Source organism: Ruegeria sp. CDSC021 (genome assembly GCF_059610845.1).
Genome location: NZ_JBXWOK010000016.1, coordinates 1 through 55,285, shown reverse-complemented (window position 1 = coordinate 55,285; position 55,285 = coordinate 1). Strand labels below are relative to the sequence as shown.

Genomic DNA, 55,285 nt, shown 5'->3' with positions numbered 1-55,285 from the left:
TGATGGCCTTTTCCGTTGCCGCATCAACCCCGGCAAAAGGTTCGTCCAGCAAATACAGATCGGCGGCCTGCGCCAAGGCGCGCGCCAGAAAGACCCTCTGCTGCTGGCCGCCTGATAACTGGCCGATCTGCCGGTCGGCAAAGTCACGCATCCCTACACGGTGCAGACAATCCATCGCCCGCGCCTTATGCCGGGCGCGCACCCGTCCCAACAGCCCCAGCTCGCGCGACAAGCCCATCAGAACCACGTCAATCACGCGCGTCGGGAAGTCCCAGTCCACGCTGGCCCGTTGCGGTACATATGCAATCCGGGACCGCTGCCGGTCCAGCCGATCACCATACACTGTCACCTGCCCGGACAGGGGTGACACAATCCCCAACGCAGCCTTCAACAGGGTCGATTTACCAGCACCGTTTGGCCCGATGATCGCTGTCATGGCACCCGGTTGCACGGTCATATCAACCGAGAAAACTGCCGGCTTCTGCCCGTACGAGACGGTCAGGCCACGAATGGCCAGCGGGCTTTTTCCAATGTCGTTTTCCGGAAGGGGGATGCCCTGATGTGCCGCCAGTTCCAGCATCTCTTAAAACCCCGCCGACAGATTGCCGCTCATGCCAGTTTTGGGAATATCAGCCCCCAGAGCGCCTGCGATTACTGTGATATTGTGATCCAGCATCCCGATGTAGGTACCCTCATAGGTGCCGGGCTCGCCCATCGCGTCCGAATAAAGCTGTCCACCGACTTCGACCTGATGTCCCCTGGCCGCTGCACCCTCGATCAGCGCACGCATCGACCGATCCGAGACCGAGCTTTCCACGAAAACTGCCGTCAGTTGCCGGTCAACCAGCGTATCGACCAATTCGCTAATCCGGTTCAGTCCCGCCTCGGATTGGGTTGAAATACCCTGAATTCCAAGCACATCGTACCCGTATTCAGCACCGAAATACCCAAAGGCATCATGTGCCGTCACCAGAACACGGTTGTTTTCCGGGACCGCTGCAAGCACTTGCTTGCCATAAGTCTCCAGTTCCGCGATCTGCGCAAGAAAGGCCTCTGCGTTTGCCGCAAAGGTGTCCGCGGCCTCGGGGCGCGCTTGTGTCAGGGCTTTTTGCACCTCGACCACGACATCGCGCCACAGGGCCGGGCTCATCCAAAGATGGGGATCGTATTTGTCAGCATAATTGTCATGCGCGTGCAGCTTTGACTTATCAACGCCTTCGGCTACCGCAACAACCATGCGTTTACGCCCTAGGTCATGGAAGAACTCTTCCATCTGCGCCTCAAGATACAGACCATGCCACAGGATCAGATCGGACCTGGTCATAGCGACGATATCACTGCGGGTCTGACGATAGGCATGCGGGTCGACGCCGGGGCCCATAAGGCCCTTCACCTCGACCTGATCACCTCCGACCTGACGGGCGGCATCGGCAATCATACCGGTCGTGGCCACCACTTTCAGCGGCGCATCGGCCCAGGCCGAGAATGGGAATACAGCGGCGAATGCCAGCGCTGCAAGGAAACTACGACGAATCATGTCAGACCCCGGAATTGGTATCTTGCTAAGATGAATATGAGAACCGCTCGCAACTAAGTCAATGCTATTGAGAATTATTCGCAAGAAAACGCCTATTTTGTCCATTTGGTCAAAAAATTTACCCTTCCAATGCCGGATGGCCTTCCATTTGCATCTTACCCGTGCGAATTTGATACAAACCTCCCAAAGGATGTGAAAATGGAAACGCAGAGCTCAGAAAGCCCCGTGCGCACCGCGCATCTGCCGCAAGTGACCGAGCCCCGGAACCCTGGAATGGAGCTTGATCTGGATTGGGTGCGGGCCGTACAGGTCAACACCTCGGCCGTTGAGCGCCGCGCAGCCACCCTGCCGGGTCGGCGCTCGGTGAAAAAGGACTACCAGGCGGCGTGGCTGCTCAAGGCGATCACCCTGATCGACCTGACCACCCTATCGGGAGACGATACCGTCGGCCGTGTCCGGCGCCTGTGCGCCAAAGCGCGGCAACCCGTGGCTTCTGCAACACTTCAGACGTTGGACATGCCACCGATCACCACCGGCGCGGTCTGTGTCTATCACGACATGATCGAAACCGCTGTGGATGCGCTGAAGGGCACCGGGATTCCGGTGGCCGCCGTATCGACCGGATTCCCTGCAGGCTTGTCCCCGTTCCACCTGCGCGTGGCCGAGATCGAAGAAAGCGTCAAAGCCGGAGCCGAGGAAATCGACATCGTAATCTCTCGGCGTCATGTGCTGTCGGGCGACTGGCAGGCCTTGTATGACGAGATGAAAGCGTTCCGCGTGGCTTGTGGCGACGCGCATGTCAAAGCCATCCTTGCAACCGGCGAACTGGGCAGCCTACGCAACGTGGCGCGCGCCTCGCTGGTCTGCATGATGGCGGGGGCGGATTTCATCAAGACTTCGACCGGTAAGGAAAGCGTCAACGCCACGCTGCCCGTGTCGCTGGTGATGATCCGGGCGATCCGCGATTACTATGACCGCACCGGGTATCGTGTCGGATATAAACCCGCAGGCGGGATTTCCAAAGCCAAGGACGCACTAGTTTACCTGTCGCTGATCAAGGATGAGCTGGGCGACCGTTGGCTGGAGCCGGACCTGTTTCGCTTTGGCGCGTCGTCGCTTTTGGGCGATATCGAACGGCAGCTAGAACATTTCGTAACGGGTGCTTATTCCGCCGGTTACAGGCACTCGATGGGCTGAGGACGAAAACAATGACAGTCAAAGAGATTTTCGAGACCATGGATTACGGCCCTGCCCCCGAAAGCTCAGCCGAAGCGCTGGCCTGGCTGGTCGATCAGGGTGACAAATTTGGTCACTATATCGACGGGACCTTCACCAAACCGGGCAAGGGGTTCGACAGCCGCAACCCGGCGACCGGAGAGGTTTTGGCCAAGCTGACCCAGGCCAAGCAAGCCGATGTCGACGCCGCCGTATCCGCCGCCCGCAAGGCGCAGCCAAAATGGGAGAAGATGGGCGGTGCGGGTCGTGCGCGCTACCTCTATGCCATCGCGCGCCTGCTGCAAAAGCACTCGCGCCTGTTTGCAGTGCTGGAAAGCTTGGATAACGGCAAGCCGATCCGTGAATCGCGCGACATCGACATCCCTCTGGTACAGCGTCACTTTTACTACCACGCCGGCATGGCGCAGTTGATGGAAAGCGAACTACCCAACGCCGAAGCGCTGGGAGTGTGTGGACAAATCGTTCCTTGGAACTTCCCGCTGCTGATGCTGGCTTGGAAGATTGCTCCGGCGCTGGCCATGGGTAACACGGTCGTTCTGAAACCTGCCGAATATACCTCTCTGACCGCGCTGCTGTTTGCCGATATCTGCTCACAGGCCGGGCTGCCCAAGGGTGTGGTCAACATCGTCACGGGCGATGGCGCGGTAGGTGAGATGATCGTGGCCTCGGACGTGGACAAGATCGCCTTTACCGGCTCAACCGCAGTGGGGCGGCGCATCCGTGAGGCGACCGCCGGTTCGGGTAAGGCGCTGACTTTGGAGCTGGGTGGCAAGTCCGCCTATATCGTCTTTGACGACGCCGATATCGATTCCGCCATCGAAGGGCTGGTCGACGCGATCTGGTTCAATCAGGGTCAGGTCTGTTGCGCGGGTTCGCGTCTGTTGGTTCAGGAAGGCATCGCCGATCGGTTCCACGAGAAACTGCGCGCCCGAATGGACACTCTGCGCATCGGTGATCCATTGGACAAATGCATCGACGTGGGTGCTGTGGTCGACCCGGTCCAGTTGCAGACCATCAAGAGCATGGTCGACAGCAACACCGCGGGTCACGTTTATCAGGCGGCCGGCGCGCTGCCCGAAAATGGCTGTTTCTTCCCGCCAACGCTGATCTCGGGCCTCGAAACCTCCGATCAACTGATGCAGGAGGAAATTTTCGGTCCGGTGCTGGTGTCCTCGACCTTCCGTACTCCGGAAGAGGCGGTTGAGCTGGCCAACAACACCCGTTACGGGCTGGCGGCGACGGTATGGACCGAGAACGTGAACCTTGCACTGGATATCGCACCGAAGCTGGTCGCGGGCGTTGTCTGGGTGAATGCCACCAATCTGTTCGATGCCGCAGCCGGGTTCGGCGGTGTGCGCGAAAGCGGCTTTGGCCGCGAAGGTGGCTGGGAAGGTCTGACCGCCTACACCAAGCCCAAAGGCAAAGGCAAACCATTGGCCAAGGCCGAGGCCGCGATGGGCGAAGGTGCCCCGGTCGATCCGATTGACCGTACTGCCAAAATGTATGTCGGCGGCAAACAGGCCCGTCCTGACAGCGGATATTCGAAACCCGTCTGGGGCAAGCCTGGCCTGCTGGGCCATGTGGGTCTGGCCAACCGCAAAGACGTCCGCAACGCGGTCGAGGCCGCAGCGGGGGCCAAGGGTTGGTCAAAGACCACCGGCCATCTACGGGCACAGATCTTGTATTACATCGGCGAAAACCTCTCGGCCCGCGCGGGTGAATTCGCTGCGCGCCTTGATGCCATGACCGGCAGGAAAGACGGCGCGAAAGAGGTCGAAGCCTCGATCCAGCGCCTGTTCACCGCCGCTGCCTGGGCCGACAAGTATGACGGCCAGGTGCACGGCGTTCCGATCCGGGGCGTGGCCATTGCCATGAAAGAACCTGTCGGCGTGATCGGCGCGCTCTGTGCTGACGAGGCGCCGCTGCTGGGTCTGGTCTCGGCCATGGCGCCTGCGATTGCGATGGGCAACCGGGTGGTTCTTGCGGCAAGCGAGCCTTACCCGCTGGCGGCGACGGATTTCTACCAAATCCTCGAAACCTCGGACGTGCCCGCTGGCGTGGTCAACATCCTGACTGGCAGCCACACGGAACTGGCGAAGCCGCTGGCTTCGCATCTGAATGTGGATGCAGTTTGGTCATTCTCGTCTACCGATCTGTCGGCCGAGATCGAGCGGGCTTCGGCCGGGAACCTGAAACGGAGTTGGGTGAATAACGCCATGGCAACCGAATGGCACGAGGATCAGACTCGCCGTTTCTTGCAGGCTGCGACCGAGGTTAAAAACATCTGGGTGCCCTACGGTGAGTAGGGACCCAGCCCTGGAGAACCCAGGGGTGCAAACAGTTTGTTCGGGTACAGATGGCGCGCTGCTGCATAGAGTGATCATTGAATGAACATAACGATGATTAACATGTGACATTGTTCATATACAGCGCCGCCACTATCCCTCAGCTTGGACCCAGTCTTAACAAGGTTGGATCGGTCCATGCTGAGTTTTCCATACGAGTTTCCTGAACTGGTACAGGTCGCCACGATGATCGGCGTCTTTGGCGCGGGCCTCTACATCACCAGCTATTTTCTGCTACAGATGGGGATCATCCGGGGCAACGGCAGCCTCTACCCCCTGCTTGTGATCGCCGCAGCCGGATGTGTTCTGTTCAGCATGTCGGAAGAATTCAACCTCGCGGGCTCGATCATTCAGCTGGCCTATATCTCGATCTCGATCCTGGGCCTGCTGCGCGGGTTTCTGTCCCGGCATTTGCTTCGGTTTTCAGATGACGAACGTCAGTTCATCGCCCTGCACCTTGAATCGCTGAAACCCCACCAAGCCCGGAAACTGTTGAACACCGCCGCCGTCAAGACCTATGAAAACGGTGACATCCTGATCGAAGAAGGCAAGACAACCGACTTTTTGGGCTTTGTCTTAAAGGGGCGGACCACGATCCTGAAAAACGGCCGGGTCATCAACCAATGTGGAGAAGATGAGATTTTGGGAGAGCTGACCTTTGGCCTTGGGCTGCCTGCCACAGCCACGGTAATAGCCACCGAACCCACCAAATGCCTGGTTTTCGACAATATCAGCCTGATGCGCTTGCTGCGGCGGAGCCGCCATATCGACGATGCATTGAAAGCAGCGCATTTCCGACATACACGGCAAAAGCTGTTGAACAGCAACAGGCACACGCTGCAGGCCCAGAGAAGACCTGCAGCGGCCTAAGGGTCAGCCGTCCAGACCTTCGGGTTTGCCAACGATGGTAAAGTGCAAACCATCTGGATCCAGCAGTTCGGACGCCACCCGGTTCACATCCTCAAGCGTCACTGCATTTACCTTGTCATTGCGTGTGGCGATATAGTCGATAGGCAAATCCTCCATCTGCATACCCACCATGATCCCGGCGATCTGGCTGTTGCCATCAAAGCGCAGCGGATAGGCACCGGTCAGATAGGTCTTGGCGTCGTCCAACTCCTTCTGAGTGACCCCTTCGGATGCGGCGCGCGCCCATTCGTTGCGGATCACATCAACGGCTTCGGCAATACGGTCATTGGCAGAGGACACCGACCCAAGATACACAGAGGCCAGATCCTTTGGCACCAGATAGGTCGCCACACCATAGGTCAGACCGCGTTTTTCGCGCACTTCCTGCATCAGGCGGCTTTCGAAACCCCCGCCGCCAAGAATGTGGTTCAACAGATAGGCGGAAAAGAAATCCGGGTCGTCGCGGTCGATCCCGGCATGGCCGAACAGAGCCACCGATTGCGGCGTATCGAACTCGATCACGCTCACTCCGCCAGTGATTGTCACATCGGCCCGCTTAGGGATCGGTTTGCCGGTATCCGGCAGATCAAGCAAGAGCTCGTCCAGCACCGCGCCCAGTTCCTCTGGGGTGATATCGCCGACCGCGCCTACATACAGACGATCCTTGGTAAACACGTTCTCATATGCCGTGACCACATCATCGCGGGTCAAGGCGCTGACACTCTCGATCGTGCCCTTGCCTTCGGAACCGTAGGGGTGATCGCCATAGGCCATTTCCGCGAAGCTGCGCCCGGCAATGTCACTGGGGCTGGTCTGATCTGACCGCAGACCCGACAGAACCTGAGCGCGAACACGGTCTACAGCATCCTGATCGAAACGCGGTTCGTGAATCGTGGTCCGCAACAGGTCAATCACCTCATCCCTGTTTTCGGTCAGAAACTGTGCCGAGATCGACACTGAATCGTCTGAGGCGCTATACCCGAACGACGCGGCCAGAGATTCCAGCTCGCGCGCATAGGTGCGGGCATCCATTTCGCCAGCGCCTTCTTCTATCAGGCCGCTCATCAAATACACCGCGCCGCGCTTTGTCGGGTCGTCCAGCGACGTGCCACCGCGGAACCGCAGCTCCAGGGCGGTGAAGGGGATCGAGTGATCCTCGACCAGCCATGCGGTGATGCCACCCGGCGAGGTGACCTCTTCAATCTCGATCTCGGCCCATGCAGGAACTGCGATGACCAAAGCTATCAGAGTTACAAATATCCGCTTCATTGCGTTACCTCATCGTCTCGCATCAGCCAGCCCGTGACCGAGGTTTCAGGCTGCAGCACTTCGCGCGCGGCGGCGATGATCTGATCACCGGTCACCGCCTGCAGGACATCAGGCCAAGCCTGTACATCTTCGACCGTCAGCCCGCTGGCCAGGGCACGGCCATAGCGATTGCCGATCCCGTCCACATTGTCTCGCGCATAGGTCTGCGCGGCGCGCAGCTGCATCTTGATCCGATCCAGATCCTCTTCGTTCACACCTTCGGCGATGAAATCGGTCACGGCCTGATCCATCGCATCCTCGGCCTCTTGCAGCGACACGCCTTCGGCCGGAACAACCAGCAGATCAAATGTGGTATCGTCAAGCGACACGCCTCGGTAGAACGCACCGGTATAGACGACCTTTTGCTGCTCGAACTGCAGTTTTTCATTCAGGTACGACGTCGTGCTGCCCCCCAGTAATTCAGCCAGAAGGAACAGGGCGGCGGCTTTTTCCTGTGCACCTGCGTCCCGTTCGGGTGCTAGATAGCTGCGCTGAACATAGGGCTGCGATACGCGCGCATCCTTAAAGGTCAGACGGCGTTCAGCGGTTTGTGGCGGCTCCTGTGATCGCACCCGTTCGGGCAGGTCCGGGTTTGCCGGGATTACCCCGTAATATTGCTCGGCCAGGGATTTGACCTCGTCTGGCTCAACATCGCCGGTCACCACCAGGATGGCGTTATTTGGCGAATAGTGGATCTGATAGAAGGACAGTGCATCGTCCAGGTCCAGCGTTTCCATCTCATGTTTCCAACCGATAACGGGGACACCATAGCGGTGGTTGAGGTATTGCGCCGCGCTGACCTGTTCACCGAACAGGGCGCGCGGGTTGTTTTCGGTACGCTGGTTACGTTCTTCCAGGATCACGTCGCGCTCGGTGGCGATGTCATCATCGGACAGGCGGATATTGCGCATCCTGTCTGACTCCATCCGCATCATCAGCTCAAGCCGGTCGGCAGCAACACGCTGAAAATAGGCGGTGTAATCATACGAGGTGAACGCGTTGTCATTGCCGCCATTGGCCGCGACGGTGGCAGAAAACTCGCCCGCCTCCAGCGTGTCGGTGGCCTTGAACAACAGGTGTTCCAGAAAATGCGCCACACCGGACGAACCAACCGGCTCATCCGCCGATCCGGCGCGATACCAGACCATGTGCTGCACGACTGGGGCGCGATGATCCTCGATCACGACAACGTCCATACCGTTATCCAGCGTAAAGGTGGTGACCGCCTCGTGCCCATCTTCGGCAAAAACCGGGGTGGCGGCGATCAGAGCAGCCGACAGTGCCAGAGCCCGAACCATGGGGCATCCTCCGTTTCGTTTCTGGTGTTCAAACTACGGTGGTGCCGCGCGGGTTCAACCCCGATGACGGAAAGTTAAGAATTATTCATTGACCGGCGGCGCCGATGGCGTTTCGATCCCAGCGTTCCGCGCAGCCTGGGTTTGCTTGTTCGGATCGATAGCCCAGCGACGGTAAACCTGCGAATATCGGTCTACGTTGAACAGCCGCAGACGGGTCCAACGCCCCTGACGCTTGCGGAAATCCGCATCTTCTTGGTTGACGACTTGCCGTGTATTTGAAGGAACGCCATATCGGCTGGAGGCCGTGACAAGCGCGCCATCAGAGGCAGGCACAGCGGTATTTGGATTCGAAGCAGCCGGATTCCCGCCCAGCGCGGCAATAGCATCCCCTGTGGGATTGGCATCGGTCAGGTTGGTGCCACCCGGTGTCGGTGCGGGCAAGGAGTTGTAGTTCTCGGGCTGGGTCAGAGGTTTGACCGGCAAAATCGCAAACTCGTCCGGGCCCGGGCCCGGCGGCTCGAGGTGGCGCAGACCGATATCCGAACATCCCGCAACCGCAAGACTCATAGTCACAACAAATATGGAACGCGGCAACCGCATGAAAGTCTCCAGCCTGTTTCAGGCGCTTTTATCGTATTTCCAAACCCGCGTCACGAGGGCTTTTTCCTATCAAACAGCACCAACCCGAACGCACCTGCGAATATGAATACATCGGCCAGATTGAACACATAGGGGTTGTCGAAACCACAGCAGGACATGTTCAGAAAATCCAGCACATATCCGTACAACACGCGGTCCACAACATTGCCAAGCGCACCGCCGATCAGCAGGCCGCCACAGACCAACATGAGCTTTGAGGGGGCCGTGCGCATCAACCAAATCAACACGCCCACTGAAATCACCAGCGAAACTCCGATCAGAGCCCAGCGCGCGGCGTCGCCATTGCCCTGAAACAGGCCGAAATTGATGCCGCGATTCTCGCCATATCTGAACACCAGAAAGGGCGGCAGAACGCTGATCGGCCCTTCGGCCACGCGCATCACATGAACGACCAGGTACTTGCTGATCTGGTCGATCAGAAACGCGGTCAGCGCCGCCCAGAGGAGCAATCGGGCACGCATCAGTGACGGAAATGCCGCATGCCAGTAAAGACCATGGCCAGACCGGCCTCATCTGCGGCGGCGATCACGTCGTCATCTCGCATCGAGCCGCCAGGCTGAATCACGCAGGTTGCGCCTGCCTCTGCGGCCTCCATCAACCCGTCGGGAAAGGGGAAGAACGCGTCCGACGCCACTGCTGAGCCGATGGTCAGCGGCTGTGGCAGGCCCAGAACATCGGCCATGCGCTCGGCCTTTTTGACCGCGATCAGGGCCGAATCCACGCGGCTCATCTGGCCAGCGCCGACACCCACGGTCGCGCCGTCCTTCACATAGACGATGGCGTTGGATTTCACGTGCTTTGCCACCTTCCAGGCAAACAGAAGGTCGCGCATCTGTTCATCCGTCGGGGCCTTCTTGGTGACAACCGTCAGGTCATCCATGCCGACGAAACCGTTATCCTTGTCTTGCACCAACAGACCGCCCGCGACCTGACGCACGGTTTTGCCACCAGCGGTCACATCCGGCAGGCCTTCGGTCGTCAGAAGGCGCAGGTTTTTCTTGGCGGCAAAGATCGCCTTGGCCTCATCCGAGGCGCCAGGTGCGATCACAACCTCGGTGAAAATCCCTGTGATCTCCTGCGCGGTTTCAGCGTCCAGCGGCTGATTCAGGGCCACAATCCCGCCAAAGGCCGAGGTACGGTCACAGTCGAACGCGGCCTTATAGGCGTCCAGCAGCGTGCCTCCTGTCGCAACGCCACACGGGTTGGCATGTTTGATGATGGCACAGGCCGCACCCTTGACGGGATCGAATTCCGCAACCAGCTCAAACGCCGCATCGGTGTCGTTAATGTTGTTATAGCTCAGTTCCTTGCCCTGATGCTGAAGGGCGGTCGCCACACCGGGTCGGTTGGTACCGTCGGTATAAAATGCAGCGGTCTGATGGCTGTTCTCGCCATAGCGCAGTGTCTGTTTCAACTCGCCCGCAAAAGCGCGGCGCTTGGGGGCCTCAAGCTGCAGCGCATCGGCCATCCAGTTCGACACGGCGGTATCGTAAGCAGCGGTGCGGGCATAGGCCTTTTGCGCCAACCACTGACGGAAACCATATGAGGTCTTGCCATAATTCTCGTCCAGCTGATCCAACAGCGACGAGTAATCCTCGACATCGACCACGACATTGACAAACGCGTGGTTCTTTGAGGCGGCGCGGATCATCGCTGGGCCGCCGATGTCGATATTCTCGATACATTCGTCATAGCCAGCGCCTTTAGCCACGGTCGCCTCGAACGGATAGAGGTTCACCACCAGCAAGTCGATCGCGTCGATGCCGTGTTCGTTCATCGCGGCGACATGGGTGTCATTGTCACGCAAGGCCAGCAAGCCGCCATGCACCATAGGGTGAAGCGTCTTGACCCGGCCATCCATCATCTCGGGGAAACCGGTGATCTCGCTGACATCCTTCACCTCCAACCCCGCATCGCGCAACGCTTTTGCTGTGCCGCCGGTCGACAACAGCTCGACCCCGCGGTCGGCTAGCGCCTTACCCAGCTCGATCAGCCCGGTCTTGTCGGATACGGAAAGCAACGCGCGGCGCACGGGGTGAAGATCGGTCATGGGTCCAAAGGTCCTTTTGGCGTCAGTCAAACTCGGGCTCGTCCCGGTGCAAGTCGCGCACGGCAAAGGCTGTATCCTGCGCCTTGCTTAACGTCCACCGGATGCGCGTCGCATACTCCATTGCGCGGCCAGATAGAACGATCTGTTTTGTCGCGCGTGGCTTCAAACGGCCCTTTTCAAGATAAACACTTGGCTCGATTGACAATTTCCCCACACCATCATGGCGGAACACCCAAATCTCACCGCTTTTGAGCGCCATGGACACCGCCGCACCGCCCAAATCTATCGCCGCATCCACGTCCGGATGCAGATGGAACCGTATGTCAAAGCCGATACCAGTCAGGCTCGACGCATCCAGCGCCTTGTCAAATTGCCGCTTGGCCCTGTCACTTGTGGTAAGCAGAATATCTTCGCCGGTCAGCTCCCGCCCGTCAAAGCGCAGCTCGAACGTTCGGGCATGGGTCAGGCCGAACACTTTGGTATAGCCATCATGCCCGGCCATAAACCGGGTTCCCTCGAACGCGTCTTCGAACTCGACCGGAACATCCTTTGGCGCGTCCACCAGCCCTTCACGTTCCGTACCAGGAACAGCTGAGGTCAGACGCGCACTTGAAAAGCCGTCAAGACAAAGTGTCGAATGCGACGGCGTGGCGCGCCCGGCCCGACGCCATTCCAACCCAAAGGTTTCCCCAGACCCACAATTCACAATCAGAGGTCGGCGGCCCGAGGTCAGCTCGAATGCCAAGGTCGACGCATGTGCGTTATATGACGCATCCCCTTTGGGCGGCGAACTGGCGTCAATTACCACACTGGTCCGTGCCGCATAGAGACGGGCAAATCCCATGGACAGGCCGTTCTCGCTTTGCGGTCTGACGCCGCTTTGCGCCAGAGCCTGATCCAGACGCCCCTCGACCCCGCGCCCGCCCCCGTGGAAACGGGCCAGTGCACCATCCGAATGACGCAGATTACGCATGGTCGGGGCCATCCGTTTAATCGCATTCGCCTGCGCCCCAGGTGTACCCCGCCCCAGATCGCTAAGTGCTGCCGATGTCCAGGCGAGCAGCGTGAAGACTTCCAGCAGCTCCTCGGGGTTGCGCGTGGAGATACCACCTTTTTGATCTATCTGACTGTCACATTCCCGCGCCAGAGCGCGCAGGGCGGGCTCTGCCATCTGCTCAAGCCCTTCCAAAGCCAAACCAGCCTGCACCAGACCGGCTAGCGCCTCGAACCGGGGCAGGCCAGGCGTCGCAGCATGCCAGCGTTTCGACAGGAACCAGGCCTGCTGAGATAGCGAACTGAAAAAGACCTTGCTTTGTTGCTCATCCACACCGCGCAGCAAAAAGATCGCGTGATTGATCCAACGCATCACTCGCCGGCCTGTCAGATCAGGTGCCCAACCGGGCCCGTGCCCGCGCCCATGTGCTTCGATCCAGCCCCAGACCCAGCGTTGCGCCTTTTCGCGCGCCCGGATGTCGCCAACAGCCGCCAGATCATCCAGCCAGGCAAAACCGTGGCGTTCATCGTCGAATCCGGTGCTGGGCGCAGTGACATCCCATAAGCCTGTATCCTGCGCCTCTACCAGATAGCCCGAGAACAGCAGGTTCCCAGCCACCAACTGACGCCCGCGCGCAAATGATCCAACCGTGCGTGGTTCCGGATCGCCCACAAATCCGGTAACGGCCTTGCGCCGCTGACTGAGCCGCGCATAAAGCCGGTTCTGAAATCGCGACCATCGGTTTGCCATGGTGTCCGAATTTGACATGACGCTCGTTACTCTGCCCCTTGCGCTCTGCTGGCGCCTGAGACCCAACGATAGACCGGAGCAATCGTCAAGTCATCGAAAAGCGTGCCTTCAGGTCGATTTCGTCAGGCAGGCGATATAGAAGCCGTCCATGCCGCCTGTCCCCGGCCAATAGTCAGGCCGCAGACGCAAACCGCCCTCTTCGGTGATCCAGCCCGTTTCGATCCCTACGACCTGTAAAGCGGCCCGGTCCGCTTGCATATCAGGATACATCTGTAGCGCCTCTTCAACCTGCACCTCGCCCTCATCGGGCAGCAACGAGCAGGTGCAGTACACCAACCGCCCGCCCGGTTTCAGAAGGGTCCAGGCATGAGCAAGCATCTGCGTTTGCAGCTCGATCAGCGCGCCGAATTCCGACCCGTCCTTGGCAAAGGGCAGATCAGGATGGCGGCGGATCGTGCCGGTGGCGGAACAGGGCGCATCCAGAAGGATGGCGTCATACTGGCCTTGATATTCAAGCGCGTCAGCCGCGATGACCGTAGCCATCAGGCCCGTCCGCGTCAGGTTCTCGCGGACTCGTTCCAGCCGCGATTCCGAGATATCCAGCGCAGTCACATCGGCCCCCGCAGCCGCCAACTGCAACGACTTGCCACCGGGCGCAGCGCAAAGGTCCAGAATTTTCTCTCCGGCCTTAGGCGCCAGAACTCGGACAGGCAGTGCGGCGGCGGCATCCTGAACCCACCAGTCACCGCGATCATATCCCGGCAGAGCGGACACCTGCCCCGCATCCCGAACCCGCATCGAACCGGTCGGAAGCATCTCACCCGGCGCTGTTGCCCCGGGCTTGACCGAAAGATCCAGCGGCGCGCCCTCGAAATGCGCCAGCTCCATGCCGGTCACGGCCTCGGCACCCCAGGCCATGATCAATGGATCGCGCAGCCACTCGGGTAGGCGCGGCACGCGCATTTTCGGCCAAGCCTCTGGCCCTTCCGCCGCCACCTTGCGCAGAACCGCGTTCACCAACCCCTTGAGCCGCCCATGCTTGCGCGAGCGACCGACAATCTCAACCATGGAATTTACGACGCCATGCGCTGCCTCGCCATGGCACAGCTCAACCGCTCCCAGACGCAGGGCATTATGCACGGTCAGGGCGGGAGTGCGGTTCAGGTGATTGTCCAACAGACGGTCGGCGCGTTCGAGCCCACGCAGCGTTTGCAACGCCAGCCGCTGTGCCCGCGCCCGGTCTTCTGGTGCCAATCGCTCCAGCGCACCTGCAGCCAGACATTCTGACATCAGCCGCCCCTCACCCAAGATCTGATCCAGAAGGTAGATTGCGCTGCGTCGCGCGGCCGTTGCGTTATCGGACATTGAATCGCCTTTGATGTGACCCTCGTCCGCATTGCCAAGGGCGGACGGGGGCGTATATCAAGCCAATGCACTGAAAGGAACCCGATGTCATGAGTGACGAGCCCAAAGACCTGCCGCCTGCCGCACAACGCGCGCTGGCTGAGGCGGAGGACCGCCGTCGCAAGGCCGAAGCCGACGCAAAAGCGCGACCCAAAGAGCTGGGCGGACGCGACGGCCCCGATCCTGCACGTTATGGCGATTGGGAAAAGAAAGGCATCGCGATAGATTTCTGATCAATCCCCGCGCAGGGCCTGCAGAAAATCCGCGATGAGCGCCCGTTGCTTATTGGATTTCGCACGCTCTTCGGGCCAGGTCAGCCAATAGCCATCTTTTGCGTTCAATTCGGGCAAATCCAGTCGACGCAACCGCCCCGCTCGCAAGTCCGATTGCGCCAAGGGCATGGATCCCAACACAACGCCCAAACCCTGCCGAGCCGCCGAAATCGCATGTTCCATCGAATCGAAGCTCATTTTCGAGGTTGGCAGGTCGGTCTGAGTGGTGTTTTTCGCCCAATCACGCCAGCCGGGCCTTTCACCGCGCAGATCAATCAAGGGCGCGGACCAATCCACACCCGGCGCTGCCATCGGCACCAGCACTTCGGCGGCAATCAGTTCGGCATCTCGCCCGGGCCACGCCCCACGCCCATAGCGGATTTGAAGCCAAGTCCTCTCTTCATCCAGCGAAGACCGTCGCGCCACAGAATCTGTCAGCACCCGAACTTTGGGGCGCAGGTCGTGAAAACGTGCAAGAGCGGGTATGACGAGGGCTTTGATATGGGACGACAGGCCAGCCACCCGCAATTCGCGCGGGGATTTTCCGAAAAGGTCTTCGGTATTGCGCTCGAGCGCCTGCAAGCTGTCCTGAACCAGCGGCAGATAGCTTTCGCCCTCGACGGTCAGCGATACACCGCGCGCCTCGCGCACAAACAGCGTGCGGCCCAACCAGGCCTCAAGGTTGCCGATGCGCTGACTGACGGCAGCCTGCGTTAGACCGAACTCGCGCGCCGCTGCCGAGAATCCACCCAACCGCCCCGCCGCTTCGAATACGCGCAACCAGTCCAGCGGGGGCAAGCCGATCTTCTTTTTATCCATAAGATTTTCCAGGCCTCAGCAGCAACAAGGATTAATTGTCGTAATGCCATAGGGGGCGTATATCCTCAAGCAAAGCCCCGCGCGAACAGGAGAAACCCCATGCTGCGCTCTGCCACCCATACTCCGTCAATCGTCACCGTGGAATTCGATACAGGCCCAAGTGCCCGCTTTCACGCCATCTGGCTACGCGACAACGCGCTTGATCCTGACACACGGGCACCGGGCAACGGACAGCGCCTGATCACCATTGGCGATATCCCCGCCGATACCATGGTCAGCGCTGCCTCAGTGGCCAACGGCGACCTCACCGTCACATTTCAACCCGAAAACAAGACTGTCACTTTCCCCGCCGATTGGCTGGCTGCGCATAGCTATGACCAAGAGGACAGCCGCAACTTTGGCCGCACCGCGCCCGGGATCACCACCTGGGAGCAAGGGCTCGACGCGCCCAGCGCCGACTGGAGCGACGTCCACGCCAAACCCGCAGCCAAGCGTGGCTGGCTGGCAATGGTCGCCGAATACGGGTTTGCCAAACTGACCAGTGGCCCGACCGAACCGGAATCCCTGTTGAAGGTGGCTGATCTGTTCGGATACGTCCGTCAGACCAACTATGGCCCCTATTTCGAGGTTCGAACCGAAGTGAACCCGACCAACCTGGCCTTTACAGGGCTTGGCCTGCAGGCGCACACGGACAACCCCTATCGCGACCCGGTACCGACATTGCAGATCCTGTACTGCCTGGAAAACAGCGCCGAGGGTGGCGATTCCATTGTTGTGGACGGGTTCCGGGCGGCGGAAAAACTGCGCGATCAGGACCCCGATGGATTTGCCCTGTTGGCAGGTTTCCCGGCGCGGTTCGAATACAAGGGCTCGGACGGGGTCTGCCTGCGGTCGCGCCGCCCAATGATTGAGCTATCGCCCGACGGCGAGTTGATCGGTATCCGCTTTAACAACCGCTCGTCGGCTCCGTTTGTGGATATCCCCTTCGATCTGATGGAGGCCTATTACGCCGCCTATCGCCAGTTGGGTGAGATAATCGACGATCCGGCCATGGGCGTGTCGTTCAAGCTGGAGCCGGGCGAAAGCTTCATCGTTGACAACACCCGCGTCCTGCACGCGCGTCTGGGCTATTCCGGCGCCGGGTCGCGGTGGTTGCAAGGCTGCTATGCCGACAAGGACGGCTTACTGTCAACGCTGGCGGCGATGGAACTGGCGACACTGGAGGCGGCGGAATGAAACCTGATTTCTCGACCCTGACCCCCGACAATATCGTGGCCTTCATCGGGGATATCTTTGACCGCCGCGGAGGCGAGGAATATCTGGGCGAACCCGTCACCATGGCAGAACACATGCTGCAGGGCGCGACCATTGCCGAACAGAACGGCATGCCCGAAGAGATCATCGTAGGGGCATTGCTGCACGATATCGGTCATTTCACATCCGAATTCGGCACGTACCACCCCGACGACACCGAAGACCGCCATCACGAAGATGCAGGCGCCGAGGTGCTGGAACAGTTCTTTCCGTCTGTTATCACCGATTGCTGCCGCTATCACGTGGCGGCCAAACGGTATCTTTGCGCTACCAAGCCCGAATATTTCAACCGCCTGTCCACGGCTTCGGTTCATACACTGGAACTGCAAGGCGGGCCGATGAGTGCCAGAGAAGTTGCCGAATTCGAGCAGAACCCGAACCTGAAAGAGATCATTCAGGTGCGTTATCTGGACGAAGCAGGTAAACGTGCAGACATGGAAACCCCCGATTTCAACCATTTTGCGCCGATGGTGCAGCGAATGGTCGAAAAATATCAGGAGCTCACATGAACGCCCCAGAATACATTTTTGAGGCCAACACCAAACCATCCCTGCCTTGGCACGAGGTCCCCTTGATCCGTGCTACAGACAAGTCGGTCAAGGGCTATGGCTGTCTGGTCGACGACCCCGAAGAATTCGAAATTGAAATCGTCCGTTGGCCACAGCAAGGCTGGCGGCCCATCGACGAAGGCACCGGCGATGAAGCCGGTTGGGTCGAAGGCACATTTCATGGTGAGTGGAAAGGGGACGTCCTTTACGGCGAGAACGAAGCGGTCAACGGCCACTATGTCCTCGGCTGGTCCACTGATCCGCAACAGGCCAACGCCAACCGGCAAACTGCTCCGCGCGATCAGGTTCTGCTTTGGCACATGAACTATCACCCCGATGGCGGACAGATGTTCTGGCCGATCGACAACAAGCCTTTCATCATCCCTGCCGCATTGCCGGGCGACAATCTGACACCGGAAAAGGTGGTGGCCTTCTGGTGTGATGGGTCACGCGGGCTGTATATCCATCCTGGCATCTGGCACGAGGGGATATTCCCGGTCGAGGACAATCAGCGTTTTCTGGATCGGCAGGGCAAGGTTCACGCGCGGGTCAGTGCGGATATCGGCAAAGAATTCGGCGTCTATCTCGCCTGCCCTTTGCGCGCAGATAAGATCCGAGAGTTGTAGTCGGTCTGTCGGCTCCCGGGCGGTGTCAAAGCCCCAGAACGTCCACCATGTCATATTGGCCAGGCGCTTTACCCTGCCCCCAAAGTGCGGCTTTCAGGGCGCCGCGCGCGAAAATGGCGCGGTCAGTGGCCAGGTGGCGCAGCACGATGCGTTCGCCCGGTGCCGCGAATAGCACGTCATGCTCACCCACGATGTCGCCGCCGCGAATGGCATGGAACCCGATATCGCCCCGCTTGCGCGCGCCGGTCATACCATCGCGGCCCCGATCGGACACCTCAGCCAGATCTACACCACGCCCTTCGGCAGCGGCCTCGCCCAGCATCAGCGCGGTGCCCGAGGGCGCATCGACCTTGTGGTGGTGATGCCCTTCGATCACCTCGATATCGAAATCTTCATCCAACGCGGCAGCGACCTTTTTGGTCAGCTGTACCAGCAGGTTCACACCCAGGCTCATATTTCCCGCCCGCACGATCACCGCATGACGTGAGGCCGGCTCCAGAGCGGCTATCTGCTCGTCACTCATCCCGGTGGTGCCGATCACATGCACACAGCGCGCCTGCGCTGCCAACGCGGCGAATTCCAGCGTCGCCTCGGGTGCGGTGAAGTCAATCACGGCCTGCGCCTGGGCAAAGGCCTCCAGCGGATCGTCGGTCACCGTAACGCCCAGCGCTGCACCGCCCATGGCCGCGCCCACATCCTGCCCAACCCAATCATGACCCGTGCGCTCGACCACGCCGACCAGGCGGGCCTGATCACTGTCGGTCACGGTCCTGATCAACATCTGACCCATACGGCCCGAAGCCCCTGTGATGACGATCCCCGGAATATGGGTCATTGCGCTGGTCCTTTCGCATTGATTGGCTCAAAGCCTCCTACCCGGTTCGCACCCGCTTGGCAAAGCCCCGCTTTGCGCTTAGATCGGGGATATGGCTAAGAACAAATTCCACGATGGCCCCGGCCCGTCCCAACGACAGCTGCGTGTCGGCGAACTGATCCGCCGCACCCTGTCCGAGGTTTTGGCGCGCGGAGATGTCCACGATCCCGACCTGAATCGCATGTCAATCACTGTGGGTGAGGTGCGCACCTCGCCCGATCTGAAGATCGCCACCGCCTTTGTGCTGCCCCTGGGCGGCAAAGGGCAGGAGGATGTAATCGAACTGCTGGCCCGCAACAAACACGAGCTGCGGCGCATGGTTGGTAAAAAGGTCGGGCTGAAATTCTCACCCGATCTGCGGTTCCGGCTGGATGACACGTTTGACCGAATGGATGACACCCGCCGGATGTTCGATCAGGACGCGGTGCGCCGCGATCTCGACGAGTGATCCGGGCATTTGTCACTTTGGGCGCTTTCCTGTGGGCGGCGCAAGCCGGGGCAGTGACATGCGAAAAGGTCACGCATAGTGACAAACGCTACACTGTCTGCGAGGTGGATGCAGCGAATGAGGACATGCGCTTGTTCCTCAATGACGATAATGGCGACCTGCTAGGGCATTTCTCGGCGGTGAATGAGGCGCTGGAGCCCGTTGGCAAGCGTCTGGCCTTTGCGATGAACGCAGGCATGTATCACGACGACCGCTCGCCCGTCGGCCATTATGTCGAGGACGGGCAGGAGCAGATGCGTGTGATCCCGAACCCCGGCCCCGGAAATTTCGGCCTTCTGCCCAACGGGGTGTTCTGCATCCGCGAGGGCCGCGCCGACGTGTTCGAGACGCTGGACTTTATAGATCAAGCCCTCGAATGTCGCTTTGCCAGCCAATCCGGCCCGATGCTTGTCATCGACGGAGAGCTGCACCCAAGGTTCCTGCCTGATTCGACGTCGGTTTATGTGCGCAATGGCGTGGGCACCAGCGCCGATGGCACCAGCGCGGTGTTCGCCATTTCCGAGGATTACGTCACCTTCCACCAATTCGGCAGCCTGTTCCGCGATGTGCTGGAAACGCCGAATGCGCTGTTCTTCGACGGCAATATCTCTCGCATGTATGACCGGGCGAACAGCCGATCCGATGTCGGGTTCTCGCTGGGGCCGATTGTCGGTGTGGTTGAAGACACGCCCTGAAATTGACAGGGCCAGACCGATCCGCTAACTCGCGCGCCTCGGCATAGAACAAGGTGCACAATGGGACGCAAACGCAAGGGTCGCGACATTTCCGGTTGGCTGGTGGTGGACAAGCCCGCGGGCATGACCTCGACCGCCGTGGTCAACAAGGTGCGCTGGGCAATGGACGCAAAGAAGGCGGGCCATGCGGGCACGCTGGACCCCGAGGCCACCGGCGTTCTGGCCGTGGCTTTGGGTGAGGCGACCAAAACCGTTCCCTATATCACCGACGCTTTGAAGGCCTATACCTTCACCGTGCGTCTGGGTCAGGCCACCAATACCGATGATGCCGAGGGCGAGGTGATCGCAAGCAGCGATACGCGCCCCTCGGATGAACAGATCAAAGAAGCCCTCGCGCCCTTTATCGGTGAGATCATGCAAGTTCCGCCGAAATTCTCGGCGGTGAAGATCGACGGGCAACGTGCCTATAAGCTGGCTCGCGATGGCGAGGATGTGGAACTCGCTGCGCGCCCTCTGTGGGTCGAGGAACTGGTTCTGGTTGATCGCCCAGATGCCGACCACGTCATGCTGGAAATGACCTGCGGCAAGGGTGGTTATGTCCGATCGATCGCGCGTGATCTGGGCGCGGCGCTGGGATGCTACGGCCATGTCCGCGAGCTGCGCCGTATCTGGTCCGGCCCGTTCGAGACCAAAGACGGACTGAGCATTGAACAGATCGACGAGATGGCCAAAACCACCGCGCTGGATGATTACCTGCACCCGCTGGAAACTGGCCTATCGGACCTGCCCGAACTGAAATGCACCCCCGAAGGTGCGACCCGTCTGCGTAACGGCAACCCTGGTATGGTTCTGGCGTCCGATGTGGAATACGGGGATGAGGCCTGGGCCTCGCTGGATGGTCAGGCGGTGGCGGTCGGCATCTATAAATCCGGCGAATTGCATCCCAGCCGGGTGTTCGTCATCTGATCTATTATCGCTTACCCTTAGTTTCGTCTTGACCGAGCACCGAAGCTGCCAAAGTCTTGATTTCTTTTTGAGTCGGCTTTTTCTTTCCTGAAAGGACTTTGGACGCCAGAGTTGATGTCTTGTTTCCAGATTGCTTTTTTGCGCCCCCAGTCTTCTTTGCAGGGGGCTTCTTTTTGTTGTCAGTTGGTTTCTTAGTTGGCATTTCAATCTCCTATGGAATCACCACCTCAACGCTGGCACAAAACAAGAACGCAGTCCACATATTGCGGTATCAAAATGAGATTAGGATAAATTTAGTATGATCACGCGCACACATACCAAGGGCGACGCGCCCTCGACCGCTGTTTATTCGGATTGCGAAAGATACCGCTATAGCCTGACGCGCATCTGGGATCCGGCCGGGCGCAAGGCGCTGTTTGTGATGCTAAACCCCTCAACAGCGACCGAGGTGCAAAACGATCCAACGGTTGAACGCTGCGAACGCCGGGCACGGGCGCTGGGGTTCGGGGCGTTTCAGGTCACAAATATCTTTGCCTGGCGCGATACTGACCCGCGCAAGATGCGCACCGCCGCCGATCCGGTGGGGCCAGAGAATGACACGGCCATTCTGGAAGGCGTAAATTGGGCCGATCAGGTCATAGCTGCCTGGGGTACCCATGGCGCGCATTTGGATCGAGGCACCGCCGTCGAAACCCTGCTGCGCGGCACCGGTCAGCCGATGTACCACCTTGGGCTTACCAAGGACGGCCACCCCAAGCATCCGCTCTATATCGCTTACACCCAAAACCCCGAACCCTGGTGACAAAGGGTTAACCACAAGCTCAGCTAAGCTTTGACCAAAGCCCTGATGCATGAGACATTTCACCCTCGAAGCAATGCGTTCAAGGAGGTTGTCATGTTTCTGATCGGATTGCTTAGTCTGGCGGCTGTCGGCGGGGTGGCCTATGCCATCGGCGATGTCTTTGACATAGATGAAGATCCCGGTGAGGACGATGTCGTCGACGACCAGCCTCCTGCGGTCGAAACTGGCGAATTCCTTGACGTCGGTGAGAATGTCGAGGAACCCGAAGCGCCCGAGATTTCGACCGGGACGATCATATCCGAAATCGAGGGCGACATGATCATCGCTGGTACCGAGGATCTGGACATCCTGACCGGCCAGGACGGCGACGATCAGATCAATGGATATGCGGGGGATGACACGATTTATGGTGGCGAAGGCGATGACACCCTGCATGGGGGAGGAGGCGCTGATACGATCTTTGGCGGCGCTGGCCAGGATGTCCTTCACGGAGAGGCGGGCGACGATCAAATCTCGGGCGATGAGGGGGATGATGCACTTTACGGGCATTTCGGCGCAGATCACCTGGACGGCGGGATGGGCGAGGATGAGCTGTATGGCGGGCAGGATGACGACATTCTGATCGGCGGTGAGGGCGATGACGCACTGCATGGCGGGTTTGGTGATGACCGGTTGAGCGGTGGCGAAGGCGAGGACGTGCTGTTCGGCGGTGATGGCGACGATATTCTGGACGGTCAGGATGGAGAGGACACCAACGCGCTGGATTTCCTGAACGGTGGCGCCGGGGATGATACGATCCTTGCCGAAGGCGGTGATATCGTAACCGGGGGCGAAGGTGACGATGACATCGTGGTTTCGCCCGAATCGGATGATGACGCCGTCACCGTCATGGATTTTCAGCCCGGTCAAGACAAGCTGCTGATCTCATGGGAAGGTCAGGAAAACCCGGACATTCAGATCAAGACAGACACCGAAGACGAGAACCTGACCCATGTAATTGTCGACGGGCAGAACGTGGTGCAGCTGATCGGGGCAGACGGAGTCAGCGCCGATGACATTCAACTGATATCCTCAGGCGATCTGGCGCAGCTCTGCGCGCTGGGCTGAATTTCCAGAATCCCTTTGCCATTGACCGCAAATGCGCCTATACGCGCGCATCCGTGTCGGAATCGATGCGGTTTTCTCCATGGGCCTGCGCTGGACGACATCCCGGCCTGTGCCATCAACCCTAACCTTTTCAAAGGAGACCCCGATGTCGATTACTGCCGCTGAAAAAGATCGCGTCATGAAAGAATTCGCAACCAAGGACGGCGATACCGGTTCGCCAGAAGTCCAGGTTGCCATCCTGACCTCGCGTATCACCACCCTGACCGAGCACTTCAAGACCCACAAGAAAGACAACCACGGTCGCCGTGGTCTTCTGAAGATGGTTGCCCAGCGCCGTAAGCTGCTGGACTATCTGAAAGGCAAAGAAGAAGCACGGTACCAGGACCTGATCAAAAAGCTGGGCATCCGCCGCTAAGCGCGCGCTGCTGTTTTTGATACAGACGCTGAAAAGCCTATAGATCATGATACGCTCGCCATTCGGCGGGCGTATTTGGTTTTGGGGTTCTCTCCGACCTTGAAGCAAAGCCTTTCGCTGCCTTCTCGATGACCGATCACGACAACATCTCGGACGATGGAAACTTTTTTCGCGCCGTGTGATCCACTTCACCGACAAGCTGCTCAAATCGCTGCAGTCTAGGAACTGTAGTGAGTAGGCGCTTATTTTTTTTCGAGCGTTAGGTTTTTCATAGTCCTCCCTTTTCAAGGCGCGCCCACAATGGGCGCGCCCGTTTTTATTGGGAGCCACGGTTCCGCCTGCTTGCACGATAGAATCGCCCCTAAAGACGGCCGCTTTTTTGCCTTCAGGACCGTTGAATTTGCCCGTGATGAACAGGTGTCAAATTGTGACGTTGCGTCGCAGATTCTGAGCGCTGGTTTAGAAAGTTGACGTAAACGTAAGCAACGTCGTGTTTTTTTATCAGAGAGTCAAAAAATGACGCGAAAGGCCAATATCTTCCCCCTTTGCACAGGATCGGTCGGTTCCTAAATGCCGCCTGTCGCTGCGGGTACACACTCACGGCAAACGGTCTTTGAGCCCTCCCACCCTCGTGGTTCGGACTGGCCCGCAGCGACAGTGTCCGACGACTATTTTACTGGAGTTTAACAATGCCTCTAAAATCAGTTTTGAACCGCGTTTTTGCAGCTAACCTTTCCCAGGCTCCTAAATCAGAAAAAAAGTCAACAACAGTCTCTGGCACAGATGGCATCGTAAAAAAAATGTCCGAGGTGGAAACTGCCGCAATCCTCCGCGGCATATTGAAAGAAGAAGAATTGGGGTCTCCCCAACCGCGTAGCAAAGAAGATTCGTTGCAATAGGCCCAGACCCGCTTTGATCCCGGATATATGAAATCCGCTTTCTGCACGATCATAATAGAATGGATCATCTTCTTTAAGCTGGAGACGGGGCCAATACGGTCCGATCTCACCTGTAGTCAGTAGCTCCACCAAAATCGTTTGCCACACATGTCCTCCCCAAATTTTACCTGACTCAGACTGTATTCGGACACATCTGCACCGATCAGGGCCAAACCCTTATCCAACAGGGTGCATTTGGCGACTGGTCAATCAGGGTTTCAACATGTTATTCACCCAAATGGTTGACTGAAGCAGAATAAGGTTGTAATTCATCCAAATGGTTGAACGAGAGAGTCGATATGACCTCAATGCAATATTGAAGGCCGCGTCCGACCCGACCCGCCGCGCTATTCTGACGATGCTTGCGCAGCAGGGACCATTGCGGGTGACGGACATTGCGCGGCAATTCGATATGAGCCTCAACTCGGTCTCCAAGCACATCAAGGTGCTGGAAAACGCCGAGCTGGTGCAGCGCCGGACCGAATGGCGCGAACATCTGATCGAGGTTCAGATGGCTCCTTTATCAGCCGTTGATTCTTGGTTTGCCGGGTTGCGTTCGATTTGGGCGCTTCGGCTGGACGCCTTGGAAACTGCTTTGGAGGACCCAGAAGATGACGGACCTGTCACTTGAAATAACGCGCGCCATTCCACATCCACCCGAAAAGGTGTTTGATGCCTGGCTCAACCCCGAGATGCTGGCAAAATTCATGCTGCCGGCACCGGGCATGACCGTGCCCGAAGCGCATTCCGACGCCAAGGTCGGCGGCAGGTTCAAAATCATCATGCGCGCGCCCGAGGCTGGCGATCTGCCGCATGAGGGCGAATACAAGGTCATCGACCGCCCCAACCGTCTGCAATTCACCTGGAATTCGCCCTACAGCCAAGACGATTCCACGGTCACACTGGATTTCACACCCACCGAAAAGGGCACCGAGCTGCGGCTGCACCACATCCGCTTTCCCTCGCAGGAAAGCCGGGACAATCACGAGGGCGGCTGGACCGCTATCCTTGCGGCGCTGGAGACGGCACTATGATCAACTGGCTGGCTCTCGGTGCAGGGGTGGTCGCTGCCTTTTTGTTGGGCTGGCTGGTCTACGGCCCTATGGGCTTTCAGAAACGCTGGGCAGAAGGCACCCGCATCGACCCGACGCCGCCCGAAACCCCGCCACTGGGCGCGATGGCCACACAGATCGTGTTCCTGATCCTGCTGGCTGCGGTAATCGCGGTGACCGAGACTACCAATAGCCTGGGCGTCGCCCTGCTTGCAATCCTTGCGGTGGCGGCGCAGACAGCCTCGGTCGGGACATGGGCGCAAAAAAGCGGCTTCGCCATTGCGGTCGACACCGGCTATGCGCTGGGCTGTGGTATCGTCATGATCCTGGCCCACGCGATCCTGTAGGATCGCCGCGTCTGCCCGATCCTCGATGGATCGGGCATGCGCCCTTTATACCCTTACCCTTCCTCGGAACTCCTGCCTTTCCAAAGCCCCCAAACTGCTGTATGGGCGGTCCATCTGAGACGTTGTGCTCTGACCCCGGCACTCGAATGGAAGATAAAGTGGGGTCGGCGGCAATGGGGCCGCCACGCAAACGGGAGACCCGCAGGGGCGGGAGTGCTCCCTTCTAGGATACGCAAATGTTTGATGTAACAAAGAAATCAATTCAGTGGGGCGAAGAGACGCTGACACTGGAAACCGGCAAGGTTGCCCGTCAGGCGGACGGCAGTGTGATTGCCACGCTGGGCGAGACCAGCGTGATGGCAAACGTGACCTTTGCGCGGAAGCAAAAACCCGGTCAGGACTTTTTCCCGCTGACCGTCCACTACCAAGAGAAATATTATGCCGCCGGTAAAGTTCCGGGTGGCTTTTTCAAGCGCGAGGCGCGCCCGACTGAAAAAGAGACGCTGACCGCGCGTCTGATCGACCGGCCGATCCGCCCGCTGTTTGTTGACGGCTTCAAAAACGAAGTTCTGGTGATGTGCACCGTGCTGAGCCACGATCTGGTCAACGACCCTGACATGGTGGCGATGATCGCAGCCTCTGCCGCGCTGACCATTTCCGGCGCACCGTTCAGAGGCCCGATTGCTGGTTGCCGCGTTGGTTTCGAGGATGGCGAATACATTCTGAACCCGACTGTGGACGACATGCAGGACCTGCGTCTGAACCCTGAACAGCGTCTGGATCTGGTTGTTGCCGGCACCAAAGACGCCGTGATGATGGTTGAATCGGAAGCCTACGAGCTGTCCGAGGCCGAGATGTTGGGTGCGGTCAAATTCGCACATGAGCAGATTCAGCCGGTGATCGACCTGATCATTTCACTGGCCGAAGACGCGGCAAAAGAGCCGTTTGATTTCCAAGCGCCCGATTATTCTGAGCTGTCTGCTGCCGTTAAGGCCGCAGGTGAAGAGCAGATGCGCGCCGCCTTCGCAATCACCGACAAGCAAGAGCGCACTGCCGCTGTTTCCGCTGCCCGCGATGCGATCAAGGAAGCCCTGACTGAGGAACAGCTGGAAGACGCGAACCTTGGCTCGGCGATGAAAAAGCTGGAAGCAGGCATCCTGCGCGGCGACGTCGTCAAAGGCGGCAAGCGGATCGACGGTCGTTCGACCACCGATATCCGTTCGATCGTTGCAGAAACCTCGATGCTGCCGCGGACACACGGCTCGGCCCTGTTCACCCGTGGTGAAACACAGGCGCTGGCTGTAACCACGCTGGGCACCGGTGATGATGAGCAGTTCATCGACGCCCTGCACGGCAACTTCAAATCGAACTTCCTGCTGCATTACAACTTCCCTCCTTATTCGGTTGGTGAAGCGGGTCGCGTGGGCCCTCCGGGACGTCGTGAGATTGGTCACGGCAAACTGGCATGGCGCGCGTTGCAGGCGGTTCTGCCTGCGGCAACCGACTTCCCCTACACGATCCGCATCGTGTCCGAGATCACCGAATCCAACGGATCAAGCTCGATGGCTTCTGTTTGCGGCGGTTCGCTGTCGATGATGGATGCGGGCGTTCCGCTGAAAGCACCGGTTGCCGGTGTTGCCATGGGTCTGATCCTGGAAGATGACGGCGATTACGCGATCCTGTCGGACATTCTGGGTGACGAAGACCACCTGGGCGACATGGACTTCAAGGTTGCGGGTACCGAAAACGGCATCACCTCTCTGCAGATGGACATCAAGGTTGCGGGTATCACGCCCGAGATCATGGAGAAAGCCCTGGCGCAAGCCAAGGACGGCCGGATGCACATCCTGGGCGAGATGGGCAAAGCCCTGTCCGAGACCAATGATTTCTCGGTCCACGCACCGCGCATCGAGACCATGAACATCCCCACCGACAAGATCCGTGAAGTGATCGGTTCCGGCGGCAAAGTCATCCGCGAAATCGTCGAAGTCTCGGGTGCCAAGGTCGACATCAACGACGATGGCGTGATCAAGATCGCCTCGCCCGATGGGGAATCGATCAAGAAGGCCTATGAGATGATCCATTCGATCGTTGCCGAACCCGAAGAAGGCCAGATCTACACCGGTAAAGTGGTCAAGATCGTCGACTTTGGTGCTTTCGTGAACTTCTTTGGCAAGCGCGACGGTCTGGTCCATGTGTCCCAGATCGAAAACCGTCGCCTGAACCATCCGTCGGATGTTCTGAAGGAAGGCCAGGAAGTGAAGGTCAAGCTGCTGGGCTTTGACGACCGCGGCAAGGTGCGCCTGTCGATGAAAATCGTCGATCAGGAAACCGGCGAAGAGATCGCACCTGAGAAGAAAGAAAAGAAGGAGGAAGGCGCAGAATAATCTGCTCGCCCCTCTGATTTCTCGAAAGACCCCGGCTTTGTCCGGGGTCTTTTTTTGTTCTGTCAGCATAAACCTTGGACCAATTCCGCCCAATTCAACCGAAATCCAATCGCACCACCGGCCAGGTGAACCCACGTCTCCTACATCGACGCAACAAATCTAGGAGATGCGAAATGGAGACTTTCAAAATGCTGACTCTGACCGGACTGATCGCGACCGCCCCGGTGCTGGCTTTTGCCAACGTGACAGTCGGGGACAAGCTGGGCACCACCGAGACCGATATCCGCACCACTCTCGAGGCGCAGGGATACCAGATCGAAGAGATCGAATTCGAAGATGGCGAGATCGAGGTTGAACTCGTCAAGGATGGCGTGGAAACTGAACTGGTCCTGAACAAGACCGATGGCGTTGTCACCGCGATCGAGTTTGAAGAGGACGACGACTGACCAGACAATCTTAAAGGAGCGCTATGAAGATTTCACAGACGTCTTTACTCTGGCTCCTTCTGGTGGTGCAGGCTGTCTGCGCCACCTTTTTCCTAACCGATGCAGCGCTCGATTGGTTTGGTGGCGAAACTGCCGGGTTTCGGCATTTGCACCAGTTCGAATTGTTCCTGTCCCTGGCTCTGATCGGTGGTTTGGTGGCGACAATCACCCTGATCCGGGCTCAGAGCTTGCGCGTGCAGGACATGCAGCGTCAACTGGGCGTGGCGCAGGGCGCGTTTTCGCAGGTCATCGAAAATCAATTCACGCAGTGGCAGCTCAGCAATGCGGAACGCGATGTCGCAATATTGTCCATCAAGGGTTTGTCGATCGCAGAAATCGCCGAGCTGAGACAGACGAAAGAAGGGACTATCAAGGCACAAAGCGCTGCGATTTACCGCAAGGCGGGTGTCTCAGGGCGGCTCCAACTGCTCAGCTTTTTTGTCGAAGAGCTTTTGTCCGAACCCCTGGTCAACACGTCCTCGTCGTCAGAACCCGCCGACCAGGGCCAGGCTTGATCCACGGTTGCTCTTTCCCCGCCTGACGCGGTGTTCTATGCACGGGGTATGCGATCCTTTGTCATCCATATGTCCTCGAGCACCGCGCGCCGTCCCAATGCTGATCAGCTCTGCGCGGCCCTGCCCAATGCTGAACTGTTTGAGGCCGTAAATGGCCGCGACCCTGACCAGATTTCCGGTGTCGAACTGCATTCCGGAAATCTGCACCGCCCGCATTACCCATTCCCCTTGCGACCCGCAGAAATCGGCGTGTTCGAAAGCCATCGACGCATCTGGCGCAAGCTGGTCGAGGACGATATCGACCTGGCCATCATCTCCGAGGATGACCTGCGCATAGATCGGGCGCGAATGGAACAGGCGCTTGGGTTGCTGGCCTCAATCGCCACCCCCGATCACTATATCCGCATCCCCGTAAAACAGCGCGAAGTACCGGCACAGGTCCTGGCAGAACAAGACGGCCTGCGGCTGATCCTACCCAAGGTGATCGGCCTGCAATGCGTATGTCAGATGGTGGGGAAAAACGCCGCCGAACGCCTTTTGGCGACCACCGACCAAATCGACCGCCCTGTCGATACCTTCTTGCAGATGCACTGGCTGACAGACCAGCCGGTTCACGCCTTGCAAGGCAGTGGAAATCAGGAAGTGGCCCAGGAAATCGGCGGCTCGACCATTCAGACAAAACCGCCCCTGTCAGACAAATTAACCCGAGAGTTCAAGCGCGCAGCCTACCGCGCCAAGCTGCACCTGCACCCGCAGCGCCCGCCTGCTTCATCTGGCTGAAAATACCTTCCGGGGGGAATCGCGCCGCGAGGCGCGATGGGGGGCAGACAGCCCCCCTGACCTTGGTCGTCTTACGACGGCGCCTTGGTCTTGCGCAGATAGGGGAAGATGGTCTCGAACTCGCCAAACTTTGCTTTGGCGTCGTCGTTTGAGACAGCAGGCGGAATGATTACGTCTTCGCCAGGCACCCAGTTCGCCGGGGTAGCCACGCCTTTCGACGACATCTGCAACCCGTCCAGTGCACGCAAAATCTCGGCAAAGTTACGTCCCACAGTCATAGGATAGGTCATCGAAAGCTTCAGTTGCTTGTCCGGCCCGATGATAAAAACCGACCGCACGGTCGCGCTGTCGGCCGGGGTACGCCCGTCCGGCAAATAGGCCTCGGCGGGCAGCATGTCGAAGGCCTTTGAAACGGCCAGACCATCATCGGCAATGATTGGAAAACCGGGACGCGCGTTGCCATAGGCCTCGATATCCTTTTTCCACTTCTTGTGGTCTTCGACGCCGTCAACCGAAACGCCCAGGACCTTGGTGTTGCGCGCGGCCCACTCATCGCTTAGCTGCGCGACGGCCGAAAACTCGGTGGTGCAGACAGGAGTGAAATCCTTTGGGTGCGAGAACAGAATGGCCCAGCTATCCCCAATCCAGTCGTGGAACTGAATGGTGCCCTGATCCGTTTCTGCAGTGAAATTGGGGACTGTGTCGTTGATGCGCAAACCCATGAAGCATCTCCTTTGCTAATTACAAAACCGAGTCGGTTGTCCAGAACCTAATCACTTTGCGCCGATGTTAAACAGTCAGCAAGTCACTTTAGCCCTAGGCCAGACCTCAAAATTCCATTTGATCAAATCGCGCTTGCCGGTTTCCTGAAGGCCTGACACAGTGGCGCCGAACCAAGAATCCCCGTCGCATGGTCAGGAGGATGCACCATGATCGAGAAACGCAATTTTTACATCAACGGTCAGTGGGTTGCCCCATCGGTTACGCATGATTTTCAGGTCATCAACCCCTCGACCGAAGAACCATGTGCCGTGATTTCGCTGGGCGATCAGGCCGATACGGACGCGGCTGTTGCAGCGGCCAAGGCGGCGTTGCCCGGCTGGATGGAAACCCCGGCGGAAACCCGCATCGCGATGGTCGAAAAGCTGATCGCGCTTTATGCCGAACGGTCCGAGGATCTTGCCCAGGCAATGTCGTTAGAGATGGGCGCCCCGATCGACATGGCGCGTAGCCAGCAAGTCGGAGCAGGCAGTTGGCACCTGGCAAATTTCATCCGCGCCGCCAAAGCGTTTCCTTTCGAGCGGCCGCTGGGCGATCACGCTCCCAACGACCAGATCATCTATGAGGCCGTCGGTGTCGCCGCCCTGATCACACCGTGGAATTGGCCAATGAACCAGGTCACGCTGAAGGTCGGTGCGGCTGCGATTGCGGGCTGCACAATGGTTCTGAAACCCTCGGAGCAAAGCCCGCTGAACGCGATGATCTTTGCTGAGCTGATGGATGAGGCCGGATTCCCGCCCGGTGTCTTCAACCTTGTCAACGGTGACGGGGTTGGCGTCGGATCTCAGCTGTCCACGCACCCCGATGTGGATATGGTCAGCTTTACTGGATCCACCCGCGCGGGCACGGCGATTTCCAAAGCCGCGGCCGATACACTGAAGAAGGTGCATTTGGAACTGGGCGGCAAGGGTGCAAATGTGGTCTTTGCCGATGCGGATGAAAAGGCCGTCAAACGTGGCGTGCTGCACATGATGAACAACACCGGTCAAAGCTGTAACGCCCCTAGCCGGATGCTGGTCCAGCGTCCCATCTATGACGCGGCGGTGGAAACCGCAGCTGAGGTTGCCAAAGGTGTCACCGTTGGCCCGGCGATGGAAGAAGGTCGCCATATCGGCCCGGTTGTGAACGAGCTGCAATGGGGCAAGATTCAGGACCTGATCCAAAAGGGTATCGACGAAGGCGCGCGCCTTGTCGCTGGTGGCACTGGCAGGCCCGAAGGGCTGAACAAGGGCTATTACGTGCGGCCCACGGTCTTTGCCGACGTCAACAACCAGATGACCGTCGCCCGCGAAGAGATCTTTGGACCGGTTCTGACCATGATCCCCTTCGATACTGAGGAAGAGGCCATCGAAATCGCCAATGACACACCTTATGGGCTGACCAACTATGTCCAGACACAGGATAACGTCCGTGCCAACCGCATGGCCCGCGCTCTGCGGTCGGGTATGGTCGAGATGAATGGCAAATCCCGCAGCGCGGGTTCCCCGTTCGGCGGCATGAAACAATCCGGCAACGGGCGCGAAGGCGGCGTCTGGGGGCTGGAGGATTTCCTTGAGGTTAAGGCCGTCGGCGGCTGGGCTGCCGAGTAACCCACCTGCCGTCTAACCTGTTTTCGGGGCCCGTGCGCTATCTGCGCCGGGCCCTTTAGACTCTGAATCCGGCTCGAGATGAATCACAAAAACCGATCCGGGGAACTGATCGGTCAAAGCGTCTTCGATATCGTCACAGATATCATGGGCCGTCGCAACGCTCATGCCACCGTCAACGACCAGATGGAACTCGACAAAGATCATGCTGGCGGATCGACGGCCCCGCAGGTCGTGATATTCCAGCGCCCGGCCCAGATTTGCATCGATGATGCTCCGCACTTCATCCAGTTCGGGATCAGTAAGGGACACGTCCATTAGACCGTCAATCGACTTGCGAATGACCTTCCATCCCTCCCACAGAATGTTCAGGGCGACCAGAATGGCCAGGATCGGGTCCAGGATCAGCCAGCCGGTGGCAAGGGCCAAAACCAATCCGATGACAACGCCCACCGAGGTGAACACATCGGTAAAGATATGCTTTGCGCTGGCCTCAAGCGCCGGAGAGGCGTACTGCCGCCCGACCCGCAGCAACATATAGGCCCAGGCACCGTTCAGAGCGGTTGCCAGCACATTGATTGCCACCCCGGTCAGCGGGGCCTGGTCCAGATGCGACGATGACAGCGCGGCAACGGCCTCTCGCAGGATTAGAAGCGCCGCCAGCACGATCAGCACACCTTCGACAACAGCAGACAGGTATTCGGCTTTCTTGTGCCCAAAGGGGTGATTATCGTCAGGAGGTTTGCCGCCGATCGAAACCGCAAAGAACGCCAGCAAGGCCGCGACCACATTGACCACGGATTCCATCGCATCGGACAACAAGGCGACCGATCCCGTCAACCACCAGGCCAACAGTTTCAAGGCCAGAACCGCGATGGAAATCGGGATCGACCACAGGGCAAATTTCTGGATCATCGCATTGGTGTCCTGCAACCTTGGGACAGGTCTATCACTTTGTTCGATGATCCCTATGGCTTTTTCTGATCAGAAATCAAGCGTCTGCTTGTGCCGCCTCATAGGCCAGCATGGCGCGTTTCACCGGCAGGCCCCAATGATACCCACCCAGCCCTCCGGATTTTCGCAGCGCGCGGTGGCAAGGGATCAGCCAACTGACCGGGTTTCGACCCACGGCCGTCCCGACGGCGCGCACAGCTTGCGGTGATCCCACCCGTTGCGCGATCTCGGAATAGGTTGTGACCTGCCCCGAAGGGATATGCATCAGCGCTTCCCACACTTTGATCTGTAGGGGCGAGCCAATCAAATACAGAGGCGTTGGTTCCAATCGGTCGCTCACCGCGCCAAATGCACTGAGCGCCCAGGGCCGCAGGCGCATCGGGTCCTCGACGAAATTTGCATTGGGCCAACGCGACAACATATCCGCCATGGCATTTTCTTCGCCGGTTTCGGCCCCAAAGGCCATTCCGCAGATGCCCTTGTCGGTGCCCATCACCAAAGCAGGACCAAAAGGACATTCAAACCATCCCCAATAGATGGTCAAACCGGCACCCCTACGGGCGTATTCGCCGGGGCTCATGGATTCCCATTTCAGGAACAGATCATGCAGGCGACCGCTGCCGGACAGGCCCACATTCAGGGCGGTTTCCAGTGTCGTGAACCGCTCGCGCAGCAACGCCTTGGCATGGCCCAGCGTCAGATATTGCTGATACCGCTTGGGCGATACCCCGGTCCAACGTGAGAACAGGCGCTGGAAATGCGCGGGACTCATATCCATCTGCTGTGCCAGTTCATCAAGACTCAGGGCCTCTCCGCCCTGATCAATCAGGTCAATCGCCCGGCGCATGACATTATAATGATAGCCGTTTTCTGGGGTCTGGACATTCATGGTCGCACTCCTTCCATAGACAGAAGATGGCCTGTTACCGACCAGAGTGCGACCCGATTCTTGCGCTATCTGCGCCCTCAGACCTGCGGGATAACGGTATAAGGTGCCGCCTCTTCCGGGGGTGCAACCTTTTCCATGACGTTGATGCTGACATGCGGCCAGCGGATCAGACCGGGCTTCCCGTCAAAGCGTGGGAAAAAATCCAGACCAACATTCTGCAGATACATCATCAGCAGCTTGGGTTCACCGCCAATTCCCGGCTCGTCCAGTTCCATGATCCAAAAGATCGAATCCATCACCGCCGCGTTGGCTTGTTTGACAACAAACGGAATGTTGACGATCCCGGCATCCTCAAGCGCGGTGTTGAACGGCAATATCGTGGTTTTTTTCACATTGTTCGGTATTCCAGCTGCCAACAACAGATGCGGATGCACAGGGTCGAAGCCTGGGAACCCCGGGGCGGTCACAACGCCGTTGAACGGATTATCGTGATAATGTTTGTAGGGCGAAAGATATCCGCTGTTCAGGTCCTTTGTGGCCCCTTCGGGCAGCCCGTCCACCACCGGAATCGTCGGCGGTCCATCGATCTCGCTCGCTTCTCCAAGACCTAACAACGAGTCGCCATGTGGCACCGTTCCCAAACGTGCAACGTTCAGATTGTTTGTGGTCAGATTGGTCATATGCAGGAAAAGACCGGGCTCGTGATGGATGGCCAGATCGGCAGGTCCAGCCAGTCCGCTGTCGGGGCGATCTTCAGCCGAGAGCTGCGCGATGGACTGCTGATAATCCAGCGTAACCACAAACTGATCGGTGTTAATGGTCGGGTCTCCTGAGGCCGGGTTCGGACGCTCAATCCCGCGGTTTGGAACCGCTTTGTCAACGGTCGTGAATTGAAGCGTTTCCTCGAATTGATTAACCAGCAGACGGTAGTTGAGACGGCTGCCAGGCTCGGTCGCAAACGGAAGCGCGATCATGTTCCAGCCACGTCCGCGCGTGCTGTCGCCGTTCTTCCAAACTCCGGGCAATAATTTCAGGGGGCCGAGGTCTTCGTCGCCTTGATGGGCCAGCTCAACAGACCGATAACGGGACTGCAGTTTTGCGGCAAGATCTGGGTTCGCCATGGATCAACCTTTCAATAATTAAATAAAATATCCGCCAATGCGGGAAAAATGCGCTGAAATAAAAATAGGCTGCGCATCGCGAGAATAACACGAATCAGGCTTACCCTACGTAATCCAAAACCCACAGCTATCCGCTAAGCAGATTCTTGCTTGTGTGGTTACCCGAGCCATCGGCTTGCCCTGCGCCGCAATACGTGCATACGTCGCCGCATGGCCAAGCAACTTGATTACCACACTATCCGAGAGATTTTTACCCGCTTTCAGCAGGCTGACCCGGAACCTGAGGGTGAGCTAGAGCATGTGAATGTCTATACTCTGGTCGTAGCGGTGGCGCTGTCTGCACAGGCCACCGATGTCGGCGTCAACAAGGCTACGCGCGCCCTTTTCAAAACCGCTGACACCCCGCAAAAGATGCTGGATCTGGGCGAAGATGGCCTGATCGAGCATATCAAAACCATCGGTCTATTCCGCCAAAAGGCAAAGAACGTTATCAAGCTCAGCCGTATTCTGGTCGAAGAGTATGACGGCGAAGTTCCCAATTCCCGCGCCGCGTTGCAATCGCTGCCGGGCGTCGGGCGTAAGACCGCCAATGTGGTGTTGAACATGTGGTGGCGCTATCCGGCGCAGGCCGTGGATACGCATATTTTTCGTGTCGGAAACCGAACAGGCATCTGCCCGGGAAAACATGTGGATGCGGTTGAACGCGCAATCGAAGATAACATCCCGACCGACTTCCAACTGCACGCACATCACTGGCTTATCTTGCATGGCCGGTATCACTGCAAAGCACGCAAACCTATGTGCGGAACCTGTATCATCCGCGATCTCTGCCAATTCGAGGACAAGAACCTATGAAAACCTACCAGCTCACCGGTATTGGAAACGCCGTTGTGGACGTGATCTCTCAGGCCGATGACAGTTTTCTGGAACTGATGGGCATCGAGAAGGGCATCATGCAGCTGATAGAACAGGAGCGGGGTGAACTTCTTTACGCCGCTATGGAAGGCCGCGTGCAAACGCCGGGCGGATCCGTTGCGAACACGATTGCCGGTGCCGGCGCACTGGGACTGAGCGCAGCCTTTATCGGACGCGTACATGATGATGCGTTGGGACGATTCTACGCAGAGGCGATGCACGAGGACGGTGTGGATTTCGTGAACCCGCCCGTACCGGGTGGAGAGCTTCCGACCTCGCGCTCGATGATTTTTGTCTCACCCGACGGTGAACGGTCGATGAACACCTATCTGGGGATTTCCTCGGAGCTTTCCTCGGCGGATGTGTCAGCCGGGGTCGCGGGTAACAGCCAGATCATGTTCCTTGAAGGCTATTTGTTCGACAAGGAAAAAGGCAAAGCTGCGTTCCTTCAGGCCGCACGGGATTGCCACAAGGGCGGCGGCAAGGCCGGGATCGCCATTTCTGACCCGTTCTGCGTTGAACGGCACCGGGTCGATTTCCTGCTGCTGATCGAAAATGAACTGGATTTTGTGATCGGCAACGAGGCCGAGATCAAATCCCTGTTCGAAACCGACGATCTTGAGGATGCACTGGCGAAAACCGCCGATATCTGCCCTCTGGTGGTCTGCACCCGGTCAGGCGACGGGGTAACTGTGCTGAATGAAGGTCAGCGCTTTGACATTCCGGTGGAAAAAATCGTTCCCGTCGACGCCACCGGCGCAGGCGACCAATTCGCAGCCGGGTTCCTGTTTGGCATGGCCACCGGGCGCGACTATGAGACCTGCGCCAAGATGGGCAATGTCTGCGCCCGAGAGGTGATCAGCCATATCGGCCCGCGCCCCAAGGCGGATATGATCGATTTGCTCAAGCAGGGCGGCTTGCTTTAATCGGATCAGGACTGGCCTATAGTTTGTGGGAGGGGCAGAGTCCCTCCCCTCACGGTTATCTCTGCACGAACAGGGCGATCCAGACGCCTACGAACATGAATATGCCACCAAGATTGACCCAAGTGTGCCAAATCGCATAGCGGAAAGGCAGTGTCTTGCGGGCATAAAAGACTGTGCCGATCACGTAGCTTGCCGCCCCGGCCAGAATGCACCACAGGACTGAAACGGGGACATCTTTCAGATCGGGTATGGCGCACAGCCCCAGCGCGCCCAGACCCAGATAGGATGCTGTTGACCATCGGGACTTGACCGTCTTGTTGGCGATCTTGTTCCAGATGGCCACCACAGTCAGCCCCCAGCACAACCAGAGCAAAGTCATGGTCCAGCCGGTACCGGCCAGCAGGAAAAAGGGTGTGAAGGTGCCGCAGATACTGGAATAGATTGCGGCATGGTCTATGCGTCGCAGCAGCTGCCGACGCTGGTGCCAGCGGGAAAAGTGATAAAAACACGAGGCCAGATTAGAGCCCAACGCACAGGCTACATAAACCAGAACCGCAAGAATAAGCCCGCTGTCGAGCATCAGGTACGATTTGCGGATCAGCGCTCCGCCAGCGGTCAAAATCAACGCCAGACCGATAAGATGCACGACCAGATCGGCGCGGCGGTGGCATGGGTCCGGACTGGGATAGGTCTGTGGGATCATGTCAGTTCAGGTGATCCGAAAACGCTGCAACCACGCGTTCATACACGTCGCGTTTGAACGGCACGATTTCGGCAACCAGCTGGTCCGGTTCCTGCCATTTCCAGCGGGTGAATTCGGGATGCTCAGTCTGAATGTTGATCTGATCGTCGCGGCCAGAGAACCGCATCAGATACCATTTCTGCTCTTGACCCCGATACCGACCTTTCCAGATCTTCGGCACGATGTCATGCGGCAGATCATAGGGCAACCACCCCTCGGTCTCGGCGATGATCTCGACCAGATCTGCCGTGACGCCGGTTTCTTCCCACAGCTCGCGCAGCGCCGCATCGCGCGGGTCTTCACCCTGGTCCACACCACCCTGAGGCATCTGCCAGGCGTCCTTGTGGCGGTCGTTGCGCTGGCCGACGAATATCTTACCCTCGGCATTCATCAACATCAGCCCGACGCAGGGGCGGTAGGGCAGTTTGGCAATCTCTTCGGGGGTCATACGCGGCCTCGTGAACATGCTTTGGAGCGTCTGTAACAAGCAGCGGGCCCAAGGCAAAGGGTATGACGTTAGGTTTCGCGTGACAAAGATGACGCGAAGGTCAATCTGGCAGCCAAATTCTATAAGGGAGAGTTCTGGATGACTGCATACCCAAACATGCTGGCCCCGCTGGATCTGGGCTTTACCACGCTGAAGAACCGCGTGCTGATGGGCTCGATGCATACCGGGCTTGAGGAGACCGGCGATTGGAATCGGGTGGCCGAGTTCTATGCCGACCGCGCGCGCGGTGGCGTGGCGCTGATGGTGACTGGTGGGATCGGACCAAATCTTGAAGGTTCGGTACTGCCGGGGGCATCAATGATGACCAACGACAAAGAAGTGGCAAACCACTCCATCGTCACCCAACGGGTGCATGAGGCCGGTGGCAAGATCGCGATGCAGATCCTGCATGCGGGGCGCTATGCCTATGGGCCGAAATGTGTCGCACCCAGCCCTGTGAAATCTCCGATCTCTCCGTTCCCGCCGACCGAACTGGACGAAGAGGGTATCGAGAAACAGATCAGCGATATCGTGAACGCCGCGGTCCTGGCCCAGAAAGCGGGCTATGACGGGGTCGAGATAATGGGGTCCGAAGGGTATTTCCTCAACCAGTTTCTGGTGACTCACACCAACAAGCGCGAGGACCGTTGGGGTGGCTCTTACGAGAACCGGATGCGCTTGCCGATCGAAGTTGTCCGCCGCACGCGCGAGGCCGTCGGCACGGAATTCATCATCATCTACCGCTTGTCGATGATTGACCTGGTTCCCAACGGATCTACTCATGATGAGGTTGTGGAACTGGCGCAGCGGATCGAACAGGCCGGCGCCACGATCATCAACACCGGCATCGGCTGGCACGAGGCGCGGATTCCCACCATTGCCACCAGCGTTCCGCGCGCGGCCTTTGCTTGGGTGACCAAAAAGCTGATGGGCAAGGTCTCGATCCCGGTCATCACGTCGAACCGGATTAACACGCCGGAAGTCGCCGAAGAAGTTCTTGCCACGGGGTGCGCCGACATGGTTTCGCTGGCCCGCCCGATGCTGGCAGATGCGGATTTCGTCAACAAAGCCATCGCTGCTGAGGCGGCGACGATTGCACCCTGCATCGCTTGCAACCAGGCCTGTCTGGATCACACATTCCAGGGCAAACTGACCTCGTGCCTGGTAAACCCGCGCGCTTGTCACGAAACCGAACTGGTGATCACACAGGCCGACAGCGTCAAGAAAATCGCCATCGTAGGGGCGGGCCCGGCAGGCCTGTCCACCGCAATGACCGCCGCGCAGCGTGGCCATGACGTGACCATTTTTGACCGTGCCCGTGAGATCGGCGGCCAGTTGAACATGGCCAAGCAGGTTCCGGGCAAAGAGGAATTCTGGGGTCTGGTCGACTGGTACCGCGCCATGATTGCCGATTTGGGCGTTAAGGTCGAGCTTGAGCGTGAAGTGGGCGCCGATGATCTGGCCGGCTATGACGAGGTGGTAATTGCCACCGGTGTCGTTCCGCGTGATCCGAAAATCCCTGGTCAGGACCGAGACAATGTCGTCGATTATATCGACGTCCTGCGCCACAAGACCCCGGTTGGCCAATCAGTGGCCGTGATCGGAGCAGGTGGGATCGGCTTTGACGTGTCCGAATTCCTGCTGGAAGAAGGCCACAGCATCACCACCGACTTGCCTGCCTGGATGAAGGAATGGGGCGTTACCGACCCGGCCGAGCATCGCTCGGGGCTGGCGCCTGAAGGGCCACAACCTGCCGCCCCCGCGCGCCAGGTGACTTTGCTGCAGCGCAAGGCGCAAGCCCATGGCAAAGGGTTGGGCAAGACCACCGGCTGGATTCATCGCGCAACGCTGAAGATGAAAAACGTCAATTTCGTCGGTGGCGTGAATTATGAGCGGATCGACGATGACGGGCTGCATGTGAGTTTCGGCGAAGCACGCGAGAACCCGACAGTAATTGCGGTGGATACGATTGTTCTGTGCTCGGGCCAGATCTCGGACCGCAGCCTGGCCGATACGTTGATCGAACGTGGCATCACCCCACATGTGATCGGCGGCGCGGATGTTGCAGCCGAATTGGACGCCAAACGGGCCATCAATCAGGGCACGCGGCTGGCAACCACTTTCTGATATGCCTTGGCCCGGTCCAGAACCGGGCCAATCACTCTGCTGGTACTGGGGTCAGTCGGCCAGCGCCAGCTTTGCACCCAATGCCCCAAAGGCGCCGGCGAAACAGCGCCTGACCCAAGCCATGACAGTGGGCCGCTGGATCACATAGTCGCGTGCCACCGCCGCGAAAGCGCCATAGCCAACAAAGACGACAAAGGTCATGACCATGAAGGACAAGGCCAACTTGATCAGCTCTGCTTCGGCGGCACCCGTACCGGCGGGAATGAATTGCGGCAGAAAGGCCAGAAAGAACAAAGATAGCTTGGGGTTCAACACATTGATCAAGGTGCCTGTGAGTGCAATCTTCACATACCCTTTTGCGGGTTTCTGGCTCTGTACATCCAATGCTCCGCCTTGCCGGACGATCCCCCAGGCCATGTAAAACAGATACAGCACCCCAAGGTATTTTAGCACCAGAAAGGCCAGCGCGCTGGTATGCAGCAGGGCCGCAAGACCGACGATACTGGCCAGCGCAGCAGGTACGATCCCTATGGTACAGCCAATCGCCGCCGCAAAACTGGCCCAAAAGCCACGCCCCAACCCAACCGCAAGCGTATAGATCGCGCCGGTGCCCGGTAAAAGCACAACGATCAGAGACGTCAGTAGGAACTCTGTCGACATCCTGGCCCTCCTTTTCCTAGCACGCAGGATTTCCGGTTCGAAAGGAAAAGTAAACGCCATACATCACTGTGGCCCGGCGACATTCCTGAAAGCCCACCGGATACTAACAGCAGAAGTCTCTTATCGCTTATTCAACGGTTATCGTAATCACCTCGGACACGATGGGCGTGGAATGCGGTACATGACCTGCATCGCCCAGCACTAGCTGAAGCGTATGTTCGCCTGCAGCCATTTCCAGCGTCACCTCGGTCTGACCGCCGCCAAAATGGATATGATTGTCATCCGCGGGCAGACCATAAGACAACTCATCCGCACCGTCCTCTCCCTGCCCCAAAGGCGGTCGGTCGATCAGCAGATGATGATGCCCGGTGTTTTCCTTTTCAGTACCCGCCGGCGCGACCCCCATGCCGCTGAGGCCAAAGACCACGGTGACCGGAGATTGGACAACGTCGCCGTCAGACAATTTCACAAAATAGACCTGCGCTTCGGGGTTTGATGGTGTTTCACCCCCGGCCAGAGCAAATGTCGCCGACAGGCAGGTTGCGGCAATAGCTAAAACAGCTTTCATAATCTTCTCCGTTGTCACAAATTTGCCATCCTCATGGTAGCATGTTTCGGCCCGAAATCGAGGATACCCGTTGTCAAAAGGCTTGTGGCCCATATGGAAACCACTGTTTCAGAGTTTCCCCAGCGCAAACGATCCGATTCAAATCCCTGATATTATCCCATGTCCGCCCTGTTTCCGCCCAGATTTGACGTAAAGATCAGTTAAAGAACCTACACCTGGGGAACAAGAATGGACCGACTGACCGAAATGGAAGCCTTCGCCAACGTGGTGGACCAAGGCGGTTTCACCGACGCGGCCAAGAAAATGGGCATCTCAAAATCGGCTGTGTCCAAGCACGTTTCCAGCCTGGAAGCACGCCTGGGCGCAAGACTTCTGAACCGCACGACGCGCCGCGTGTCACCAACCGAAATCGGGCTGGCCTATTATGACCGGGCCCGCCGCGTTCTGAATGACGCGGGCGAGGCTGATGCGCTGGTCACCTCGATGCAATCTGCCCCCTCTGGTCTGCTGCGGATCAGTGTGGCGACAGATTTCGGCGTGAATCACCTATCTCCGGTTCTGTCGGGATTTCTAGCTGCCTATCCCGACATCACGGTGAATATGGTGCTGAACAATCGCTATGTTGAGCTGATCTCGGAAGGGTTCGACGTTGCCGTGCGGATTGGTGAGCTGGAAGACAGCACATTGCGCGCCCGCAAGCTGACCGAAACCGTCAAGCGGATGGTCGCCGCGCCCACCTATATCGAGAAATTCGGGCGTCCGCAAAAGATCGACGACCTGAACGAACACAAGCTGTTACATTATTCCAGCCAGTCTTCGGGCAATGTGTGGAAACTGACCGCACCTTCGGGTGAAAAACGTCAGGTTCGCACCGCCGGGTGGCTCAGCGTGAATGATGGGCAATCCTTGTTGAACGCTGCGGTCTCAGGGCTTGGGATCGCGCATCTGCCCAGCTATCTCTATTCCGACGCGCTGAAGTCGGGCGAAGTTGTCGACGCAATGCCGTCGCTGCCCGATGAAGTGCAAGGCGTTTATGCCGTCTACCCGCCCGGTCGCTTTACGCAGCCCAAGGTGCGGGCATTCATTGATTTCCTCGTCGATGCCTTCAACGAAAAAGGCCCGATGGACTGGTAATTTCTCCCGGTGGAAACTGAACGGCCCGCACAAGTAGTGTGGGCCTTTTTTTATTCGCTGAACACGGCCAGCCCCATACTCTGCGCGACCGTACGCAAGGATTGGATCAGGATATTCTGTCCGGGCAGATCAGCTTCTTTTCTGCGAGAAAGAAGCGCGATATCGCGGTTGGCATTTGTTATAGTCAACGGGCGCAAATGGACCTCATCGCGGTAAATCCCCTGACGTCTTGCATACAGGTCCGGCAACACCGCAACCCCAACCCCCGAGGCCGCCATCAGTACAATGGAATCAAGCGTGGTCCCCTCGTATTCATCCGACACAACCCCACCGCATTCCGCCGCCAGCGCATAGACGATCCGGGACAGACGGTGGCTTTGGTCCAAGGTCAGGATCAGCCGGTCGCGCAAGTCTTGAGCCGTAACACCATACGTATCATTTGACAGCACATCGTCTACGGCAACTCCAATCCACAGAGTCTCGTTGAACAAGCGCTGCTGGATTGTGTTCGGGTGATCCTCGGGCGTGGAAAGGATCAGATCAAACCGACCAGATTTAAGTCCTTGTTCCAGATCACGGGTGTTTTCCTCGCGCACGACAATGCGCAGACCGGGGCGGTCCTGATGGACCTTTTTGATGACCTGAGGCAGCAGGTAGGGCCCGATTGAGGGCAACACGCCCAGCCTTAGCCGTCCTGAGACCGGTGTCTCGCTGCTCATCGCGTGGCGCAGATCCCGGACTTCGGCAAGGACCTTCTGGGCGCGTTCGATGAACTCTTCGCCTTTGGCAGTCACCTGAACACCACCCCGGTTACGATCAAAGATGCGCAGGCCAAGTTCTTGTTCTACAGAGGCAATTTGCGCCGAGAGGCTGGGCTGGCTGACATTCAGAACCTCAGCTGCCAATCCAAATCGACCCAGTCGGCTGACCGTAACGATATATTCCAGTTGCCTTAGTGTTGGGCGCACTTCATAGCTTTAAACTATCCAAAAATTAGAAAGATAATATTTGGATAACAAAAATAGGCAAGGCACTTAGCCCGTGAAATCGGGACAGGAGCCAAAATGCCCAGCGTAATCGAAACCCTTTCCAGCAACTTGCTGGTCCCAACCATCCTTTTCTTCGTCCTCGGGCTGCTCGCGGCTTTTGCCCGCAGCGATCTGTCGATCCCCGGTGGGGCAGCCAAGTTCATGTCGCTGTATCTGCTGCTGGCCATCGGCTTCAAAGGCGGCAGCAGCCTGGCCGAGCATGGCATCCCCATGGATCTGTTCCTGACTTTGCTAGGCGGTGTGGCGTTGTCTTTTGTCATCCCCTTTGTGGCATTCGGCCTGCTCCGGGTCATGACACGGCTGGACGCGTTGAATGCGGCGGCTGTTGCCGGGCATTATGGGTCAATCTCAATCGTGACCTTCGTCACCGCAACCAGCCTGCTGGATTTGGTGGGTCTTGATCATGACGGCTTCATGGTTGCTGTCGCCGCCGCGATGGAGGTTCCCGCCATCCTTTCGGCCCTTTGGCTGGCGCATAAAACCAGCAGCAAGGGCGTCAATGACAATGGGCTGTGGCGCGATCTGTTGGCAAACGGGTCGATTGTCCTGTTGACCGGGGCCTTTCTAATTGGCGCTATTACGGGTGGCGAAGGGATGCAGATGATTGCGCCCTTCATCGTCACACCCTTCACCGGCATCCTGTGCCTTTTCCTTCTGGATATGGGCATTTCCGCAGGGCGCAGCCTGATCAAGAACCGCGACAAGCTCTCGCTGGGTCTGTTTGCCTTTGGAATGCTGATGCCCCTGATCGGCGCTGCGATGGCCTGGGTGGTCGGGGCGGTGATCGGCCTGCCCGAAGGCAGCCTGTTCCTGTTCATGGTCCTGTCTGCATCCGCCTCGTATATCGCTGTGCCCGCGGCGATGAAGATCGCGCTGCCAAAGGCCGAGGCCGGGATTTATCTGACCCTGTCGCTGGGTGTGTCCTTCCCGTTCAACATCACGATCGGGCTGCCGCTGTACCTGTGGTGGGTGATGTAGGGATCAGTTGATCAGCAGAACCGCCTCGACCCGGCGGTTGAGTTCGCGACCTTCGGGCGTTGCATTCGAGGTGATCGGGGCCAGATAACCAATCCCCCGCGCCTCGACCCGGTCGGCGGCCACGCCGTATTTCTCGATCAGCCGGGCGCGCACGGTTTGCGCCCGGCCCGTGCTGACCGAAATATTGGCCTCGAGTGCGCCGGTATCATCCGTGTGCCCGACCAGAGCCAGCCGCGTTCCGGGATTGTCCGACAAATACTGCGCAATCTCATTCAGAGAGCCGAAAGGCCCCTCACCCAGGGTTATTTCGCCCGTGCGGAAATGCAGATCGCCCAGAATCACGTGGCCCTCTTGGGCAAGCTCTGCCAACAGCCCCTGCGCCTGATCGACCTCTTCTTCGATCACCAGCGGAGGCGCGGCCTCGGCCCTCTCAGGTGACACGCGGATCATCTGCACATAGCCATCGGGCGGGTTTCGGCTGACCAAAAGGCTCAGGACTTCGTCGCCCTTGGCAGCGGACAAAAAGCGATAGTCCTGGATGGCCACATACATGTCAGGCGTCGGGACAACCTCGGTTCCAAAGCGAAAATCGAAGCCACCGCAACTGCGGGCGTCGCAGTCAAAGAGAACCTCATACCCCTGGGCTTTGATCTGTTCCCGCAACGGGGCGAGCAGCTGCAAAGTGGTGCTGGACCCGGCCTGCAGCCGCCAGGTATAGCGCTCGACCCGCCCTTCGACCCGGCGCGCCGGGACCACCCCGTCGACGTAGGGGCCGGTGGGCAGGTCATAGCTGTCGAGCGGGCTTGTGCGGTCGCTGACCAGACGCGCGCCCGAAGGCAGCGTCAGCTCTTGGCCGACAACGGGCGACGCAATGAGCAACAGGAATATGGCGAGGCGGCGGATCATCGGGATTGGGCGTGATACTCGGGGTTGGGGGCCATCGCGGTCGCGCTTGCAACACGGTTCGACATGTTGAAAAAGCCGGTCACATTGGCAATGTCCCAGATATCGCGGTCGCTAAACCCGGCATCGCGCAAAGCCTGTCGGTCGGGCTCTTCGATCTTGGTGCTTTCGGTGGTCATTTTAGCCGCGAAATCCAGCATGGCACGCTGCCGCTGATCCAAAGGCGCAACCCGGTAGTTCATGATCAACATTTCACCCAGCTGCGGATCACCGGACAACTGCCTGACAGCCGCACCATGTGCGACAAGGCAATAGAAACACTTGTTTATTGCCGACACGACCACCGCGATCATCTCACGCTCGAGCTTGGACAGCCCGCTATCGGCCAGCATCAGATCGTTATACATCGCGGTGAACGCGTTCAGCTTGTCGATGTCAAAGGCATAGGCCCGCAGGACATTGGGCACAAACCCCAGCTTTTCGACGCAAATGTCGAAGTATTTCTGCGTCTCGGGCGGCAGCGGATCAGCCATCGGAAGGTTCAGCGCGGTGGGCAGGGCAAGATCGGTCACTTTGGGTTCTCTCCTTCAGCCAGCTGACGGTAATGGTATTCTCCGGCAAGCTCCATCCCAAGCGCGCGATAAAGGCCATTGGCCCCCGCATTCGCCTTGGTGCAAATCACGCTGAGCGTCCCGGCGTCCTGATCCTGTGCCCAGAGCGCAGCCGCGCGCATCGCCCATTGGCCCAGGCCCTGACGGCGATGAGCGGGCAAAATCTCAAGTGCGTGGACCATGGCCACGTCCCCATGCATCGCAACAAATCCAGTACCAGCAGGTTGGTCACTATAGCGAAGCAGCAGGCCGGTCTTTGGACCCGGGGCTCGCTCCATCACGGCCAGCCGCTCTGGTCCAATCCCGCCCTCGGCCCAGATCTCACGCATGATTGCCAGCGGCTCCCATATCGAGAACACCGTTACGCGGGGGAGCGGAAGATCAGTCAGATGCTCAACCGGGCAGGTGTAAATATTGACCGGATCCAACACGGAATAGCCCCGGCCTTCAAGCTGCGTATCCAGCGCCTCGTCCCCTGGCCACAGGCAAAAGATGCGCTTTTGTCCCAGTGCCTGCATCGCGACCTCGGCCGCCGCAATATCCTCATCCGAGGCAGGCCCCAGCGCATTGGCCGCACTTACCCGCGATCCGCCGCCCAGACCCTGACGCACCAGAAACGGCCCCAGCTTTTGGCGCTGCGCAGATGGCCATGTACCCTCGACGACGTCAGGCCAGGTAACGCTCAAAGACCAAGCTCTTTCGCCAACCGGGTTGAGGCCGCGTCGATCCGGGCACCTTCGGTTCCGCGAATGACCACATTGGCGCCAAACACACCGTTGATCTGAAACGGATAACACCCGATGGACAGATCCTGAAAATCCGCTGCGAGTGCCGCAAGGGGGGCGGCGATATCGCCTTCGCCGCGATCCACCCGTAAGGTTTGGGACAGCAGAGGAACACCGCCGGTCAGACCCGGCAATACACTCGCCACCATCGCCTGAAAGACCGAGGGCACCCCAGCCATCACATGAACATTGCCGATGGTAAAGCCTGGCGCAGTCGACACCGGATTGTCGATCAGCGTGGCACCATCAGGGATGCGCGCCATGCGCAAACGGGCAGCGTTCAGTTCCAGCCCGGATTTCTCGTAATGCGCTTCAAGCAAAGCGCGGGCATCGTCGCGGATGTCGATATGCGCGCCAAAGGCACGGGCGATGCAATCGGCGGTGATATCATCATGGGTCGGTCCAATCCCGCCGCTGGTGAAGACATGATCAAACTTTGCCGACAACGCCTGAACGGCGGCTTCGATTGTAGCGGCGTCATCGCTGACCACACGGACCTCTTTCAGGTCGATCCCCTGCTTGGTCAGCTCCTGCGCGAGATAATGCATGTTTGCATCGCGGGTGCGACCCGACAGGATTTCATCCCCGATCACCAGCATGGCTGCGGTTGGATTTTGCATGGCCTGCGCCCCCTTGATCGACCCTTTCCGCAGGTATAGGCCCTGAAGCATGCGATTTGAAACCCCTCTTGTCCCCGCCCACCTGATCCGCCGCTATAAACGCTTTCTGGCCGATTGCAGGCTTGAGGACGGGCGCGAGGTGACAGCGCATTGCGCCAATCCCGGCTCGATGATGGGACTGGCCGAACCGGGCGAGAAAATATGGTTGGAGCCCAATGACGACCCGAAGAAAAAGCTGAAATATGGCTGGCGGCTGGTCGATCACGAAAACGGGCATTTCACCGGCGTAGATACATCCGTCCCGAACCGGGCGTTGCGCGCGGCATTGATCGCGCGGGAGATCCCCGAACTGGCAATGTATGAAACTGTGCGCCCCGAGGTGAAATACGGCGAGAACAGCCGCGTTGATTTCCTGCTGACCCAGCCAAGCCTTCAGGACGCTTATGTCGAGGTCAAATGCGTGACCCTGTCTCGCGAACTTGGTCTGGCCGAATTCCCCGACAGCGTCACAGCGCGCGGAACCAAACATCTAGGGGAACTGACAGCTATGGTGGACCAGGGGCATCGCGCAATCCTGCTGTATCTGGTCCAGCGCACTGATTGTGAGCGAATTGCATTGGCCGCAGATATCGACCCGACCTATGCAGCGGCGTTCGAGGCGGCGCAAGCTAGGGGTGTCGAGAAACTGGTCTATGGCACACGGATATCGCCTGAAGGGGTTTGGGTAAACGTGACCGAAAGCCAATTGTTCATGCAGAAGCGTTGAAGGGGTAGTTTGAGCCCAAAGCGGACTAAGTAAATTCTGGTTTCAGCCTTATAATAATCGTTCCTGCCAGATTGACGATGTGTATGCCTCTCTTGTATCGACCGTGGGGCTTCGTCAGGGATCTCCGTTCCGAGCACTTTGGCATCGTATGTTGTCCAACGTGGCGTTAGTATTGCCAACACTCTGGCATAGTAGAAAGAGCTTTGTTCCGGATCGTAATCGGGGTCTTTCCAATACTCGGATAGAATTGCCTGACCAATATCGTTTGTCCAAGTTGCACTCTCAACGTCAACGGTGTCGCCAACGGGCCCGTCACACTTCGCGTTCACTAGTTCGCGCCCGCCGCAAGATAAATCGTAAACATGTTCCGAAGTTGTCCCGTCGCTATTTAACCACCCTTTGACGATTTGAATGCGGTCTAGATTGGCTCCATCGGGACGCCTCTTTCATATCCATACGCGGCAAAATCTGCACGCGGCAGGTCCGTTTCTTCAAAATCGTATCCGGCAAAAACGCGAACGCGCATGCGCGGACCTGTGGTTGCGTAGACTTCTTTCCGAGCAAGAGCGTGCCAAATGGCCTCGCGTGTGTTTTCTCTTGCCCAAACCGCCGCCATTCCCGACGCCGAAGTTTGCCATGCATATTGGGCAACCTTCTCGTCCCCACCGATGCCGTCCACGACTTCTTCGAAGCGGACCGGGTTCGCAGTGGGTTCAACGGCAGCGTTAAGTTGTTGCCCAAACTCAGTCATGAGAAGTGTGGCGTCTTTCGCTGCCAACAGCGGCACGAGACCCAAGTTCTCAGCGTGATCGGCAACCACCAAAAAGTCCAATGGTCAGCGCAGCCTAGCTTCGACACCGGTGCTGGATATCACCACCTCGTCCTTGGCAAAGCGGTACGCTTCATCAGGGCCTAGCACATTGCCGATCATTCCGGCATCTGCAGAGTAGGACGTATGCAAATGAGTGTCGCCAAAAAAAGACCTGATTGGGAAAGCTCTGCCGTGGATAAAGTGAATACTGCCTGTCGCCGCGTTGAGTGCTCGGGATGTCCTCGGCATGGGCGCAAAAAGCAAGCAAAATGGTAAGAACAGATGCAAAACGGGTCATTTTCGACCTCATCTATTGCACGAATGATGCTACGTTAAATGCATATTTCTACGACTCGTTCTTGTTCTTCGAAATAATTAGATTCTATCTACCGCACTAAGCCGTTGGCTAGGTTCAGCGGGGCGGAGGTGGAAGCACCTTCTTCGACTGGAGTACCTGAAGGATGTCAATAATTGCCTCAGTACTCGTTTCGATTGAACCTCGGAAGAACAGTCCGACGCCACCTTCCCCTAACTCCCGTGTGCCACCGGCGTCGTAAGTTGGCGAGAGAGAGACAAGTTCGGGAGGTAGTTCTGGGCATACCGGGTTTCTTTGAAGTATTGCGTTCGCGGTCTCGATGAATACCTGCCGAACCTTTTCGACATTGCCCTTTGCATCGGACGACTCGGTGAGTTGATCCGGAGCAAGTCTCAGGTCATCCAAACGGAAAAAAAGGCAGTCATCTTTGAATTCGGCCGAAGCGGAAGCACCCACCGTCAAACCACCAGCGAAAGTGTTCTCGCCGCGTATAGATCCACCGTCGCTGCGGCTTTCGCATCGGAAAAGCTCTGCTTCGATCCTCCCACTTAGCGAAATCACTGTATCGTCGGCACGGGCCGTTGCTTCGGTCACGCCGATCAGTGCGTTGCAGACATCTACAAACGCGGCTCGTTTAAGTTCCTCAACAAGTATTTCGTTTGCCCGGCGTAGGTCTATGACACTTTCGATTGAGATCCTTGTCGCGTTCACATCTTTTAGTCTCAATGCCAGATCAACGGGAAACTCAAGATCTCCTAGCTTGACGTCCCCGTTTGCTTCGAAGGTAACCTCTTCAGCCAGCAGCGCGGTTCCGAAAAGCCCGGCAGTAGCTAGTATCAGAAGAAAGATCCGATCCATCATCCCGCACCCCCAACAATACCGCGAGATTGCATAACCGCCAGGAGTTCCATCATCGTCATCGCACTAGTGTCGATTGAGCCGCTCAACGCAACACCGATGCCACCGTCACCAATTTCTCGTGTACCGCCGGCGTCGAAAACCGGATTCAACGAAGAAAGCTCCGAAGGCATCTCCGGACAAATCACATTCTCTTCGGTGAACTCCTTTGCCTTGGTGAGAACGACCTCCTCGACACGCTCCGTGAGGCCAATTAGATTAACCAACCCGCCGACAAACCCGGTAGGTTGAAGCACGACGTCGGCAAGATCAAAGTGAACGCATTGATCTTGAACATTGGCGCGTGCCGCTGCGGCGATCCCAACAGTCGTCGAGATAAAGCGTACTCCACGCCCGTTGGTCCCCTCGGATTCTTCGTTTCGACAACGATAAAGCTCGACGTCCACTGAGCCTACGAGTTCAATGAGATCACCGCTGGCGCGGGCGTCGTCGAGTTCAAAGTCAACATTCAAAGAGCAACTTTGTTCCAGACTACCCGACAGAAGCGCGGGCGCTTGGACTTGGATTTCTCGCAGATCTAAGAGCCCCCGGAAACCTAGGCGCGTTGACGTAACACTGCTGATGCCCGCGTTAAATGTGTAAGGTAGGTTTTTCCCACGAGCGGGAATCTTGTTTGAGATGCTAAATTGTACTTCCCCGGCGTAGTCGCTTGGCGACGCATTCTGTGCACTGGGTCGAGCGTTCAACTCGGACTTCAAAAGTTCTGGGTTCGTGGTTGCACAGGATGCGATGAACAGCAAACACACAAAGGCAAAAGGTACGGTTTTACGCGCCCCAAGTTCCGCCAAACTCCGTTGTAGTTCTATTCCCATTACCCTTCGCTCAACCTCACCGTTGAATATCAACCCTACCGTACAGCGTCACGGCGAAGGTCAACAGTTTGCACCACGAAAATATACTGGTGCGGTGTTGTGTTGTCGCAACGACTTGCAGTTGACGCGGGTCCTTTGAAACTTCGAGCATAAGCTCTGCCCACAAGACTTTTCTCTCGCGTTAAGCCCTGAGAAGGAGCAGATGCATTCGGGCATCTGCCAATATTGCGAGGGTATACTTTCGATTCGTCGCCATGCCAGCACCTCTCATCAACAAACCGACTCCTAGGCGACACAATGTGTTTTACTCTCGACACAGGGTGCTTTTCACCTCCACAAGGGTGTTACGCCACTAAAGAGGGAAAAACCATGCGCTTGCTTTCTATACTTATTGTGACGGTTCTATTCACAACCGGCGCGGTTGCCCAAACAATCGACAGGATAACAAAAAACAACGAAATCCGATTTGGTTTTCGAACAGATGCTGCTCCGTTGTCTTACATTAACGACCAAGGTCGCCCGTTTGGTCTGTCACCGTTGATTTGCGATCATGTAGCGAAGGTAATTGCGCAGAAACTGGAATTGAAGGATTTGAATGTTCAGTTCATTCCGGTCGACTCTAAGGATCGTTTCGACAAAGTAGCTTCCGGAGAGGTGGATATGCTCTGCGGGGCAGCGTCGATTACACTTTCCCGACGCGAAATTGTTGATTTCTCAATTCCAACTTATGTCGATGGCACGTCCATATTGTTACCAATCGAGGCTGAAGGCACCTTGGGTGCACTCGCGGGAAAGAAGGTTGGAATGAGAAGCAGCACAACAACAGAAGCGTCCGTTCTGAATTCATTTGAAGCTGCAGGTATCGACGCAGAAATGGTGCGGTTCGCTTCACACCCAGACGGTATCAAAGCACTTCGAGACGGTGAAATTGACGCCTATTTTGCAGATCAGTCGATTTTGCTGGTCAACTACATTGCTGCGGGGCTAAAGGGCAAATTCAAACTATCCCAGGAAATACTGACGATAGAAAAGCAAGGATTGGCTATTGCGAGGGGTGATGATAACTTTCGATTCGTTGTCGATAGTATTCTGTCAGAAATGTATGCTCAGGGCACAATGGAAGAGATATTTCGTCTCGCTTTGCCGGGGGTGGAGCCGAGCGAAGCACTAAAAGCTCTGTATGTTTTCGCCCCCATTAATCCCTGAGGCTTGTCGCGCAAAACAGTTTTGTTGGGAGTTAATCGCCCTGCGCCATAGAAGCTGGCCTTGTAAGCAAATTGACCGCTCAAGCCAGCTTGACCAATGACCATGTTTTACTAAATGATCCTCCATTTGGCAGGCCAGTTGCCAGAATCACGGTCTTAGGCGATCCTTCGATAAATTGAAGGATCGCAATATGTTTAGATATACAATATTTGCTCTCAGTTTAAGCGCATCTAACGCCCTGTTTGCACAAGAGGCGTCCGATACTGTTGCAACGGAAGTTACGTCTGAGACTTCATCCGACCTTCTATCTGATGCTGAGTTGCAAACTTTGGTCGCCCCGGTGGCTCTTTTTCCCGACACTCTACTCATACAGATATTTGTTGCGGCCACTCAGCCACTGGAGATTGTTAAGGCAGAACGGTATTTGTTGGATAACGCCGACCGCGACCCCGTAGAGCTCGAGCCGGAAATCGAAGCTATGGGCTGGGATCCGTCTGTAAGTGTATTGGCCACGGCGTTCCCCGAAGTCGTCGGTCAAATGGCCACCCACATCGATTGGACCGAGACAGTCGGCACCGCCATGCTGGCCCAGTCCGACGATGTACTGGATGCGGTGCAGGTAATGCGGGATCAGGCAATTGACAGCGGAGCTCTTGTTTCCGGGCCCGAGCAAACTGTCGAGGTATCTGATGAAGAAACGGTTGTAATTACTCCGACACAACCCGAAACAGTGTACGTCCCGCAATATAATCCCGAGACTGTCTATACCGGCCCGTCGACCGGGGACGTAGTGGGCGCGGCCTTGCTGACATTTGGCACCGTGGCGCTGATCGACGAGATTTTCGACGATGACGACGATTGGTATGACTATTGGGGGTGCCGGAATTGCGGCGGATGGGGCGGTGGCCCGATATACAGAAACCCGGACATCGACATAGACGTCGACGGCAACGTCAATATCGGTAACGATATAGATCTTGGTGACCGAACTGATATCGGATGGAAACCCGATCCTGACCGAAAAAAGGAAGCCCGGGACAAGATCGCTGATCACAAAAGGCCGGAAGGTGGTCGCGGCGACCTGCCTGTCAACCGCCCCGAGGGTCGCACGGACGAACTCCGCGCAAAACTGAGCCGTGAATCCGGTGCTGCAGACATTAGCAGGGGAGGCGCGGCAGCAGTTGCAGCTGGTGCAGGGGCGGGGGCTATCGCGAGCGGTGCTCTGGCCAATCGAGGTAGTGGGGGCAAGTCCTTGCCGCAGGTGAATCGCGGTAACGTTGATCGGGACAAGGCTGCTGCCAAGCAGCAGGCCATCGATCGGACTAAACGGCCAGATGCGGCGAAGAAGCCTGTCAAAAAGAAACCGCAAGCAGCTAAGAAACCTCAGGTAAAAAAGGCCACGGCTCAGCAAAAACCCGCTGCGTCCAAAGGTAAGGCTATGAAGAAAAAATCTTCAGGCGGCAAAGCTCACAAGGCGTCCAAACGGGGACATGCTGCCAAAGGCAAGGGGAGGCGGTAACATGCGTAAATCTGTTTTTTCTATTTTAGTGATCGCAGTGGCTACAGGACCGGCGTTTTCCGACGGTGCCCTGTTCGAAACTCCGCAAACCGCGCTGGACGCTTTTGTCGAAGCGTTAAGGGCCGATGATCAGAACAAGCTGCTCGAGATTTTCGGACCAGAGGCAGAAGATCTAATCGGAACGGGTGATCCGGTGGAAGATCAGCAAAGAAGGCAGGAAGTGCTTGGCATGTATGCTAAAGGATACCGCTTTCAGCCCGAGGATGATGGGGTTTTTCTTCTGCTTGGCGAAGATAGTTGGCCCTTTCCGATCCCAATTCTGCAAGCTGAGAATGGTTGGAAGTTTGATTTAGAAGCCGGGGTAGAGGAGCTTTCCGCCCGTGAAATCGGACTGAATGAATTGGAAGTAATCGAAACGCTTGAGGCCTATGTTGATCTTCAGGCGGCGTTTCGTCTTGTGGACCACAATGGCGATGGCGTCATGGAATTTGCCCAAACGATCATATCGGATCCCGGCGCACGAAATGGCCTCTTCTGGCCAGAAGAAGACAGTTTTGTCGGTGAAGCCCTTGCCCGCGCCACCGCCTCGGGGTGGAGCGACGGTGCGGATGATTTCGAACCCGAACCTTTCCTCGGTTACTACTTCGCAATTTTGCAGGGGCAGGGACCAAATGCTCCGGGTGGTGCCTATTCCTATTTTGTCGGCGATCGGTTCGTGGCGGGTCACGCCTTGCTTGCGGTGCCTGCGGACTACGGAGAAACGGGTATCCATTCTTTTCTCGTGGGTGAAAACGGCACCGTGTTCGAAGCGGACTTTGGGCCGGATACGCTTGAAATAACAGCTGAGATATCGACCTATGATCCCGGCCCAAATTGGTCACCAGCCGAGTAAATTTAGATTGGCGGCGACGCTTTGTTGCCGGGCTTTGGTTTGACCGCTTTGTTGCCGCGTGCAGGTGTAGATTGAATGCAATTCTCGACTTAAGTGGCAATGGTTCGGGAAGGATCGATTTTGGGAAATCTAATTATTCGATGAAATAATTGCCCTTGATTCAATTCGACCCAATTTGCCCGCTATGGTTTGACCGAATGGCCGTTTTGTCCGCTAGGGTCAGGACTCATAGCCAATAGATGACGAGAGCTGCGATGGCGATTGCTGAGAGGAAGACCTTCGGGCACCTG

58 protein-coding genes and 1 pseudogene (1 of these 59 cut by a window edge) are annotated in these 55,285 nt (G+C 57.8%); 31 read left to right on the top strand and 28 right to left on the bottom strand.

The window, feature by feature from the left end; translation table 11 throughout:
- Together AC2FGB_RS18630 and AC2FGB_RS18625 are read right to left on the bottom strand one after the other, a co-directional pair.
- Positions 1–580, bottom strand: partial view of a metal ABC transporter ATP-binding protein gene (locus AC2FGB_RS18630; RefSeq protein ID WP_281996044.1) — the 5' portion only. 224 nt of this gene lie to the left of the window's left edge; the window shows 580 of its 804 coding nt (coding positions 1–580); the start codon lies at positions 578–580; its stop codon lies beyond the left edge, outside the window.
- 3 nt (positions 581–583) lie between these two features.
- Positions 584–1,537, bottom strand: a complete 954-nt coding sequence (locus tag AC2FGB_RS18625) for a metal ABC transporter solute-binding protein, Zn/Mn family (RefSeq protein ID WP_271952144.1) — start codon at positions 1,535–1,537, stop codon at positions 584–586.
- 198 nt (positions 1,538–1,735) lie between these two features.
- Between AC2FGB_RS18625 and deoC the strand changes: the two genes are divergently transcribed.
- The 3 genes from deoC (at position 1,736) to AC2FGB_RS18610 (ending at position 5,988) form a co-directional block, all read left to right on the top strand.
- Positions 1,736–2,734, top strand: a complete 999-nt coding sequence (deoC, locus tag AC2FGB_RS18620; protein WP_271952143.1) for a deoxyribose-phosphate aldolase — start codon at positions 1,736–1,738, stop codon at positions 2,732–2,734.
- An 11-nt stretch (positions 2,735–2,745) separates the two neighbouring features.
- The gene (locus tag AC2FGB_RS18615; RefSeq protein WP_281996042.1) at positions 2,746–5,079 is read left to right on the top strand and encodes an aldehyde dehydrogenase family protein; all 2,334 of its coding nucleotides are present in this window, start codon (positions 2,746–2,748) and stop codon (positions 5,077–5,079) included.
- A gap of 177 nt (positions 5,080–5,256) precedes the next feature.
- Positions 5,257–5,988, top strand: a complete 732-nt coding sequence (locus AC2FGB_RS18610) for a Crp/Fnr family transcriptional regulator (RefSeq protein ID WP_271952139.1) — start codon at positions 5,257–5,259, stop codon at positions 5,986–5,988.
- A gap of 3 nt (positions 5,989–5,991) precedes the next feature.
- On the opposite strand, the gene AC2FGB_RS18605 is transcribed toward AC2FGB_RS18610, so the two are convergent.
- The 7 genes from AC2FGB_RS18605 to AC2FGB_RS18575 form a co-directional block, all read right to left on the bottom strand.
- Positions 5,992–7,296, bottom strand: coding sequence for a M16 family metallopeptidase (locus AC2FGB_RS18605; RefSeq protein ID WP_271952138.1), 1,305 nt, complete (start codon positions 7,294–7,296; stop codon positions 5,992–5,994).
- The gene (locus AC2FGB_RS18600; protein WP_282027878.1) at positions 7,293–8,633 is read right to left on the bottom strand and encodes a M16 family metallopeptidase; all 1,341 of its coding nucleotides are present in this window, start codon (positions 8,631–8,633) and stop codon (positions 7,293–7,295) included. Before AC2FGB_RS18600 ends, AC2FGB_RS18605 begins: the two co-directional genes overlap by 4 nt.
- 81 nt (positions 8,634–8,714) lie before the next feature.
- Complete coding sequence (locus AC2FGB_RS18595) at positions 8,715–9,233, bottom strand: DUF3035 domain-containing protein (protein ID WP_271952136.1); 519 nt, start codon at positions 9,231–9,233, stop codon at positions 8,715–8,717.
- Positions 9,234–9,283: 50 nt separating this feature from the next.
- Entirely contained in the window at positions 9,284–9,754 is a 471-nt protein-coding gene (lspA, locus tag AC2FGB_RS18590) for a signal peptidase II (RefSeq protein WP_281973770.1), read from the bottom strand.
- Entirely contained in the window at positions 9,754–11,343 is a 1,590-nt protein-coding gene (gene purH, locus AC2FGB_RS18585) for a bifunctional phosphoribosylaminoimidazolecarboxamide formyltransferase/IMP cyclohydrolase (protein WP_496694594.1), read from the bottom strand. The genes lspA and purH overlap by 1 nt, the downstream gene beginning before the upstream one ends.
- Positions 11,344–11,365: 22 nt before the next feature.
- On the bottom strand, positions 11,366–13,105 hold the full coding sequence (locus AC2FGB_RS18580) for a heparinase II/III family protein (RefSeq protein WP_496690437.1): 1,740 nt from the start codon (positions 13,103–13,105) through the stop codon (positions 11,366–11,368).
- A 90-nt stretch (positions 13,106–13,195) separates the two neighbouring features.
- Entirely contained in the window at positions 13,196–14,452 is a 1,257-nt protein-coding gene (locus tag AC2FGB_RS18575; protein ID WP_496690436.1) for an RsmB/NOP family class I SAM-dependent RNA methyltransferase, read from the bottom strand.
- Positions 14,453–14,541: 89 nt separating this feature from the next.
- Between AC2FGB_RS18575 and AC2FGB_RS18570 the strand changes: the two genes are divergently transcribed.
- Positions 14,542–14,724 carry a DUF1674 domain-containing protein gene (locus AC2FGB_RS18570; RefSeq protein ID WP_142640036.1) on the top strand — a complete coding sequence of 61 codons (183 nt, stop codon included), beginning with the start codon at positions 14,542–14,544 and terminating at the stop codon, positions 14,722–14,724.
- On the opposite strand, the gene AC2FGB_RS18565 is transcribed toward AC2FGB_RS18570, so the two are convergent.
- Complete coding sequence (locus AC2FGB_RS18565; RefSeq protein ID WP_496690435.1) at positions 14,725–15,582, bottom strand: LysR family transcriptional regulator; 858 nt, start codon at positions 15,580–15,582, stop codon at positions 14,725–14,727.
- Positions 15,583–15,681: 99 nt separating this feature from the next.
- Between AC2FGB_RS18565 and tmpA the strand changes: the two genes are divergently transcribed.
- From tmpA to AC2FGB_RS18550, 3 genes are read left to right on the top strand one after another with little or no spacing between them, the layout of a single operon-like run.
- Positions 15,682–16,818: a 2-trimethylaminoethylphosphonate dioxygenase gene (tmpA, locus tag AC2FGB_RS18560; RefSeq protein ID WP_142640032.1), complete on the top strand. Its 1,137-nt coding sequence runs from the start codon at positions 15,682–15,684 to the stop codon at positions 16,816–16,818.
- A complete protein-coding gene (tmpB, locus tag AC2FGB_RS18555) occupies positions 16,815–17,405 on the top strand; it encodes a (R)-1-hydroxy-2-trimethylaminoethylphosphonate oxygenase (protein ID WP_142640030.1) in 591 nt (196 codons plus the stop codon). Before tmpA ends, tmpB begins: the two co-directional genes overlap by 4 nt.
- The gene (locus AC2FGB_RS18550; RefSeq protein ID WP_281996035.1) at positions 17,402–18,070 is read left to right on the top strand and encodes an ureidoglycolate lyase; all 669 of its coding nucleotides are present in this window, start codon (positions 17,402–17,404) and stop codon (positions 18,068–18,070) included. Before tmpB ends, AC2FGB_RS18550 begins: the two co-directional genes overlap by 4 nt.
- 25 nt (positions 18,071–18,095) lie before the next feature.
- Here AC2FGB_RS18550 and dapB read toward each other — a convergent pair whose 3' ends face one another.
- Entirely contained in the window at positions 18,096–18,905 is an 810-nt protein-coding gene (gene dapB / locus AC2FGB_RS18545; protein ID WP_496694595.1) for a 4-hydroxy-tetrahydrodipicolinate reductase, read from the bottom strand.
- A gap of 91 nt (positions 18,906–18,996) precedes the next feature.
- On the opposite strand from dapB, the gene rbfA reads away from it, so the two are divergent.
- From rbfA to truB, 3 genes are read left to right on the top strand one after another with little or no spacing between them, the layout of a single operon-like run.
- Entirely contained in the window at positions 18,997–19,392 is a 396-nt protein-coding gene (gene rbfA, locus AC2FGB_RS18540) for a 30S ribosome-binding factor RbfA (protein WP_496694596.1), read from the top strand.
- On the top strand, positions 19,389–20,126 hold the full coding sequence (locus tag AC2FGB_RS18535; protein ID WP_496694597.1) for a phosphodiester glycosidase family protein: 738 nt from the start codon (positions 19,389–19,391) through the stop codon (positions 20,124–20,126). The genes rbfA and AC2FGB_RS18535 overlap by 4 nt, the downstream gene beginning before the upstream one ends.
- A gap of 60 nt (positions 20,127–20,186) precedes the next feature.
- Entirely contained in the window at positions 20,187–21,092 is a 906-nt protein-coding gene (truB, locus tag AC2FGB_RS18530; RefSeq protein WP_496694598.1) for a tRNA pseudouridine(55) synthase TruB, read from the top strand.
- Positions 21,093–21,096: 4 nt separating this feature from the next.
- On the opposite strand, the gene AC2FGB_RS18525 is transcribed toward truB, so the two are convergent.
- A complete protein-coding gene (locus tag AC2FGB_RS18525; RefSeq protein ID WP_496694599.1) occupies positions 21,097–21,294 on the bottom strand; it encodes a hypothetical protein in 198 nt (65 codons plus the stop codon).
- 96 nt (positions 21,295–21,390) lie between these two features.
- Here AC2FGB_RS18525 and AC2FGB_RS18520 point away from each other — a divergent pair, with 96 nt between their 5' ends.
- The 11 genes from AC2FGB_RS18520 to AC2FGB_RS18470 all read left to right on the top strand — a co-directional run bounded on the left by AC2FGB_RS18520 (position 21,391) and on the right by AC2FGB_RS18470 (position 29,920).
- A complete protein-coding gene (locus AC2FGB_RS18520; protein ID WP_496694600.1) occupies positions 21,391–21,894 on the top strand; it encodes a DUF1643 domain-containing protein in 504 nt (167 codons plus the stop codon).
- Between the two features lie 93 nt (positions 21,895–21,987).
- Positions 21,988–23,001: a calcium-binding protein gene (locus AC2FGB_RS18515; RefSeq protein ID WP_496690431.1), complete on the top strand. Its 1,014-nt coding sequence runs from the start codon at positions 21,988–21,990 to the stop codon at positions 22,999–23,001.
- A gap of 145 nt (positions 23,002–23,146) precedes the next feature.
- The gene (gene rpsO / locus AC2FGB_RS18510) at positions 23,147–23,416 is read left to right on the top strand and encodes a 30S ribosomal protein S15 (protein ID WP_142640015.1); all 270 of its coding nucleotides are present in this window, start codon (positions 23,147–23,149) and stop codon (positions 23,414–23,416) included.
- A gap of 689 nt (positions 23,417–24,105) precedes the next feature.
- Entirely contained in the window at positions 24,106–24,315 is a 210-nt protein-coding gene (locus AC2FGB_RS18505; RefSeq protein WP_281996033.1) for a hypothetical protein, read from the top strand.
- Between the two features lie 316 nt (positions 24,316–24,631).
- Positions 24,632–24,985, top strand: coding sequence for an ArsR/SmtB family transcription factor (locus tag AC2FGB_RS18500; RefSeq protein ID WP_142640011.1), 354 nt, complete (start codon positions 24,632–24,634; stop codon positions 24,983–24,985).
- Complete coding sequence (locus AC2FGB_RS18495; RefSeq protein ID WP_281973782.1) at positions 24,966–25,388, top strand: SRPBCC family protein; 423 nt, start codon at positions 24,966–24,968, stop codon at positions 25,386–25,388. The genes AC2FGB_RS18500 and AC2FGB_RS18495 overlap by 20 nt, the downstream gene beginning before the upstream one ends.
- Positions 25,385–25,753, top strand: a complete 369-nt coding sequence (locus tag AC2FGB_RS18490; RefSeq protein WP_142640007.1) for a DUF1761 family protein — start codon at positions 25,385–25,387, stop codon at positions 25,751–25,753. Before AC2FGB_RS18495 ends, AC2FGB_RS18490 begins: the two co-directional genes overlap by 4 nt.
- Before the next feature lie 236 nt (positions 25,754–25,989).
- Complete coding sequence (pnp, locus tag AC2FGB_RS18485; protein ID WP_281973783.1) at positions 25,990–28,140, top strand: polyribonucleotide nucleotidyltransferase; 2,151 nt, start codon at positions 25,990–25,992, stop codon at positions 28,138–28,140.
- Between the two features lie 173 nt (positions 28,141–28,313).
- Positions 28,314–28,586 (top strand): PepSY domain-containing protein, encoded by a 273-nt coding sequence (locus AC2FGB_RS18480; protein ID WP_496694601.1) that lies wholly within the window; start codon positions 28,314–28,316, stop codon positions 28,584–28,586.
- Positions 28,587–28,609: 23 nt separating this feature from the next.
- Positions 28,610–29,140: a helix-turn-helix transcriptional regulator gene (locus tag AC2FGB_RS18475; protein WP_271952098.1), complete on the top strand. Its 531-nt coding sequence runs from the start codon at positions 28,610–28,612 to the stop codon at positions 29,138–29,140.
- 48 nt (positions 29,141–29,188) lie between these two features.
- On the top strand, positions 29,189–29,920 hold the full coding sequence (locus AC2FGB_RS18470; protein ID WP_271952096.1) for a glycosyltransferase family 25 protein: 732 nt from the start codon (positions 29,189–29,191) through the stop codon (positions 29,918–29,920).
- A gap of 71 nt (positions 29,921–29,991) precedes the next feature.
- On the opposite strand, the gene AC2FGB_RS18465 is transcribed toward AC2FGB_RS18470, so the two are convergent.
- Positions 29,992–30,642, bottom strand: a complete 651-nt coding sequence (locus tag AC2FGB_RS18465; protein ID WP_281996032.1) for a peroxiredoxin — start codon at positions 30,640–30,642, stop codon at positions 29,992–29,994.
- 207 nt (positions 30,643–30,849) lie between these two features.
- Here AC2FGB_RS18465 and AC2FGB_RS18460 point away from each other — a divergent pair, with 207 nt between their 5' ends.
- Entirely contained in the window at positions 30,850–32,289 is a 1,440-nt protein-coding gene (locus AC2FGB_RS18460) for an aldehyde dehydrogenase family protein (protein WP_142639996.1), read from the top strand.
- Between the two features lie 12 nt (positions 32,290–32,301).
- On the opposite strand, the gene AC2FGB_RS18455 is transcribed toward AC2FGB_RS18460, so the two are convergent.
- The 3 genes from AC2FGB_RS18455 to AC2FGB_RS18445 all read right to left on the bottom strand — a co-directional run bounded on the left by AC2FGB_RS18455 (position 32,302) and on the right by AC2FGB_RS18445 (position 35,250).
- Positions 32,302–33,201 carry a cation diffusion facilitator family transporter gene (locus AC2FGB_RS18455; RefSeq protein WP_142639994.1) on the bottom strand — a complete coding sequence of 300 codons (900 nt, stop codon included), beginning with the start codon at positions 33,199–33,201 and terminating at the stop codon, positions 32,302–32,304.
- Between the two features lie 76 nt (positions 33,202–33,277).
- Positions 33,278–34,129, bottom strand: a complete 852-nt coding sequence (locus AC2FGB_RS18450; protein WP_496694602.1) for a bifunctional helix-turn-helix domain-containing protein/methylated-DNA--[protein]-cysteine S-methyltransferase — start codon at positions 34,127–34,129, stop codon at positions 33,278–33,280.
- A 77-nt stretch (positions 34,130–34,206) separates the two neighbouring features.
- The gene (locus AC2FGB_RS18445; RefSeq protein WP_142639991.1) at positions 34,207–35,250 is read right to left on the bottom strand and encodes a heme-binding protein; all 1,044 of its coding nucleotides are present in this window, start codon (positions 35,248–35,250) and stop codon (positions 34,207–34,209) included.
- Positions 35,251–35,460: 210 nt separating this feature from the next.
- On the opposite strand from AC2FGB_RS18445, the gene nth reads away from it, so the two are divergent.
- Positions 35,461–36,105 carry an endonuclease III gene (gene nth, locus AC2FGB_RS18440; protein ID WP_271952085.1) on the top strand — a complete coding sequence of 215 codons (645 nt, stop codon included), beginning with the start codon at positions 35,461–35,463 and terminating at the stop codon, positions 36,103–36,105.
- Positions 36,102–37,091, top strand: coding sequence for an adenosine kinase (locus AC2FGB_RS18435; protein WP_271952078.1), 990 nt, complete (start codon positions 36,102–36,104; stop codon positions 37,089–37,091). The genes nth and AC2FGB_RS18435 overlap by 4 nt, the downstream gene beginning before the upstream one ends.
- A 55-nt stretch (positions 37,092–37,146) precedes the next feature.
- Here the strand turns inward: AC2FGB_RS18435 and trhA are convergent, their stop codons facing one another.
- Entirely contained in the window at positions 37,147–37,794 is a 648-nt protein-coding gene (trhA, locus tag AC2FGB_RS18430; protein WP_281996029.1) for a PAQR family membrane homeostasis protein TrhA, read from the bottom strand.
- A 1-nt stretch (position 37,795) separates the two neighbouring features.
- Complete coding sequence (locus AC2FGB_RS18425; RefSeq protein WP_496690426.1) at positions 37,796–38,281, bottom strand: RNA pyrophosphohydrolase; 486 nt, start codon at positions 38,279–38,281, stop codon at positions 37,796–37,798.
- A gap of 138 nt (positions 38,282–38,419) precedes the next feature.
- Between AC2FGB_RS18425 and AC2FGB_RS18420 the strand changes: the two genes are divergently transcribed.
- The gene (locus AC2FGB_RS18420) at positions 38,420–40,447 is read left to right on the top strand and encodes an FAD-dependent oxidoreductase (protein WP_496694603.1); all 2,028 of its coding nucleotides are present in this window, start codon (positions 38,420–38,422) and stop codon (positions 40,445–40,447) included.
- 51 nt (positions 40,448–40,498) lie between these two features.
- On the opposite strand, the gene AC2FGB_RS18415 is transcribed toward AC2FGB_RS18420, so the two are convergent.
- On the bottom strand, positions 40,499–41,107 hold the full coding sequence (locus tag AC2FGB_RS18415; RefSeq protein ID WP_496694604.1) for a LysE family translocator: 609 nt from the start codon (positions 41,105–41,107) through the stop codon (positions 40,499–40,501).
- 127 nt (positions 41,108–41,234) lie between these two features.
- The gene (locus AC2FGB_RS18410; protein ID WP_281973795.1) at positions 41,235–41,675 is read right to left on the bottom strand and encodes a DUF4399 domain-containing protein; all 441 of its coding nucleotides are present in this window, start codon (positions 41,673–41,675) and stop codon (positions 41,235–41,237) included.
- 228 nt (positions 41,676–41,903) lie between these two features.
- Between AC2FGB_RS18410 and AC2FGB_RS18405 the strand changes: the two genes are divergently transcribed.
- Positions 41,904–42,809 (top strand): LysR family transcriptional regulator, encoded by a 906-nt coding sequence (locus tag AC2FGB_RS18405; protein WP_142639975.1) that lies wholly within the window; start codon positions 41,904–41,906, stop codon positions 42,807–42,809.
- Positions 42,810–42,859: 50 nt separating this feature from the next.
- On the opposite strand, the gene AC2FGB_RS18400 is transcribed toward AC2FGB_RS18405, so the two are convergent.
- A complete protein-coding gene (locus tag AC2FGB_RS18400; protein ID WP_496694605.1) occupies positions 42,860–43,777 on the bottom strand; it encodes a hydrogen peroxide-inducible genes activator in 918 nt (305 codons plus the stop codon).
- A gap of 96 nt (positions 43,778–43,873) precedes the next feature.
- On the opposite strand from AC2FGB_RS18400, the gene AC2FGB_RS18395 reads away from it, so the two are divergent.
- Complete coding sequence (locus AC2FGB_RS18395; RefSeq protein WP_281996023.1) at positions 43,874–44,836, top strand: sodium-dependent bicarbonate transport family permease; 963 nt, start codon at positions 43,874–43,876, stop codon at positions 44,834–44,836.
- Positions 44,837–44,839: 3 nt separating this feature from the next.
- On the opposite strand, the gene AC2FGB_RS18390 is transcribed toward AC2FGB_RS18395, so the two are convergent.
- Genes AC2FGB_RS18390 through AC2FGB_RS18375 form a run of 4 tightly spaced genes read right to left on the bottom strand, consistent with a single transcriptional unit; the run spans position 44,840 to position 47,755 of the window.
- Positions 44,840–45,742 (bottom strand): OmpA family protein, encoded by a 903-nt coding sequence (locus AC2FGB_RS18390; protein ID WP_496694606.1) that lies wholly within the window; start codon positions 45,740–45,742, stop codon positions 44,840–44,842.
- The gene (locus AC2FGB_RS18385) at positions 45,739–46,311 is read right to left on the bottom strand and encodes a peroxidase-related enzyme (RefSeq protein WP_496694607.1); all 573 of its coding nucleotides are present in this window, start codon (positions 46,309–46,311) and stop codon (positions 45,739–45,741) included. The genes AC2FGB_RS18390 and AC2FGB_RS18385 overlap by 4 nt, the downstream gene beginning before the upstream one ends.
- A complete protein-coding gene (locus AC2FGB_RS18380; RefSeq protein WP_496694608.1) occupies positions 46,308–47,036 on the bottom strand; it encodes a GNAT family N-acetyltransferase in 729 nt (242 codons plus the stop codon). Before AC2FGB_RS18380 ends, AC2FGB_RS18385 begins: the two co-directional genes overlap by 4 nt.
- Positions 47,033–47,755, bottom strand: coding sequence for a competence/damage-inducible protein A (locus tag AC2FGB_RS18375; RefSeq protein WP_142640091.1), 723 nt, complete (start codon positions 47,753–47,755; stop codon positions 47,033–47,035). Before AC2FGB_RS18375 ends, AC2FGB_RS18380 begins: the two co-directional genes overlap by 4 nt.
- Positions 47,756–47,804: 49 nt before the next feature.
- Between AC2FGB_RS18375 and sfsA the strand changes: the two genes are divergently transcribed.
- Positions 47,805–48,521: a DNA/RNA nuclease SfsA gene (gene sfsA / locus AC2FGB_RS18370; RefSeq protein ID WP_282027886.1), complete on the top strand. Its 717-nt coding sequence runs from the start codon at positions 47,805–47,807 to the stop codon at positions 48,519–48,521.
- Here the strand turns inward: sfsA and AC2FGB_RS18365 are convergent.
- From AC2FGB_RS18365 to AC2FGB_RS18355, 3 genes and pseudogenes are all read right to left on the bottom strand, one after another.
- Positions 48,446–49,452: pseudogene (locus AC2FGB_RS18365) on the bottom strand (DUF3604 domain-containing protein). The gene sfsA and the pseudogene AC2FGB_RS18365 overlap by 76 nt on opposite strands.
- Before the next feature lie 292 nt (positions 49,453–49,744).
- Complete coding sequence (locus tag AC2FGB_RS18360; RefSeq protein WP_271952058.1) at positions 49,745–50,509, bottom strand: hypothetical protein; 765 nt, start codon at positions 50,507–50,509, stop codon at positions 49,745–49,747.
- Positions 50,506–51,378, bottom strand: coding sequence for a hypothetical protein (locus AC2FGB_RS18355; RefSeq protein ID WP_496694609.1), 873 nt, complete (start codon positions 51,376–51,378; stop codon positions 50,506–50,508). Before AC2FGB_RS18355 ends, AC2FGB_RS18360 begins: the two co-directional genes overlap by 4 nt.
- A gap of 369 nt (positions 51,379–51,747) precedes the next feature.
- On the opposite strand from AC2FGB_RS18355, the gene AC2FGB_RS18350 reads away from it, so the two are divergent.
- The 3 genes from AC2FGB_RS18350 to AC2FGB_RS18340 all read left to right on the top strand — a co-directional run bounded on the left by AC2FGB_RS18350 (position 51,748) and on the right by AC2FGB_RS18340 (position 54,995).
- Entirely contained in the window at positions 51,748–52,584 is an 837-nt protein-coding gene (locus AC2FGB_RS18350) for an amino acid ABC transporter substrate-binding protein (protein ID WP_496694610.1), read from the top strand.
- A gap of 190 nt (positions 52,585–52,774) precedes the next feature.
- Positions 52,775–54,103: a DUF3300 domain-containing protein gene (locus AC2FGB_RS18345; RefSeq protein ID WP_496694611.1), complete on the top strand. Its 1,329-nt coding sequence runs from the start codon at positions 52,775–52,777 to the stop codon at positions 54,101–54,103.
- Position 54,104: 1 nt separating this feature from the next.
- Entirely contained in the window at positions 54,105–54,995 is an 891-nt protein-coding gene (locus AC2FGB_RS18340; RefSeq protein ID WP_496690423.1) for a DUF2950 family protein, read from the top strand.
- Positions 54,996–55,285 lie beyond the last annotated feature (290 nt).

Coding starts and splice junctions, on each gene's coding strand:
- AC2FGB_RS18625 (WP_271952144.1), bottom strand. CDS start 1,537: ATGATTCGTCGTAGTTTCCTTGCAGCGCTGGCATTCGCCGCTGTATTC.
- deoC (WP_271952143.1), top strand. CDS start 1,736: ATGGAAACGCAGAGCTCAGAAAGCCCCGTGCGCACCGCGCATCTGCCG.
- AC2FGB_RS18615 (WP_281996042.1), top strand. CDS start 2,746: ATGACAGTCAAAGAGATTTTCGAGACCATGGATTACGGCCCTGCCCCC.
- AC2FGB_RS18610 (WP_271952139.1), top strand. CDS start 5,257: ATGCTGAGTTTTCCATACGAGTTTCCTGAACTGGTACAGGTCGCCACG.
- AC2FGB_RS18605 (WP_271952138.1), bottom strand. CDS start 7,296: ATGAAGCGGATATTTGTAACTCTGATAGCTTTGGTCATCGCAGTTCCT.
- AC2FGB_RS18600 (WP_282027878.1), bottom strand. CDS start 8,633: ATGGTTCGGGCTCTGGCACTGTCGGCTGCTCTGATCGCCGCCACCCCG.
- AC2FGB_RS18595 (WP_271952136.1), bottom strand. CDS start 9,233: ATGCGGTTGCCGCGTTCCATATTTGTTGTGACTATGAGTCTTGCGGTT.
- lspA (WP_281973770.1), bottom strand. CDS start 9,754: ATGCGTGCCCGATTGCTCCTCTGGGCGGCGCTGACCGCGTTTCTGATC.
- purH (WP_496694594.1), bottom strand. CDS start 11,343: ATGACCGATCTTCACCCCGTGCGCCGCGCGTTGCTTTCCGTATCCGAC.
- AC2FGB_RS18580 (WP_496690437.1), bottom strand. CDS start 13,105: ATGTCAAATTCGGACACCATGGCAAACCGATGGTCGCGATTTCAGAAC.
- AC2FGB_RS18575 (WP_496690436.1), bottom strand. CDS start 14,452: ATGTCCGATAACGCAACGGCCGCGCGACGCAGCGCAATCTACCTTCTG.
- AC2FGB_RS18570 (WP_142640036.1), top strand. CDS start 14,542: ATGAGTGACGAGCCCAAAGACCTGCCGCCTGCCGCACAACGCGCGCTG.
- AC2FGB_RS18565 (WP_496690435.1), bottom strand. CDS start 15,582: ATGGATAAAAAGAAGATCGGCTTGCCCCCGCTGGACTGGTTGCGCGTA.
- tmpA (WP_142640032.1), top strand. CDS start 15,682: ATGCTGCGCTCTGCCACCCATACTCCGTCAATCGTCACCGTGGAATTC.
- tmpB (WP_142640030.1), top strand. CDS start 16,815: ATGAAACCTGATTTCTCGACCCTGACCCCCGACAATATCGTGGCCTTC.
- AC2FGB_RS18550 (WP_281996035.1), top strand. CDS start 17,402: ATGAACGCCCCAGAATACATTTTTGAGGCCAACACCAAACCATCCCTG.
- dapB (WP_496694595.1), bottom strand. CDS start 18,905: ATGACCCATATTCCGGGGATCGTCATCACAGGGGCTTCGGGCCGTATG.
- rbfA (WP_496694596.1), top strand. CDS start 18,997: ATGGCTAAGAACAAATTCCACGATGGCCCCGGCCCGTCCCAACGACAG.
- truB (WP_496694598.1), top strand. CDS start 20,187: ATGGGACGCAAACGCAAGGGTCGCGACATTTCCGGTTGGCTGGTGGTG.
- AC2FGB_RS18525 (WP_496694599.1), bottom strand. CDS start 21,294: ATGCCAACTAAGAAACCAACTGACAACAAAAAGAAGCCCCCTGCAAAG.
- AC2FGB_RS18520 (WP_496694600.1), top strand. CDS start 21,391: ATGATCACGCGCACACATACCAAGGGCGACGCGCCCTCGACCGCTGTT.
- AC2FGB_RS18515 (WP_496690431.1), top strand. CDS start 21,988: ATGTTTCTGATCGGATTGCTTAGTCTGGCGGCTGTCGGCGGGGTGGCC.
- rpsO (WP_142640015.1), top strand. CDS start 23,147: ATGTCGATTACTGCCGCTGAAAAAGATCGCGTCATGAAAGAATTCGCA.
- AC2FGB_RS18505 (WP_281996033.1), top strand. CDS start 24,106: ATGCCTCTAAAATCAGTTTTGAACCGCGTTTTTGCAGCTAACCTTTCC.
- AC2FGB_RS18500 (WP_142640011.1), top strand. CDS start 24,632: ATGGTTGAACGAGAGAGTCGATATGACCTCAATGCAATATTGAAGGCC.
- AC2FGB_RS18495 (WP_281973782.1), top strand. CDS start 24,966: ATGACGGACCTGTCACTTGAAATAACGCGCGCCATTCCACATCCACCC.
- AC2FGB_RS18490 (WP_142640007.1), top strand. CDS start 25,385: ATGATCAACTGGCTGGCTCTCGGTGCAGGGGTGGTCGCTGCCTTTTTG.
- pnp (WP_281973783.1), top strand. CDS start 25,990: ATGTTTGATGTAACAAAGAAATCAATTCAGTGGGGCGAAGAGACGCTG.
- AC2FGB_RS18480 (WP_496694601.1), top strand. CDS start 28,314: ATGGAGACTTTCAAAATGCTGACTCTGACCGGACTGATCGCGACCGCC.
- AC2FGB_RS18475 (WP_271952098.1), top strand. CDS start 28,610: ATGAAGATTTCACAGACGTCTTTACTCTGGCTCCTTCTGGTGGTGCAG.
- AC2FGB_RS18470 (WP_271952096.1), top strand. CDS start 29,189: ATGCGATCCTTTGTCATCCATATGTCCTCGAGCACCGCGCGCCGTCCC.
- AC2FGB_RS18465 (WP_281996032.1), bottom strand. CDS start 30,642: ATGGGTTTGCGCATCAACGACACAGTCCCCAATTTCACTGCAGAAACG.
- AC2FGB_RS18460 (WP_142639996.1), top strand. CDS start 30,850: ATGATCGAGAAACGCAATTTTTACATCAACGGTCAGTGGGTTGCCCCA.
- AC2FGB_RS18455 (WP_142639994.1), bottom strand. CDS start 33,201: ATGATCCAGAAATTTGCCCTGTGGTCGATCCCGATTTCCATCGCGGTT.
- AC2FGB_RS18450 (WP_496694602.1), bottom strand. CDS start 34,129: ATGAATGTCCAGACCCCAGAAAACGGCTATCATTATAATGTCATGCGC.
- AC2FGB_RS18445 (WP_142639991.1), bottom strand. CDS start 35,250: ATGGCGAACCCAGATCTTGCCGCAAAACTGCAGTCCCGTTATCGGTCT.
- nth (WP_271952085.1), top strand. CDS start 35,461: ATGGCCAAGCAACTTGATTACCACACTATCCGAGAGATTTTTACCCGC.
- AC2FGB_RS18435 (WP_271952078.1), top strand. CDS start 36,102: ATGAAAACCTACCAGCTCACCGGTATTGGAAACGCCGTTGTGGACGTG.
- trhA (WP_281996029.1), bottom strand. CDS start 37,794: ATGATCCCACAGACCTATCCCAGTCCGGACCCATGCCACCGCCGCGCC.
- AC2FGB_RS18425 (WP_496690426.1), bottom strand. CDS start 38,281: ATGACCCCCGAAGAGATTGCCAAACTGCCCTACCGCCCCTGCGTCGGG.
- AC2FGB_RS18420 (WP_496694603.1), top strand. CDS start 38,420: ATGACTGCATACCCAAACATGCTGGCCCCGCTGGATCTGGGCTTTACC.
- AC2FGB_RS18415 (WP_496694604.1), bottom strand. CDS start 41,107: ATGTCGACAGAGTTCCTACTGACGTCTCTGATCGTTGTGCTTTTACCG.
- AC2FGB_RS18410 (WP_281973795.1), bottom strand. CDS start 41,675: ATGAAAGCTGTTTTAGCTATTGCCGCAACCTGCCTGTCGGCGACATTT.
- AC2FGB_RS18405 (WP_142639975.1), top strand. CDS start 41,904: ATGGACCGACTGACCGAAATGGAAGCCTTCGCCAACGTGGTGGACCAA.
- AC2FGB_RS18395 (WP_281996023.1), top strand. CDS start 43,874: ATGCCCAGCGTAATCGAAACCCTTTCCAGCAACTTGCTGGTCCCAACC.
- AC2FGB_RS18390 (WP_496694606.1), bottom strand. CDS start 45,742: ATGATCCGCCGCCTCGCCATATTCCTGTTGCTCATTGCGTCGCCCGTT.
- AC2FGB_RS18375 (WP_142640091.1), bottom strand. CDS start 47,755: ATGCAAAATCCAACCGCAGCCATGCTGGTGATCGGGGATGAAATCCTG.
- sfsA (WP_282027886.1), top strand. CDS start 47,805: ATGCGATTTGAAACCCCTCTTGTCCCCGCCCACCTGATCCGCCGCTAT.
- AC2FGB_RS18360 (WP_271952058.1), bottom strand. CDS start 50,509: ATGATGGATCGGATCTTTCTTCTGATACTAGCTACTGCCGGGCTTTTC.
- AC2FGB_RS18355 (WP_496694609.1), bottom strand. CDS start 51,378: ATGGGAATAGAACTACAACGGAGTTTGGCGGAACTTGGGGCGCGTAAA.
- AC2FGB_RS18350 (WP_496694610.1), top strand. CDS start 51,748: ATGCGCTTGCTTTCTATACTTATTGTGACGGTTCTATTCACAACCGGC.
- AC2FGB_RS18345 (WP_496694611.1), top strand. CDS start 52,775: ATGTTTAGATATACAATATTTGCTCTCAGTTTAAGCGCATCTAACGCC.
- AC2FGB_RS18340 (WP_496690423.1), top strand. CDS start 54,105: ATGCGTAAATCTGTTTTTTCTATTTTAGTGATCGCAGTGGCTACAGGA.